Source organism: Thioalkalivibrio sp. ALE16 (assembly GCF_000381305.1).
Lineage (GTDB): Bacteria > Pseudomonadota > Gammaproteobacteria > Ectothiorhodospirales > Ectothiorhodospiraceae > Thioalkalivibrio.
The window spans coordinates 1-55382 of record NZ_KB906359.1; the positions used below are offsets into that span (position 1 = coordinate 1).

At 66.0% G+C, this 55382-nt stretch carries 59 protein-coding genes and 2 tRNA genes (1 of these 61 running past the window's edge); 41 read left to right on the plus strand and 20 right to left on the minus strand.

The annotated features are described in order from the left end of the window. Window positions 1-341: 341 nt before the first annotated feature. The 3 genes from phoR to F627_RS0106295 form a co-directional block, all read right to left on the minus strand. Window positions 342-1685: a phosphate regulon sensor histidine kinase PhoR gene (phoR, locus tag F627_RS0106285; protein WP_019583585.1), complete on the minus strand. Its 1344-nt coding sequence runs from the start codon at window positions 1683-1685 to the stop codon at window positions 342-344. A gap of 15 nt (window positions 1686-1700) precedes the next feature. Next, window positions 1701-2390, minus strand: coding sequence for a phosphate regulon transcriptional regulator PhoB (phoB, locus tag F627_RS0106290; RefSeq protein WP_018867288.1), 690 nt, complete (start codon window positions 2388-2390; stop codon window positions 1701-1703). 132 nt (window positions 2391-2522) lie between these two features. Beyond that, window positions 2523-3302: a 3',5'-cyclic-nucleotide phosphodiesterase gene (locus tag F627_RS0106295; RefSeq protein WP_019583586.1), complete on the minus strand. Its 780-nt coding sequence runs from the start codon at window positions 3300-3302 to the stop codon at window positions 2523-2525. 237 nt (window positions 3303-3539) lie between these two features. Between F627_RS0106295 and F627_RS0106300 the strand changes: the two genes are divergently transcribed. Continuing rightward, window positions 3540-3615, plus strand: a tRNA-Ala gene (locus F627_RS0106300). 65 nt (window positions 3616-3680) lie between these two features. Here F627_RS0106300 and cynS read toward each other — a convergent pair. The 8 genes from cynS to F627_RS0106340 form a co-directional block, all read right to left on the minus strand. Next, the gene (gene cynS, locus F627_RS0106305; protein ID WP_019583587.1) at window positions 3681-4127 is read right to left on the minus strand and encodes a cyanase; all 447 of its coding nucleotides are present in this window, start codon (window positions 4125-4127) and stop codon (window positions 3681-3683) included. Between the two features lie 38 nt (window positions 4128-4165). Further along, the gene (locus tag F627_RS0106310; protein WP_019583588.1) at window positions 4166-5077 is read right to left on the minus strand and encodes an ABC transporter ATP-binding protein; all 912 of its coding nucleotides are present in this window, start codon (window positions 5075-5077) and stop codon (window positions 4166-4168) included. 30 nt (window positions 5078-5107) lie between these two features. After that, entirely contained in the window at window positions 5108-5953 is an 846-nt protein-coding gene (gene ntrB, locus F627_RS0106315) for a nitrate ABC transporter permease (RefSeq protein WP_019583589.1), read from the minus strand. Between the two features lie 3 nt (window positions 5954-5956). Next, entirely contained in the window at window positions 5957-7411 is a 1455-nt protein-coding gene (locus F627_RS0106320) for an ABC transporter substrate-binding protein (protein ID WP_019583590.1), read from the minus strand. 186 nt (window positions 7412-7597) lie between these two features. Then, window positions 7598-9247, minus strand: a complete 1650-nt coding sequence (locus F627_RS0106325; protein ID WP_019583591.1) for a sigma-54-dependent Fis family transcriptional regulator — start codon at window positions 9245-9247, stop codon at window positions 7598-7600. Between the two features lie 199 nt (window positions 9248-9446). Further along, window positions 9447-10286 carry an ABC transporter permease gene (locus F627_RS0106330; protein ID WP_018867296.1) on the minus strand — a complete coding sequence of 280 codons (840 nt, stop codon included), beginning with the start codon at window positions 10284-10286 and terminating at the stop codon, window positions 9447-9449. Then, window positions 10283-11566, minus strand: coding sequence for an ABC transporter substrate-binding protein (locus F627_RS0106335; protein ID WP_019583592.1), 1284 nt, complete (start codon window positions 11564-11566; stop codon window positions 10283-10285). The genes F627_RS0106330 and F627_RS0106335 overlap by 4 nt, the downstream gene beginning before the upstream one ends. Before the next feature lie 43 nt (window positions 11567-11609). Beyond that, window positions 11610-12470 carry an ABC transporter ATP-binding protein gene (locus F627_RS0106340; RefSeq protein WP_019583593.1) on the minus strand — a complete coding sequence of 287 codons (861 nt, stop codon included), beginning with the start codon at window positions 12468-12470 and terminating at the stop codon, window positions 11610-11612. A gap of 415 nt (window positions 12471-12885) precedes the next feature. Here F627_RS0106340 and F627_RS0106345 point away from each other — a divergent pair, with 415 nt between their 5' ends. Genes F627_RS0106345 through F627_RS0106360 form a run of 4 tightly spaced genes read left to right on the plus strand, consistent with a single transcriptional unit; the run spans window position 12886 to window position 16476 of the window. Beyond that, window positions 12886-13434 (plus strand): OsmC family protein, encoded by a 549-nt coding sequence (locus F627_RS0106345; protein ID WP_018867299.1) that lies wholly within the window; start codon window positions 12886-12888, stop codon window positions 13432-13434. A 34-nt stretch (window positions 13435-13468) separates the two neighbouring features. Further along, window positions 13469-14608 (plus strand): acyl-CoA dehydrogenase family protein, encoded by a 1140-nt coding sequence (locus tag F627_RS0106350; protein WP_018867300.1) that lies wholly within the window; start codon window positions 13469-13471, stop codon window positions 14606-14608. A gap of 54 nt (window positions 14609-14662) precedes the next feature. Next, window positions 14663-15043 carry a DUF302 domain-containing protein gene (locus F627_RS0106355; protein WP_019583594.1) on the plus strand — a complete coding sequence of 127 codons (381 nt, stop codon included), beginning with the start codon at window positions 14663-14665 and terminating at the stop codon, window positions 15041-15043. After that, window positions 15043-16476, plus strand: a complete 1434-nt coding sequence (locus tag F627_RS0106360) for an FAD-dependent oxidoreductase (protein WP_019583595.1) — start codon at window positions 15043-15045, stop codon at window positions 16474-16476. The genes F627_RS0106355 and F627_RS0106360 overlap by 1 nt, the downstream gene beginning before the upstream one ends. Before the next feature lie 36 nt (window positions 16477-16512). Here the strand turns inward: F627_RS0106360 and F627_RS17125 are convergent, their stop codons facing one another. Then, window positions 16513-16677 carry a hypothetical protein gene (locus F627_RS17125; RefSeq protein ID WP_012983248.1) on the minus strand — a complete coding sequence of 55 codons (165 nt, stop codon included), beginning with the start codon at window positions 16675-16677 and terminating at the stop codon, window positions 16513-16515. 3 nt (window positions 16678-16680) lie between these two features. Beyond that, a complete protein-coding gene (locus F627_RS0106370) occupies window positions 16681-17727 on the minus strand; it encodes a folate-binding protein YgfZ (RefSeq protein WP_019583596.1) in 1047 nt (348 codons plus the stop codon). Window positions 17728-17917: 190 nt separating this feature from the next. Here F627_RS0106370 and sdhC point away from each other — a divergent pair, with 190 nt between their 5' ends. From sdhC to F627_RS0106400, 6 genes are all read left to right on the plus strand, one after another. Then, window positions 17918-18298, plus strand: a complete 381-nt coding sequence (gene sdhC, locus F627_RS0106375; protein ID WP_018867304.1) for a succinate dehydrogenase, cytochrome b556 subunit — start codon at window positions 17918-17920, stop codon at window positions 18296-18298. After that, window positions 18295-18633, plus strand: a complete 339-nt coding sequence (sdhD, locus tag F627_RS0106380) for a succinate dehydrogenase, hydrophobic membrane anchor protein (RefSeq protein ID WP_019583597.1) — start codon at window positions 18295-18297, stop codon at window positions 18631-18633. The genes sdhC and sdhD overlap by 4 nt, the downstream gene beginning before the upstream one ends. A 10-nt stretch (window positions 18634-18643) precedes the next feature. Continuing rightward, the gene (gene sdhA / locus F627_RS0106385) at window positions 18644-20419 is read left to right on the plus strand and encodes a succinate dehydrogenase flavoprotein subunit (RefSeq protein WP_019583598.1); all 1776 of its coding nucleotides are present in this window, start codon (window positions 18644-18646) and stop codon (window positions 20417-20419) included. Window positions 20420-20499: 80 nt separating this feature from the next. Then, a complete protein-coding gene (locus F627_RS0106390) occupies window positions 20500-21201 on the plus strand; it encodes a succinate dehydrogenase iron-sulfur subunit (protein ID WP_019583599.1) in 702 nt (233 codons plus the stop codon). A gap of 136 nt (window positions 21202-21337) precedes the next feature. Continuing rightward, window positions 21338-21592, plus strand: coding sequence for a succinate dehydrogenase assembly factor 2 (locus F627_RS0106395; RefSeq protein WP_019583600.1), 255 nt, complete (start codon window positions 21338-21340; stop codon window positions 21590-21592). After that, window positions 21546-22502: a NifU family protein gene (locus tag F627_RS0106400; RefSeq protein WP_081630727.1), complete on the plus strand. Its 957-nt coding sequence runs from the start codon at window positions 21546-21548 to the stop codon at window positions 22500-22502. Before F627_RS0106395 ends, F627_RS0106400 begins: the two co-directional genes overlap by 47 nt. A gap of 9 nt (window positions 22503-22511) precedes the next feature. On the opposite strand, the gene F627_RS0106405 is transcribed toward F627_RS0106400, so the two are convergent. Further along, entirely contained in the window at window positions 22512-23444 is a 933-nt protein-coding gene (locus tag F627_RS0106405; protein WP_019583601.1) for an AraC family transcriptional regulator, read from the minus strand. Between the two features lie 171 nt (window positions 23445-23615). Here F627_RS0106405 and F627_RS0106410 point away from each other — a divergent pair, with 171 nt between their 5' ends. From F627_RS0106410 to F627_RS0106430, 5 genes are all read left to right on the plus strand, one after another. Beyond that, complete coding sequence (locus F627_RS0106410) at window positions 23616-24251, plus strand: DoxX family protein (RefSeq protein WP_019583602.1); 636 nt, start codon at window positions 23616-23618, stop codon at window positions 24249-24251. A 117-nt stretch (window positions 24252-24368) separates the two neighbouring features. Continuing rightward, complete coding sequence (locus tag F627_RS0106415; RefSeq protein ID WP_018867312.1) at window positions 24369-24662, plus strand: hypothetical protein; 294 nt, start codon at window positions 24369-24371, stop codon at window positions 24660-24662. After that, a complete protein-coding gene (locus F627_RS0106420; RefSeq protein WP_026279281.1) occupies window positions 24652-25536 on the plus strand; it encodes a DUF692 domain-containing protein in 885 nt (294 codons plus the stop codon). The genes F627_RS0106415 and F627_RS0106420 overlap by 11 nt, the downstream gene beginning before the upstream one ends. After that, entirely contained in the window at window positions 25529-26299 is a 771-nt protein-coding gene (locus tag F627_RS0106425; protein ID WP_019583603.1) for a DUF2063 domain-containing protein, read from the plus strand. Before F627_RS0106420 ends, F627_RS0106425 begins: the two co-directional genes overlap by 8 nt. 272 nt (window positions 26300-26571) lie before the next feature. Beyond that, window positions 26572-26994 (plus strand): hypothetical protein, encoded by a 423-nt coding sequence (locus F627_RS0106430; protein ID WP_019583604.1) that lies wholly within the window; start codon window positions 26572-26574, stop codon window positions 26992-26994. 16 nt (window positions 26995-27010) lie between these two features. On the opposite strand, the gene F627_RS0106435 is transcribed toward F627_RS0106430, so the two are convergent. Beyond that, window positions 27011-28006 carry a serine/threonine protein kinase gene (locus tag F627_RS0106435; RefSeq protein ID WP_018876830.1) on the minus strand — a complete coding sequence of 332 codons (996 nt, stop codon included), beginning with the start codon at window positions 28004-28006 and terminating at the stop codon, window positions 27011-27013. A 60-nt stretch (window positions 28007-28066) separates the two neighbouring features. On the opposite strand from F627_RS0106435, the gene F627_RS0106440 reads away from it, so the two are divergent. The 11 genes from F627_RS0106440 to F627_RS0106490 all read left to right on the plus strand — a co-directional run bounded on the left by F627_RS0106440 (window position 28067) and on the right by F627_RS0106490 (window position 38058). Continuing rightward, window positions 28067-28762 (plus strand): TVP38/TMEM64 family protein, encoded by a 696-nt coding sequence (locus F627_RS0106440; RefSeq protein WP_018876829.1) that lies wholly within the window; start codon window positions 28067-28069, stop codon window positions 28760-28762. 152 nt (window positions 28763-28914) lie between these two features. Beyond that, window positions 28915-29898 (plus strand): MBL fold metallo-hydrolase, encoded by a 984-nt coding sequence (locus F627_RS0106445; RefSeq protein WP_019583605.1) that lies wholly within the window; start codon window positions 28915-28917, stop codon window positions 29896-29898. A 434-nt stretch (window positions 29899-30332) separates the two neighbouring features. Beyond that, window positions 30333-32249 (plus strand): threonine--tRNA ligase, encoded by a 1917-nt coding sequence (gene thrS / locus F627_RS0106450; RefSeq protein ID WP_019583606.1) that lies wholly within the window; start codon window positions 30333-30335, stop codon window positions 32247-32249. A gap of 22 nt (window positions 32250-32271) precedes the next feature. After that, complete coding sequence (infC, locus tag F627_RS0106455) at window positions 32272-32790, plus strand: translation initiation factor IF-3 (RefSeq protein ID WP_081618407.1); 519 nt, start codon at window positions 32272-32274, stop codon at window positions 32788-32790. A gap of 102 nt (window positions 32791-32892) precedes the next feature. Beyond that, window positions 32893-33090: a 50S ribosomal protein L35 gene (gene rpmI, locus F627_RS0106460; RefSeq protein ID WP_017942014.1), complete on the plus strand. Its 198-nt coding sequence runs from the start codon at window positions 32893-32895 to the stop codon at window positions 33088-33090. Between the two features lie 20 nt (window positions 33091-33110). Beyond that, entirely contained in the window at window positions 33111-33470 is a 360-nt protein-coding gene (rplT, locus tag F627_RS0106465) for a 50S ribosomal protein L20 (protein WP_017925358.1), read from the plus strand. A 143-nt stretch (window positions 33471-33613) separates the two neighbouring features. After that, window positions 33614-34642 (plus strand): phenylalanine--tRNA ligase subunit alpha, encoded by a 1029-nt coding sequence (pheS, locus tag F627_RS0106470; protein ID WP_018867321.1) that lies wholly within the window; start codon window positions 33614-33616, stop codon window positions 34640-34642. After that, the gene (pheT, locus tag F627_RS0106475; protein ID WP_019583607.1) at window positions 34642-37002 is read left to right on the plus strand and encodes a phenylalanine--tRNA ligase subunit beta; all 2361 of its coding nucleotides are present in this window, start codon (window positions 34642-34644) and stop codon (window positions 37000-37002) included. Before pheS ends, pheT begins: the two co-directional genes overlap by 1 nt. Before the next feature lie 4 nt (window positions 37003-37006). Then, window positions 37007-37306, plus strand: a complete 300-nt coding sequence (locus F627_RS0106480) for an integration host factor subunit alpha (RefSeq protein ID WP_018867323.1) — start codon at window positions 37007-37009, stop codon at window positions 37304-37306. Continuing rightward, window positions 37290-37646: a MerR family transcriptional regulator gene (locus tag F627_RS0106485; protein WP_018867324.1), complete on the plus strand. Its 357-nt coding sequence runs from the start codon at window positions 37290-37292 to the stop codon at window positions 37644-37646. The genes F627_RS0106480 and F627_RS0106485 overlap by 17 nt, the downstream gene beginning before the upstream one ends. Before the next feature lie 335 nt (window positions 37647-37981). After that, window positions 37982-38058, plus strand: a tRNA-Pro gene (locus tag F627_RS0106490). Window positions 38059-38130: 72 nt separating this feature from the next. On the opposite strand, the gene F627_RS0106495 is transcribed toward F627_RS0106490, so the two are convergent. The 4 genes from F627_RS0106495 to flgA all read right to left on the minus strand — a co-directional run bounded on the left by F627_RS0106495 (window position 38131) and on the right by flgA (window position 40542). Next, complete coding sequence (locus F627_RS0106495; protein WP_019583608.1) at window positions 38131-38847, minus strand: flagellar brake protein; 717 nt, start codon at window positions 38845-38847, stop codon at window positions 38131-38133. Window positions 38848-38930: 83 nt separating this feature from the next. Then, on the minus strand, window positions 38931-39416 hold the full coding sequence (locus F627_RS0106500; RefSeq protein WP_018882378.1) for a flagella synthesis protein FlgN: 486 nt from the start codon (window positions 39414-39416) through the stop codon (window positions 38931-38933). Between the two features lie 15 nt (window positions 39417-39431). Then, entirely contained in the window at window positions 39432-39746 is a 315-nt protein-coding gene (gene flgM / locus F627_RS0106505) for a flagellar biosynthesis anti-sigma factor FlgM (protein WP_018877831.1), read from the minus strand. Window positions 39747-39852: 106 nt separating this feature from the next. Then, window positions 39853-40542 carry a flagellar basal body P-ring formation chaperone FlgA gene (gene flgA / locus F627_RS0106510; protein WP_018877830.1) on the minus strand — a complete coding sequence of 230 codons (690 nt, stop codon included), beginning with the start codon at window positions 40540-40542 and terminating at the stop codon, window positions 39853-39855. Between the two features lie 295 nt (window positions 40543-40837). On the opposite strand from flgA, the gene F627_RS0106515 reads away from it, so the two are divergent. The 14 genes from F627_RS0106515 (at window position 40838) to F627_RS0106580 (ending at window position 54390) form a co-directional block, all read left to right on the plus strand. Then, on the plus strand, window positions 40838-41776 hold the full coding sequence (locus F627_RS0106515) for a chemotaxis protein CheV (protein ID WP_018867329.1): 939 nt from the start codon (window positions 40838-40840) through the stop codon (window positions 41774-41776). A 205-nt stretch (window positions 41777-41981) separates the two neighbouring features. Beyond that, the gene (locus F627_RS0106520; protein WP_026279283.1) at window positions 41982-42797 is read left to right on the plus strand and encodes a protein-glutamate O-methyltransferase CheR; all 816 of its coding nucleotides are present in this window, start codon (window positions 41982-41984) and stop codon (window positions 42795-42797) included. Window positions 42798-43015: 218 nt separating this feature from the next. Then, window positions 43016-43423, plus strand: coding sequence for a flagellar basal body rod protein FlgB (gene flgB, locus F627_RS0106525; protein ID WP_038028802.1), 408 nt, complete (start codon window positions 43016-43018; stop codon window positions 43421-43423). 27 nt (window positions 43424-43450) lie between these two features. After that, a complete protein-coding gene (gene flgC / locus F627_RS0106530) occupies window positions 43451-43870 on the plus strand; it encodes a flagellar basal body rod protein FlgC (protein WP_018876821.1) in 420 nt (139 codons plus the stop codon). 11 nt (window positions 43871-43881) lie between these two features. After that, window positions 43882-44556 (plus strand): flagellar hook assembly protein FlgD, encoded by a 675-nt coding sequence (locus F627_RS0106535; RefSeq protein ID WP_018867333.1) that lies wholly within the window; start codon window positions 43882-43884, stop codon window positions 44554-44556. Between the two features lie 37 nt (window positions 44557-44593). Beyond that, window positions 44594-45853: a flagellar hook protein FlgE gene (flgE, locus tag F627_RS0106540; RefSeq protein ID WP_018867334.1), complete on the plus strand. Its 1260-nt coding sequence runs from the start codon at window positions 44594-44596 to the stop codon at window positions 45851-45853. A 32-nt stretch (window positions 45854-45885) separates the two neighbouring features. Beyond that, entirely contained in the window at window positions 45886-46626 is a 741-nt protein-coding gene (gene flgF, locus F627_RS0106545) for a flagellar basal-body rod protein FlgF (protein ID WP_019583609.1), read from the plus strand. Window positions 46627-46671: 45 nt separating this feature from the next. Continuing rightward, the gene (gene flgG / locus F627_RS0106550; RefSeq protein WP_018873722.1) at window positions 46672-47460 is read left to right on the plus strand and encodes a flagellar basal-body rod protein FlgG; all 789 of its coding nucleotides are present in this window, start codon (window positions 46672-46674) and stop codon (window positions 47458-47460) included. 4 nt (window positions 47461-47464) lie between these two features. Next, a complete protein-coding gene (flgH, locus tag F627_RS0106555) occupies window positions 47465-48163 on the plus strand; it encodes a flagellar basal body L-ring protein FlgH (RefSeq protein WP_018867337.1) in 699 nt (232 codons plus the stop codon). A gap of 27 nt (window positions 48164-48190) precedes the next feature. Then, window positions 48191-49408 (plus strand): flagellar basal body P-ring protein FlgI, encoded by a 1218-nt coding sequence (locus F627_RS0106560; protein ID WP_018867338.1) that lies wholly within the window; start codon window positions 48191-48193, stop codon window positions 49406-49408. Continuing rightward, a complete protein-coding gene (flgJ, locus tag F627_RS0106565; protein WP_018878983.1) occupies window positions 49408-50442 on the plus strand; it encodes a flagellar assembly peptidoglycan hydrolase FlgJ in 1035 nt (344 codons plus the stop codon). Before F627_RS0106560 ends, flgJ begins: the two co-directional genes overlap by 1 nt. A gap of 62 nt (window positions 50443-50504) precedes the next feature. Further along, a complete protein-coding gene (gene flgK / locus F627_RS0106570) occupies window positions 50505-52382 on the plus strand; it encodes a flagellar hook-associated protein FlgK (protein WP_019583610.1) in 1878 nt (625 codons plus the stop codon). Window positions 52383-52403: 21 nt separating this feature from the next. Further along, window positions 52404-53624, plus strand: coding sequence for a flagellar hook-associated protein FlgL (gene flgL, locus F627_RS0106575; protein WP_019583611.1), 1221 nt, complete (start codon window positions 52404-52406; stop codon window positions 53622-53624). Between the two features lie 76 nt (window positions 53625-53700). Beyond that, window positions 53701-54390, plus strand: coding sequence for a hypothetical protein (locus tag F627_RS0106580; protein WP_018877823.1), 690 nt, complete (start codon window positions 53701-53703; stop codon window positions 54388-54390). Window positions 54391-54674: 284 nt separating this feature from the next. Here the strand turns inward: F627_RS0106580 and F627_RS0106585 are convergent, their stop codons facing one another. Continuing rightward, window positions 54675-55382, minus strand: the 3' portion of a protein-coding gene (locus tag F627_RS0106585) for an SIMPL domain-containing protein (protein WP_019583612.1). The gene runs 45 nt beyond the window's last position; only the last 708 of its 753 coding nucleotides appear in the window; the start codon falls outside the window, past its right edge; its stop codon occupies window positions 54675-54677.

The window sequence follows — 55382 nt, forward strand, 5'->3', positions numbered from 1 at the left end:
TATTACGTACCCAACCCTCGATTGCGCAAGCGATTGAGCATGATGGCAACGGGAGCGATCCCGGTGGGGGCCAGTCCGATCATTGCGAAGCACCTCGAGTGCGTGACCTCGCTGGGACCCTCCACCCGCGGAATCCATCCGGGACCGTGGCGAATGAAAGCCGCACACGCAGTCCGAATGTACGGGAGCAATCGTCGCCCCGAAACCATCACTCAAACGCTTGGCAAACCGGGGGCGTCCATGTACGCAATGACGGGTTGCTGTAGCAGTCATTGCGAGGAGCGCAGCGACGCGGCAATCGGTCCGGAGAGCCCGCCGACCGGGAGCCTTGCGGATGCCCGTCAGGCGCCCGCCGGGTCTTCCTGACTGGACAGGTCGGCGGCTTCGGCGTGGCGAATGCGGCTCAGAGGGAACAGGCAGGTGAAGCGGCTGCCCTGGCCGACCTGGCTCTCGATGGCGAGGTGGCCGTCGTGGCGGGCAAGGACGTGCTTGACGATGGCAAGCCCCAGTCCGGTGCCGCCGCGGGACTGGGTGCGTCCGGCGTCCACCCGGTAGAAGCGTTCGGTCAGCCGCCCGAGGTGGTGGCTGGCGATGCCGGGGCCGGTGTCCTCGACGATGAGGCGCGCGCCGTCGGGATCGGCGCGCCACTTCAGGGTGATCGTGGTGCCGCCGGGGGTGTACTTGACCGCGTTGAAGATCAGGTTCGCGCAGGCGGAACGCAGCTCGTCCGGATTCCCCCGGAATTCCAGCGTGGGGTCGGCGTCAAGGACGATCCGATGGGCCTCCGTGCCCGACAGCAGCCGCGCCTCCTCGGTCAGTTTCTGCAGCATCGGTAGCGGGTTGAACCAGTCCTGCGGGCCGGTAGTTTCACCGGTTTCCAGGCGCGAGAGCAGTAGCAGGTCGTCCACCAGCAGCTTCATGCGTTCCGACTGTTCGCGCAGCATCTGCACCGAGCGGGTCAGTTCGGGCTGGTCCTCCAGCGCGTCTTCCAGTGTCTCGGTGACGCCGTAGAGCACGGTCAGCGGCGTGCGCAGCTCGTGCGAGACATTCGCGATGAAGTCGCGGCGCATTACCTCCAGCCGGTGCAGATGGGTGGTGTCGCGCGCCAGAAGCAGGTACTGCGCATCGCCGTAGGGGAGCATGCGCATCTCCAGTTGGCGCTCGTCATCCAGCGGCGACGGGACGGTGACCCGCGCCAGCGACTCGCGGGCGCGTTCCATGAAGGTGAGGAATTCCGGGTGGCGCAGCAGGTGGGTGATGCGCTGGCCCTCGTCACGCGGCCACTCGAGCCCGAGCAGCTGGCAGGCCATATCGTTGATCCATTCGATGCGCAGGTCGTCGTTGAGCACCACGACCGCGTCGGGCATCGCGCGTGCCGAGTCGCGGTAGCGTTCCAGGAGCTGGCGCAGCCGATGCACCCGATTCTCGTGGCGTTTGCGGCGGCGGTAGAGCTGATCGAAGATCACGCCCCAGAGCCCACGCACATCGGGGGGCTCGGCGCGCCCGCCACGGCGCAGCCAGGTCTCCAGCCACAGCAGGTTGGCGATATTCCAGGCCAGGGCCGCGCCCAGCAGGAAGGCCACCGTGGGCCAGAACTGGCCGGTTGCCCAGCCAAGCGCCAGGATCGGCAGCGCGATCAGCAGGCTGGTAATGAGGATGTCGGGCCAGGTCTTGCGGGGCTGCACGGGGACCGCCGAAGGTCAGGGGTGTTGCGAGAAACGGTACCCCGAACCGCGCACGGTCTGCACCAGGTGATCATGGCCGGTGTCGGCCAGCGCCTTGCGCAGGCGGCGGATGTGTACGTCTACCGTGCGTTCCTCGACGTACACGTTGGTGCCCCAGACCTTGTCCAGAAGCTGTTCGCGGCTGAACACGCGGTCCTGGTGGGTCATGAAGAAGTGCAGAAGGTTGTATTCCGTGGGGCCCATGCTGATGGGTTCGCCATTGCCGGTGATGCGGTGCGAGACCGGATCCAGGCGCAGGCCCTCGATCTCGACCGGTTCCTCGCTGGTAGTGGGCGAGGTGCGTCGCAGCACCGCCTTCATGCGCGCGACCAGCTCGCGCGGCGAGAACGGCTTGGTCACGTAGTCGTCGGCGCCGACATCCAGGCCGCGCACGCGGTCTTCCTCTTCGCCGCGCGCGGTCAGCATGATCAGCGGGATGTCCTTGGTGACCGGGCTTGCCTTCAGGGTGCGTGCCCAGTCGATGCCGCTGATGTCGGGCAGCATCCAGTCCAGCAGGATCAGGTCCGGCGGGTCCTCCAGCAGCAGGGACTTGGCGCTGCGCACGTCGCCGGCCTCGCGCACCTCGTAGCCCGCCTTCTGGAACGGCAGCTGCAGCATTTCGCGAATGGCGGTGTCATCCTCCACCAGCAGAATTCGAGTGGCCATGGCCCCGTCTCGTGATTGCCTGGTCGGCATTAGATAACAGCCATGTTACAGACATGTGAACCTGCGGATCGTGAATGGTCCCGAAGGTGCAGGTTTGGAGGCCCGTTGGCCTGCGCGCTGGCGGCCACGCCTTCAGGTGCCGAGTACGAAGCGCTCGTCGCCGTGCAGGAAGATCATGCCGTCGTGGTGAGGGGAGCGGGCCAGTTGCTGGCGGATCGCCTGCTCATGGCCGGGCTTGAGGTGGGTGATGGCGATACGCGGGCGGTGTTCCAGCATGGCCAGATCCTCGCCCAGATGCTGCGGGGTGTAGTGCTTGGCCAGGTCGGCCATGCCCTCCATCTCGTCCGGGAGACCGGTCTCGATCATCAGCAGGTCGAGATTGGGCAGGGCGTTGAGCGCCGGCCAGAGCTGATGCGAGGAGGTGGTGTCGCCGCTGAAGGCGAATGCGGCACCTTCGTGGTTGGTCACGCTGTACCCCACGGCGGGTACGGTATGCCGGGCGGGCAACACGCGGATCTCGCGGTCCCCGGCGGCGACCGTCTGTCCGGGCTGCAGGGATTCCAGCCGGATCAGGGGCTGATCGGGACGGGGCAGGCGTGTGAAGTCCGGCCAGATCACCCAGTTGAACACGTGATCGCAAAGGGCCTTCAGCGTGGCGGGTAGCCCGTGCACGTGGATGGGTTCGGCATTCGGGCTGTAGACCATGTCCGCGAGCATGGGCAGGAAGGCGATATGGTCGAGGTGCGAATGGGTCAGGAACACGTGACGGATGCGGCGCAGTTCGTCCAGGCTCAGGTCGCCCACGCCGCTGCCGGCATCGATCAGGATGTCGTCATCGATGAGGATGGACGTAGTGCGCCGGCCGGGGCCAATCCCGCCACTGGCGCCCAGGATGCGAACGGACAAACTCATGCCGGATAGTATATCGAGCCGTCAGCAAGCCGTCCCGTCACCTGTCGGGAGGTCGGCCTGGCGGGGCCGGTTGCCCCGCGGTGCTGGAGATGGTTCACGGACATGTCCTAATGCTAGACCCTGTGCAGGTCCTGCTTCCGTGACGTGTGGCGCGAAAAGGCGACTCCGTGCTCCGTGACGTGAGCGGGCAGGGCTTCCCGAGAAGGGACGGACTTGCTAGAATGCGCCGCATCTGAAGGGGCGGTAGCTCAGCTGGGAGAGCGTCGCGTTCGCAATGCGAAGGTCGGGAGTTCGATCCTCCTCCGCTCCACCAGGATTCAAGAAAAAGGGCCTGCTTTTGCAGGCCTTTTTTCGTTTCGGGCGTGGGTACGTCGCGCGCTACCAGCTCTTGTAGGGCAGGAATTTTCCGTTCCAGGTGATCTTCACGCGGTCACCCTTCGGGTCCTCCACCTTGTCGATGTCCATGGTGAAGTCGATGGCACTCATGATGCCGTCGCCGAATTTCTCGTGGATCAGGGCCTTCATCGTGTCGCCGTAGACGTTGATCGCCTCGTAGAAGCGGTAGATTACCGGGTCCGTCGGGATGGTGTTGTCCCAGGCCTTGTGCGGGAAGGCCTGCAGGGCCTGCGAGACTTCCGGGCCGAGACCGAGGAAGCCGGCGAGCTTGTCGGCCTGGTCGCTCTCCAGGTGGTTCATGCCGTAGCAGGCAGAGGTCACGTAGACCTCGTGCAGCCCGGTGGCCTCGGCGATGGCGGCCCAGGTGGTGCCGCGGTTCTCCTTGGCCTCGAGGATGGTGGTGGTCATGGCGCTCTTGCTGAGACTCATCAATTGGCTCCTTAGAATGCGATGGGTAAAGGTAGGGGTCAGACCGCGCGGACCATGCGCGGGCCGGGTTCGGGGTTGGCCTCGGGTTTCGCCGGATTAACGATGCGCGGACTGTGACGCGGGTTGTCGCCGCGGGCGGCGGCCTCCTGGGCCTTGGCGGACATCACCTTTGCGCCCTCGACCAGGAAATCGACCAGGTGGTTGCGGATCGGGTAGTAGGCCTCTTCCTGGTGGAGTGTGGCCCGGGTGCGCGGCCGCGGAATGTCGATCTTGACCGACTCGGCCACCTGGGCATGCGGGCCGTTGGTCATCAGCAGCACGCGGTCGGCCAGCAGGATGGCCTCGTCCACGTCGTGAGTGATCATGAACACGGTCTGGTGGGTCTCCGACCAGATCTTCAGCAGCTCCTCCTGGATTACGCCGCGGGTCAGGGCGTCCAGCGCCCCGAACGGCTCGTCCATCAGCAGCAGCTTGGGCTCGATGGCGAAGGCCCGGGCGATCCCGACGCGCTGGCGCATCCCGCCGGAGAGCTGCGACGGCTTACGGTCCATGGCATCGTCCAGTCCGACCATGTGCAGATACCGCTCCGCGTGTTCGCGGCGTTTTGCCTTGCTCCAGTTGGGCCAGCGGGCGCGCACCGCGAACATCACGTTGTCGCGTGCCGAGAGCCAGGGCAGCAGGCTGTGGTTCTGGAAGATCACGCCCTGGTCCAGGCTCGGGCCCTTGATCTCCTTGTTATCCATGATCACGTTGCCGTCGGTGGGTGTGGCCAGGCCGGCGAGCACGTTCAGGATGGTGGATTTGCCACAGCCGGAGTGACCGATCAGGCAGACGAACTCGCCCTTGTCGATGGTCACGTCCACGCCCTCGAACACGGTCAGCAGTTCGTTCGAATCGGGCTGGGGGAAGCGCTGGCTCAGGTTCTCGATTTCGAGGAATCCCTTGCTCATGTTTGGTCTCCTTTTGGGGCCGCGCCGACTTCAGTCGGCGTAGCGCACGAACTTGGTGGCCTGGGCGAGGGAGGCATCGAGCAGGAAGCCGACGATGCCGATCATGATGATCGCGAAGATCACGCTGGCGAGATCGAGGTTGTTCCACTCGTTCCAGATGTAGTAACCGATGCCGGTGCCACCCACGAGCATCTCGGCGGCGACGATGACCAGCCAGGCAATGCCGATGGAGATGCGCATGCCGGTCAGGATGGTCGGGGCCGCGGCGGGCAGGATCACCGTGAAGGCCGTACGCAGGCTGGATAGCTCGTGGGTCTTCGCCACGTTCAGCCAGTCATTGCGCACCGAGGCGACGCCATAGGCCGTGTTCACGAGCATCGGCCAGATCGAGCAGATGAAGATCACGAAGATCGCCGACATGTTGGAATCGCGGATCACGAACAGGGCGAGCGGCATCCAGGCCAGCGGCGAGATCGGCTTGAGGATCTGGATGTAGGGATCGAACGCCTTGTTCAGCAGCGGCGACATGCCGATCACGAAACCGAGCGGAATGGCGATCAGTGCGGCCAGGGCAAAGCCCAGCAGGACGCGGTAGATCGAGTAGGCCAGCTGGATACCGATGCCCTTGTCGTTCGGGCCCGCGTCGTAGAACGGGTTGCTGAGTTCGCTGAAGGCGTGGCTGAACACCTGCGTTGGGGCCGGGATGCCACTGCCGGAACTCGGCTGGGCGCCGCCGGTCAGGCGTTCGTATTCGCTCAGCTCGCCCTGTTGCGGCGCGATGGCCTCCGGGGCGGTGGCCAGTTGCCACACACCCAGGAAGACCACGAGCATCACCAGCGAGAGAACGGTCGCCCGGAAGTTGAGATTGCTCAACATGGCTTAGCTCCTGCGGATTGCGAAGCTGTCGAGATAGCCTTCCGGGTCGGTGTAGTCGAACACCTTCCCCATGATCTCGAAGTTCTTGTAGGTATCGCTGGGTGCCTCGTAGCCCAGTTCGGTCATGACGTCGGCGCATTCGCTGGCCAGGAAGACGTCTTCCGCCAGGCGGTTGTAGTCGAAGTCGCGATCCACATAGCCCCAGCGCTTCATCTGGGTGAGGATCCAGGTGGCCATTGAGTGCCAGGGGAAGGGGTCGAAATCGATCCGGTGCGGATCGTTCTGGACGTTGCCCAGGCCGTCGGCGTAGCGGCCGGTAAGGACCTGCTCCACTACGGATTGCGGCTGGTTGAGATAGGCGCGCGGGGAAATAGCCTCGGCGATCTCGGCGCGGTTGTTGATGTCCGAGCTGTACTGGGTGGCCTCGATCAGGGCGCGGAACAGGGCGCCGAAGGTATTCGGGTGTTCGTCGGCGAAGGCGGCCGAGCACGCGAAGGCGCAGCACGGGTGCCCGTCCCAGATCTCCTTGGTCAGCATGTGGATGAAGCCGATGCCGTCCCAGACTGCACGCTGGTTGAACGGGTCGGGGGCCAGATAGCCATCGACGTTCTCGGCGCGCAGGTTGGCCACCATCTCCGGCGGCGGTACGACGCGGATGCTGATGTCGCGATCCGGGTCCAGCCCGTGTTCCGCGACGTAGTAGCGCAGCAGGAAGTTGTGCATGGAGTATTCGAAGGGCACGGCGAAGGTGAAGCCCTTCCAGTCCTTCGGATCGCGCTTGTCCTTGTGCTTGTTGTGCAGGGTGATGGCCTGACCGTTGATGTTCTCCACCGCCGGCATGATGTAGTGCTCGCGCGAGGAACCGGAGCCCAGGGTCATCGACAACGGCATCGGCGAGAGCATGTGCGAGGCGTCGTATTCGCCAGACAGCGACATGTCACGGGCCACCGCCCAGCCCGCGGTTTTGATGACCTCCACGTCCAGGCCCTGGCGCTCGTAGAAGCCCATGGGGTGGGCCATGATGATCGGCGTGGCGCAGGTGATCGGCACGAAGCCGACCCGCAGCTTGGTCTTTTCCAGCGGCCCGCCGTCCTTGATTGCAGCCTTCACCTTGTCCAGCGGCAGGATGGAACCCAGCGCTGCGGCCACGGTACCGCCCCCCAGCATCTGCAGGAAACGCCGGCGGTTGATCTCGTTGTGACCGAACATGCCGCGGACGATGGCGCTTTCCACCGCGCGATCGACCATGGCCTCGTCGCTCAGGTCTTCGCCCGTGGTGTGGGCGTCGGCCTGCACGGGGTCATGGGTGGTGCGTCGTTCCAGTTTTTCTTCCAGGTCCGGGGACGCGGTGTCGAAGCAGCTGCAGCTGCCCGGGCCGGTGTGCCCGTGGCGGCAACTGGAGCCATGGCGCAGGTCGGCTTTGGCGTCAAAGGGATCGTGAAGACTCTTGGTCGGCATGGTCGGCTCTCCTCGTGGATCGAATCGATGCGGGCGTCGTTGCCGCGCATGCCGAGGGTCTTTGCAGGTGCCATGCCAACCGCGGGGAACGAGATGTGGTGGCGCTCCTGACCGAGCCGCAGAATGACGTTTTGTCGCCATTGCGGACAAAGCGGACAAAAGCTCCGCAATGCCGCGTGACTCGCTCTAAGTGGTTTCTATGCCGAGTTTTTTCAGGCGATAGCGAAGCTGGCGCGGGGTCAGGCCGAGCTCCATCGCGGCGCGGGTCTTGTTGCCCCCGTTTTGTTCGATGGCGCGCGTCAGGCGCTCCGTCTCGGAGGCGTGCACGCGCTGATACGGGCGCACCGCGCTGGTGCAGGCTGCGCCGTGGGGGGGCAGCATTCCGGTGTCATTGTGCAGCGTTGGTGCCGCGACCGGGTCCGCCCCGGCGCTCCGGGGCGCATCCTCGAAGGGGCTGATGCGCGACTCCTCGTGGAGGATCTCGTCGATGAGCGGGGTGCCAATGCGGCCGTCCGTGGATAGCAGCACCGCGCGTTCCAGCACGTTCTCCAGCTGGCGGATATTACCGGGCCAGTCGAAGGCCTCCAGGCGTTCCAGCACGCCGTCATCGACGACCACGTTCCAGCCGTGCAGGTGGGTGTAGCGGTCGAGGAAGTGGCGGGTGAGCAGGCGGATGTCGCTGGCGCGGTCGCGCAGCGCCGGCATGTGCAGCGGGATCACGTTCAGGCGGTAGAACAGGTCGAGCCGGAACTCCCCGGCATTCACCGCGGCCTGCAGGTTCTGGTGGGTCGCGGCGATGATGCGCACGTCCACCGGGATATCGCGCGAACCGCCGATCGGCTGGACCACGCGCTCCTGCAGCACGCGCAGGATCTTCGATTGCAATGCCTCCGGCATGTCGCCGATCTCGTCCAGGAACAGCGTGCCGCCGTCGGCCAGGGCGATCTTGCCGGTCTTGGCGCTGGAGGCACCGGTGAAGGCGCCCTTTTCGTGGCCGAACAGTTCGGATTCCAGCAGATCGGCCGGGATCGCGGCGCAGTTGATGGAGATGAACGGCTTGGCGTTGCGCTGGCTGATCCGGTGGATCATGCGCGCGATCTTCTCCTTCCCGGTGCCGGAGGCCCCGGTCACGAGCACGGTGGCCTGGGTGTCCGCGATGCGGTGGACCTGTTTCAGGACATGGCGCAGGGCCGGGCTCTCGCCGAGGATGCCGTACTGGCCGCCCTGGGTGTCCAGGGCGCTCTTCAGGTAGCGATTCTCGGACACCAGTTCGGCGGTGCGTTCGGCGATGAGCTGGTGAATGCGCAGGACCTGGCCGATCATGCTGGCGACCACCCGCAGCAGGTTCAGGTCGTCCTGGAATTGGCGCGAGCGGCGGCGCAGGCGATGCACCCCGAGGACCCCGATGGCATGTTCGTCCTGCACGATGGGGACGGCGATATAGGCGACGGTCTCCTGCGGCAGGGTGGAGCGGTCGATGGCGCGCGCGAGATATTCGGGCTCGTTGTCGATGTCCTGGATCAGGGCGATCTGGCCGGTCTTCATCACGCGCCCGGTGACGCCTTCGCCGAGGCTGTAGCTGCCGCGGTCGCGCTCGGCGTCGGTCAGGCCGTAGGCGTGGCGGATGCGTAGCTGTCCGCTGTTCGGGTCCGGCAGCAGCACACGGCCGCGGTTGAGGCCCAGCAGCTGCGACATCATCCCGAGGATGCGATAGATGGCGGCGTCCGGGTCGCCGGAGCGTCCCATGAGTTTGGCGACCTCCAGCAGCAGGGTGATCTCCTGCTCCCGCGTGGCGAGGTCGGGCGGGGTCGAATCGGATGCGTGTTGCGAGGCCATGGGTGGGGATATGCAGAAACCCTGCCAGTGCGCCCAAGGCGGCTTGTACAGGTCTGGCGCAGTAGCGGGGTGGTCCGTTTTGGTGCCGGTGCCTCGTGACGGGGCGGGGCGGCGCACCGTTGGCTTGCACGCGCCTTGCCGGGTGACGGAAAGAGGCCCGGCCGGGGTGGCCGGGCCTATGGGGTCCCGCTTGTAGGGATTATCCCTCGGCGTGGTAGCTGCTGCGCTTGATCAGGCGCACGCAGATGGCGTCCAGCATGTAGCCGATGATGCCGATCACCAGCACAAAGGCGGCCAGTTTGTCGTACTCCAGGGTGTCTCGGGCATCGTTGATCGCGTAGCCCAGCCCCGAGGTGACGCCGAGGTATTCCGCCGGGACCAGCACGATCCAGGCGACCCCCACGGCCAGGCGGATCCCGGCAAACACATCCTGCGCGATCGCGGGCATCACGATGTAGCGCAGGGTGTGGTACGGGTTGGCCCCCAGGTTGTTGCCCACCTTCAGCCACATCGGGTCAATGCGCTGCACCCCGTGGGCCGTGGCATAGGTGATGGGCCAGACGGCGGCGATGGCGATCAGGAAGATGATGGCCGCGTCCCAGGTGGCGAAGGCCAGCACCGCGATCGGCATCCAGGCCAGCGGCGAGATCATGCGCAGGAACTGGAACGGCACATGGGTGACCTGCTTCAGGGTCAGGAAGTAGCCGATCATCACCCCCAGCGGGACGCCGATGGCGATCGCATAGGCCAGACCCCAGCCCACGCGGTACAGGCTGGACTCGATCGGCTTCCAGACGTTGCCGGAGACGACAAGGTCCCAGAACGCCGCCAGCGTCGGCCCGGGGGCGAAGCTGGCAAAGGCCATCGTGTCCTCGTTGTTGGCGATGGCCCAGCCGCCCCAGTACCACAGGGCGAACAGGCCGGCGATCCCCAGTGCCGGGTATTGCAGTGCCCGGCGGGCGCGGTCGGCGAACCGCAGAAGCGGCATCAGCCGCTCCACGGTTGTGGGGTCGACGGAGAGCGTGGCTTCGCGGTTCATAGGACCACCACCTCCTCGCGGGCGAACGGCGAATCCATGTCCACACCCGGGGCACCCTGCCACGCGGTGTGGGTCTCCATCGCCTTGCGCACGAAGTCGTAGTTCACCAGGTCATCCTTCACGAAGTCCGGGTCCAGGCCTTCAAGGAAGGTGGTGTCGCCACCGACCAGGGTCTCGTTCATCGCGCCCACCAGCATTTTCGTCGCGGACGGGTAGGGCCAGGGCGAGAAGTCGATGCGGCCGTTCTCCCATTCGGGGTGACGGATCGCGCCGCTGTCGGCGTAGGTGCTGTCGTCGTGGTAGTTCGTCATCGCGCGTTCCACCACGTTGGCGGGCATAGGCAGGTAGCCCTTGCCGTCACGCGAGAGCATTGTGGCGATGCTCTTCTTGTCCTCCTGGATGGTGCCCTGGGCGCGGACCACGGCATTCATGACCTTCTGCGTCCACTCCGGCTCGCGGTCGGTCAGGCGCTCATTCATGCAGACCACGCAGCAGGGATGGTTCTTCCAGATGTCGCCGGTAAAGCGCAGCACGTTGCCGCGGGCCAGCAATTCGCCGGCGGCGTTGAACGGCTCGGCGACGATGTAGGCGTCGATGGAACGCGCGGCCAGCGCCGGTGGCATGTCCGGCGGCGGCATGATCATCAGGTTGACCTCGTGCGCCTCCAGGGCCGAACCCTGGTCGCGGATTACCGGAGTCAGGCCGGCGTCGCGCAGGGCCATCTGCATGACCACGTTGTGCATCGAATACCAGTAGGGGACGGCCACGCTCTTGCCGCCCAGGTCGGAGAACGACTGCACGTCCACGTGGCGCCCGGTGACCACGGCGGAGCCGTTGGTGTGGGCCCAGGACATGATCTTGACCGGAAAGTCGTTCTGGTAGCGCATCCACAGCGGGATCGGCTTGAGCAGATGCACCAGGTTGAAACGGTTGGCGGCGAAGGACTCGATCAGCGGCGACCAGCCGCGGATCAGGGTCGGGTCGGCGACCTCCAGGCCTTCGTCCTCGAAATAGCCCTCGGAGTGGGCGACCAGCAGTGCGGCGGCGTCGGTGATCGGGATGTAGCCGATGCGTACGACTCCGTCGAAGTCGCGGGTGGCAGCCTCGGGCTCGCCGAGGCTGCCGGGCTCGGCGCCGAACAGCGATCCGGGCAGGGCCAGCCCGGTTCCGGCCAGGCCGCCGACGGCGGCGGTGCGCAGGAAGTTGCGGCGGGAGAAGCTGCGGTCCAGCAGGCTGTCCAGCTCGCGGTCGATGTCGTGGTGATTGTCGCAGTTGCACATGGTGGTGGTTCCTCGGTCAGGGTCGGGCAGTGGCGGCGGTGGATCAGGCAGCGCGTACGCGTGCCCGGGATTCGGATGTGGTCGGTTCGGTCGCCTGGCCTTCGTCTTCCGTTTCAGGCGAAGCGGTCTCGGACCCGGCGGCTTCCGGAGCGGTGCCCGGGCTACGGGTGGCCCCGAAGTAGCCCATCAGTTCGGCCTTGCGGTCGACGAAGGCCTGGCTGTTGCGGTCGCGGGGGTGGTCGAGTTCGATGCTCAGCTCGGCGGTGATCGTGCCGGGGTTGGAGCCCATGACCAGCACGCGGTCGGCCATGGCCACGGCCTCCTCGATGTCGTGGGTGACGAACACCACGGAGATGCCGCGTTCGCGGGCCAGGCGGGTGACCTCGTCCTGCAGGGCGACCCGGGTGAAGGCATCCAGGGCCGAGAACGGTTCATCGAGCAGCAGGAGCTCGGGGTCGGTGGCCAGGCTGCGCGCCAGGGCGACACGCTGTTGCTGGCCGCCGGAGAGCGACTGCACGTTGACCTCGGCCTTGTCGGTCAGGCCGACGGTCTCCAGCAGCTGGTCGATGCGCTCGCGCATGTCGCGCTTGCGGCCCTGGAAGATCAGGCCCAGCGAGGCGTTCTTGCGCACGGTCATCCAGGGGTAGAGCGAGGGCTTCTGGAACATCATGTTCCAGCGCGGACTCGGCTTGATCACCTGGTGGCCGTTGATGCGCACGCAGCCATCGCTGGGCATCAGCAACCCCGCGAGCATGTGCAGCAGGGTGGACTTGCCGCAGCCACTCTGGCCGATCAGGGCCACGGTCTCGCCCGGCGCGATGTTGACCTGGATGTCCTTCAGCGTGGGGGCTTCCTGCCCGGGATAGTGATGGGTGATGTAGTCGATGGAGATGGCGGCGCCCATGGCGTGTCCCTCTTGATCCTTCGTTCATGAGCCGCCGGGCGGATCGCTTCGGCGGCGCGTTCACGAAGGTTCCTTACAAGGGACGTGCCAAACCCGTCCTGATCCCCGGGATTTTCATCGTTGGCGGGTTCGAAACGGCGTGCTGACGCGAAATACCGGGAGGCAGGGTGGGTGCGCCGGCAAGCCGGGGCGATCCGGCGCGGGGCATGCGCAATGGACAATCCGGACAAAGCGGCCGATTCCGGGTGGACAAAGTGGACGAAATGGTCGTCGGGTGACGGGGCGATTCCGGAGCGACGTCCCGAAAACGGCCTTGTGGTGCGGTGTGCGCGATGTTGGCACGGCTTCTGCACCGGGATGGGCGACCCGGTCGAACGCCGGGGAACCACGAATCCCAACTGCGAGGAGTATCACCATGTCCGTAGCCGAAGCCACCACCTCCCTGACCGTCAACGGCCTGGAGCCGATCGACCAGGACGGCCTGAACGGCCTGGCCGCCAAGGGCAAGGCCAACCCCGAAAGCATCGTGACCCTGAAGGCCACCACGGTCTGCGAGGGCAAGTTCCGCAACCTGACCTACGTGCGCGATCTGGATGCCCACGTAATCGACGAGCCGCCGCACCTGCTCGGTGACGACACCGCGCCGAATCCCTCCGAGGCCGTTCTCGCCAGCCTGGGCGCCTGCCTGTCGGTGGGCATGCACGCCAACGCGATCGACCGCGGCATCACGCTGACCAAGCTCGAACTCACCCTGGAAGGGGATATCAACGTGACCGCCGTATGGGGCGTGGGCGACACCGACGTCAACAAGCACCTCGGTTTCTCCGACATCCGCGTGAAGGCGCACCTGGAAGGCGATGCCAGCGAGGAGCAGCTCAAGGACCTGGTGGCGCATGCCGACTTCTGGTCGCCGGTCGCCAACACCATGCGCAACCCGGTCAACGTCAGCGTCGAGCTGGCCTGAACCGGTTACTGGATCTTTACGGGAGTAAAACCCAATGCTCGAAACCCGCACTCAAGACGTGACGGGGGTGTCGCCGGCCGCAGGGCCGGCGGATGCCGACGCCGCGCTGCAGGCGCTGGTGGAACGCGACCTCGCGCCACTGACCGCCCGTATCGACCGCGAAGGCCTGTACCCCGAGGATTTTCTGCGCGAGGCTGGCCGCCTCGGCGCCTTCAATCGCCATCTGGCCAGCCAGAACGCCAGTGGCACCACCGACATTGCCAGCGCGATCCGCGCCACCGAGGTGATCTCGGCCGAGTGCATGACCACCGGGTTCGTGGCCTGGTGCCAGAACGCCTGCGCCTGGTACGTGGAGAACAGCAGCTCGGACACACTCAAGCGCGAGGCGCTGCCGAAGCTGGCCAATGCCGAGGCGCTGGGCGCCACCGCGCTGTCCAACCCGATGAAATGGTTCGCCAACATCGAGGACCTGAAACTCTCCGCCGAACGCGTGGACGGGGGCTATGTGGTCTCCGGGTCGCTGCCCTGGGTGTCCAACCTGGGCGAGGATCACTACTTCGGCGCGATCTTCCGGACCACCGACGCGAACCCGCGCCCGGTGATGGCACTGATCAACTGCGCCGACCCCGGTTTCAGCCTGACGGCCTGCCCCGAGTTCACGGCCCTGGAGGGGTCGCGCACCTTCGGTTGCCACTTCGACCGCGTATTCGTGCCCGATGCGCACGTGCTGGCCGAGTCGCTCCCCGAGTACATCCGCCGGATCCGTCCGGGCTTCGTGCTGCTGCAGATGGGCATGGGGCTGGGGCTCATCGACGGCTGCCTTCGCACGATGCGCGAGGCCAACGAGACCCTGGCGCACGTAAACGGCTATCTCGACGACCAGGTCGGCGAACTGGAAGAGGCCCTGGAGGACGGGCGCGCGGCCTGTTATGCGCTGGCCGAGACGCCGTTCGACGAATCCGAGCGGTTCTTCGCGGACGTGCTGCAGATGCGCCTGACCGGGTCCGAGCTGTCGCTGCGCGCGTCGCAGTCGGCCCTGCTGCACTGCGGGGCGCGCGGCTACAAGGCGGATGCGGCGGCCCAGCGAAAGCTGCGCGAGTCGTACTTCGTGGCCATCGTGACACCGGCCATCAAACACCTGCGCAAGGAGCTTGCGCGCATCCACGCGCACTGAAACCACCACCCACGGTCGGGGCCCCCGGGCCCCGGGCCGAATCAAGGAATCGCCATGCTGGAAATCACTACCCGAATGGATCCCGAGGCGGCCGTCGCCACCCTGAAGGCGGCGATCGATGCCCAGGGCCTGAAGCTGGTCTCGCATATCAACGGTCAGGCCAACGCCGCGAAGATCGGGGTCGAGGTGCCGACCGATCAGATCCTCGAGGTCTTTCACCCGAGCTACGCGGTGCGTGTCTGGGAGGCCTGCAAGCCTGCGGGCATCGATATCCCGTTGCGTATCCATGTGTCCGGTGATGGCGACATCCTGCGTATCAGCACGCGTTCCGCGCGGGAGGTGTTCGCGCCGTGGGCCAACCCCGACCTGGAGGCCATCGGATCCGAACTGGACCCGAAACTGCAGGCCATTCTCGACGCCGTGGAGGCCGCGTGATGAGTACCGAAACCGACGCATTCAAGCGCTATATCTGCAAGGTCTGCGGCTATATCTACGACGAGGCCAAGGGCGATCCGGATTCCGGCCTGGCGCCGGGGACCCGCTTCGAGGATATCCCAGACGACTGGTACTGCCCCGACTGCAACGTGACCAAGGCCGACTTCACCGCGCTGGAACCGCGCGCCGAAACGGCGGACGCGGGCGCCGCCGCGATGGCCTGGAGTGCCGGGAGCGGTATGGCCGACCCGGATGCGGTGGTGATCGTCGGTGGCGGCATGGCCGGCTGGGCCCTGGCCGAGGCCCTGCGCGAGCGGGATCCGCGGCGGACCATCCGCCTGCTGACGGCCGACTCGGGCGATTACTACACCAAGCCGCGGATCTCCAACGCCTTCGCGCGCGGTACCACGGTCGAGGACCTGGTCGAAGAGACCGGATCGGCGCGGGCGGCGCGGCTGGGGGTCGACCTGATGCCCTTCGTGCGGGTGCTGGATATTCACCGTGCGCAGCAGCGCCTTATCACAGCGCGCGGGGGTGTGCCGTACGGCCAGCTGGTGCTGGCCACTGGCGCCCGGCCGCGCCGGATGGCGTTCCCGGACGGTGCCGCGCCCCCCCTTGCCGTGAACACGCTGGAGGATTATCGGGTCCTGCGCGCGGCCCTGGAGGCCGGCGGCGGCGCGCCCGCCCATACCCGGGTGGCGATCATCGGGGCCGGGCTGGTGGGCTGCGAACTGGCCGACGATTTGGCGGCCGGTGGCCACCCCGTGCAATTGATCGAGTGCGCGCCGGGGCCCCTGGCCGGGCTGTTGCCGTCGGAGCTGGGTGCCGATCTGCGGCAGGCGCTGGGCAACCACGGCGTGCAGTGGCACACCGAGGCCACCGTCCAACGCATTGAGCCGGTAACGGAGGCGACGCAGCGCCTGGTCCTGGCGGACGGCGAGACCCTGGAGGCCGAGGTGGTGATCAGCGCCCTGGGCCTGGAGCCCCAGCGCGAGCTGGCGGAGCGCGTGGGCCTGGCCTGCGATCGCGGGATCGAGGTGGATGCGCTGCTGCGCACCACCGATCCGGCGATCTTCGCCCTGGGTGATGGCTGCGAGTTCGAGGGCCGGCTGCGTCCGTACGTGGAGACCCTGCGCGGCCAGGCCGCGGCGCTGGCCCGGACCCTGTCGGGCGAAGCGACGGTCTACCGACCGGATGCCGGGGTCGTGCAGGTGAAGACCGGGAGCCTGCCGCTGAACGTCTGTCCGCCGCAGGTCGAGGGCGGCGAGTGGGTGGAGATCACCGCCGATGGAGACGGGCGCCACCTGGAGTTTCACGCCGACGGACGGCTCGCGGGCTTTGCCCTGTCGGGGCGCCACGCAAGGCGGGCCCGCGAACTGGAGACGCACCTGGGCAAGCCGGTGGTCGATCCCCGGGCCCGCCTGGCGTCTTGAGCGCTACCGGGCCGGCGGGGCCGGCCCGGAGCGGGCTCATATGACCCCGTCGAGGCGCAGGTAGCCGATCAGGAACAGCACGGCCAGTACGCCGGCCAGCACGTAGAGCCAGTTGGACAGCGTGGGGTTGTTGGGGCGGCTGAAGAAGGCCGCCCACAGCGCCAGCAGGATAAGGACGAAAAAGAAGAACAGGAAGCGCATGCGTCAGGCTCCTTCCGGGACGGCGTAGGGCAGATCGACCACCTCGGCCGTTGCACCATCCGGGGCACCCCAGCGCAGCTCGCCTTCCGCGGCGGCCACCTGCACGACCGCAAGGGCGGAGTAGAGCCCGTCCGGGTGGAGTTCGGCCGCGACGATCTCGCCATCCGACTGCTCCGGCTTGCCGTCCGCGCGAAAGACCGGCGAGCCGGGTTGCGGCGGGGTCTGGGTATGGATGGCCAGGCGGAACATGCGCCGCTTGAGCTTGCCCAGGTAGTGCATGCGCGCCACCACCTCCTGCCCCGGGTAGCAGCCCTTCTCGAAACTGATCGCGCCGAGGGCGTGCAGGTTCAGCATCTGCGGGACGAACATCTCGGTGGTTTCCTCCACCACCGTCGGGACGCCGGCAAGGATGTCCAGCAGTGCCCAGTCACGCGGGCCCACCGGGGCCGCGTGGACGTTCAGGCTGTCCCAGGCGCGGCGCATGGCGTCGATCTCGCCGAACAGTTCGAAGCGCGGGTGCAGTCCGGGTACCCGGACGACGGTCACGCCATTCTTCTCGACCACCTCTTCCGGTGCGCCGGGACACACGCCCAGAGCGTTGGTCAGCTCCTTCTCGGCATCCGGTCCGGAAAAGCCGAAGTGGATGCGGGAGTCCCCGGCGTGCTCGATGATCACGTTCGCGCGCAGCACGAACATCTGCAGGCGCTTGGCGACCGGCTCGATCCGGTCCGCCGGCATCTCGAGCAGGTAGCCGTCCGCCGTGCGCAGCACGCGGAACACGGCATAGGCCCGCCCCTTGGGGCTGGAGTAGCTGGAGAGCTGGCTGTGCTGCGCGTCCACCGCATGGATGTCATTGCCGAACTGCCCCTGCAGGAAGTCGGTGGCGTCGTCGCCGCGCACCTCCAGCAGACCGCGGTGGGAGAGGTCGCAGATCACTTCGCCGTTGACGGCCATGCGGCGCTCGCGCTCCGGGTTGCCGTAGTGCAGGAGGTCGTCCTCCTCGAACTCGGCGCCGGCGTCGATCAAGTGGTGTTTCCAGTCTTCGCGCATCGGGATTCTCCTGTGGCAGTGCTCGTCGCCGCGCGCCGCCGGACCGATTCGCCATCGGTGGCCGGGACGCCCGGAAAGGCAGCGCTGCACTGGATTGAGGTGGTAAGCTGAACCAAGCGGCTCGATAGTAGACGAACCATTTGCAGGGTGTCAGCCCTGGTTTCCTTATCTTCCCGTTCAAGGGGGTGGCATGACTCGGCAGGGACGTCCCGTCTTTCTGGATTTGCGCAAGATCCGACTGCCGCTGAATGCCGTGGTCTCCATTCTGCACCGGATTACCGGTGTCTTCCTGATTCTGTCGATTCCCGTGCTGCTTTGGTTGCTGGATCGCTCGCTGGCCAGCCCCGCGGGCTTCGCACAGGTGATCGCGATCATCCACCATCCGCTTGGCCTGGCGGCGCTGGCGCTGGGTCTGTGGTGGCTGCTGCATCACCTGTTCGCCGGCATTCGCTACCTGCTGATGGAATTCGGCATCGGCGAGGATCGCGAGGGCTCGCTGCGCACGGCGCGTGATGCCCTGTACGCCGGTCTTCTGGCCACCGCGCTGGTGTGGCTGGGGCTGGTGCTGTGAAGCTGTTGAGCGGACAGCGCGCCTGGCTGCTGCAACGCATCACGGCGGTCTATGTGGGCGTGTACGTGATCCTCGCCCTGGGTTTCTTCGTGCTCGCTGCGCCGGCGGACCATGCGGCGTGGCTGGCGGTGATGGGGCACCCGGTGGTGGGGCTGCTGACAGCGGTGTTCGTGTTGCTGCTCTGGCTGCATGCGTGGATCGGCCTGCGCGACGTGGTGATGGACTACGTGCAAGCCCCCGGCTCGCGGCTCGTGGTGTTCGTGCTCGGTGGTGGCGGGTTGCTCCTGACGGGCCTGTGGGCGTTTTTCATTCTGATTCGAGCGGGGCTTGCATGAAGGGACTGGCATGAACGTGGCACGGCGCAAATTCGACGCCCTGATCATCGGCGCTGGCGGTGCGGGCCTGCGTGCCGCACTGCAGCTGTCCAACGGCGATGCCAAGGTCGCGGTGGTCTCCAAGGTGTTTCCCACGCGCTCGCACACGGTCGCCGCGCAGGGCGGGGTGAATGCCGCGCTGGCCAACGTGCTGCCGGACTCCTGGCACTGGCACATGTTCGACACCGTGAAGGGGTCGGATTACCTGGGCGATCAGGACGCAATCGAATACATGTGCCGCGCCGCGCCCAAGGTGGTCTACGAGCTGGACCACTTCGGCGTGCCGTTCTCGCGCCTGGACAACGGCAATATCTACCAGCGCGCATTCGGCGGGCAGAGCCAGAACTTCGGCCAGGACCAGGCGGCGCGCACCTGTGCGGCAGCTGACCGCACCGGGCACGCCATTCTGCACTCGCTGTACCAGCAGAACCTGCGCGCGCGTACGCACTTTTTCGACGAGTACTTCGCGGTGGACCTGCTGCGCGACGAGCAGGGCTTCGTGCTCGGGGTGCTGGCCTTCGAGATCCTGACCGGCGAGCCGATCGTGATCGAGGCGAAGACCACGCTGATCGCCACCGGCGGGGCGGGGCAGTTGTTCCGCACCACCACCAACGCCCTGATCAATACCGGCGACGGCATGGCGATGGCCCTGCGCGCCGGGGTGCCGCTGGAGGACATGGAGTTCGTGCAGTTCCACCCGACCGGGATCGCCGGGCGCGGCATGCTGATTACCGAGGGCGCGCGCGGCGAGGGCGGGTTCCTGATCAACTCCGAGGGCGAGCGCTTCATGGAGCGCTACGCCCCGCGGGCCAAGGACCTGGCCTCGCGCGACGTGGTCAGCCGCTCCATCGCCACCGAGGTGCGCGAGGGCCGCGGCTGCGGGCGCAACGCGGACCATGTGCTGCTGGATCTGCGCCATCTGGGCGCGGACACGATCATGCAGCGCCTGCCGGGCATCCGCGAGACGAGCATCACCTTCCTCGGGGTGGATCCGATCGAGGCGCCGATCCCGATCTTTCCGACCTGTCACTACAGCATGGGCGGGATCCCGACCAACCGCTTCGGCCAGGTGGTGGCGCCGGTCAAGGACACCCCGGAGGACCCGGTGCCGGGGCTGTACGCGGCCGGGGAGGCCGCCTGTGTCTCGGTGCATGGCGCCAACCGCCTGGGCGGTAACTCGCTGCTGGATATCCTGGTGTTCGGGCGCGCAGCGGCGAACCACATCCTCGAGTACCTGGCCGAGAACCGCTACCACCGCCCGCTGGACGAGACGGCCGTGGAACAGGCGATGGCGCGACTGACGCGCTGGGATCGCAAGGACCCGGGCGACGGCTCCGCCGAGCAGGTCGAACCGCTCAAGCGCGAACTGCGCAAGGTGATGGAGGACCACTGCTCGGTATTCCGCAGCGACCAGGTGATGCGCGAGGGGGTGGAGAAGGTCCGCGCGCTGCGCGAGCGCCTGAACCATGCAGTGATCGCGGACCACTCCGCCACCTTCAACACCGCACGGGTGGAGGCGATGGAGCTGGAGAACCTGATGGACTGCGCGATCGCGACCATCCGCTCCGCGCTGGGGCGCGAGGAGAGCCGCGGTGCGCATTCGCGCATCGACTTCCCCGAGCGCGACGACCAGCACTGGCTCAAGCACAGCCTGTACTCGCTGGCGGACGACAGCCTCGACTACAAGCCGGTGCGCACCCAGCCGAACACCGTGGCCTCGTTCCCGCCGAAGGAGCGCGTGTACTGATGGCCTGTCGGGAATGCAACGCTCTGCGGGATGCGGTTCGCGCCGCGAACCGCATCAGCAGGCGCTGAAGGAAGGTACGGATGGAATTCTCGATCTACCGCTTCAATCTTGAGACGGATACGCTGCCGAAGATGCAGCGCTTCACCCTGCCCGACGACCAGGTCGAGCCGGGGATGATGCTGCTGGATGCGCTGCTGTTGCTGAAGGAGCAGGACGATTCCCTGGGCTTTCGCCGCTCCTGTCAGCACGGGGTCTGCGGCTCGGACGGCATGAACATCAACGGCATGAACGGTCTAGCCTGCATCACGCCGCTGGCGGATCTGGAAGCGCCGGTCACGCTGCGCCCGTTCCCGGGGATGCCGGTGATCCGCGACCTGATCGTGGACATGGGCAACTTCTGGGACCAGTACCGCAAGGCCGAGCCCTGGCTGGTCAACGACAGCCCGGAGCCCGAGGTCGAGCGCAAGCAGAGCCCGGAGGATCGTGACCAGCTGGATGGTCTGTACGAATGCATCCTGTGCGGCTGCTGTTCCGCCGCCTGTCCGTCGTACTGGTGGAATCCGGACAAGTTCCTCGGCCCGGCCGCATTGCTGCAGGCCGCGCGTTTTATCCAGGACAGCCGCGACGAGGCCACCGATCACCGCCTGGCCGAGCTGGACGATGCCTGGAAACTCTACCGCTGCCACACGATCATGAACTGCACCCAGGTCTGCCCGAAGGGCCTGAACCCGAGCCGGGCCATCAGCGACATCCGCCGCACCATGCTGAAAAAGTCGCTGTGAGTGGATGGATGCCCAAAGGTGGTTTAGCCCCCGTGGGAGCCTGCTTGCAGGCGAATGCCCCTGCCAAAGCCAGACGCGGGCAGGGGCTTCGCCTGCAAGCAGGCTCCTACGGGGGGGCTGGACGGGCGTTTTGGTGATGGAACCCGACAGCCGTACTCGCTGGCGCTGCCGCCGCGGGATGCTGGAGAACGACTGGCTGCTCGGGCAGTTTCTCGCGCAGGGATATGCGCAACTGGACCAGGAGGGTCGCGATGCCTTCGAGCGCCTGCTCGACTACCCCGACAATGTGCTGCTGGACGTGGTCATGGGTCGCCAGACCACGGTGGACGACGGGATAGCCCGGCTTGTCCCGGCGATCCGCGCCGCCGCTGCGGCTGCACCTTCGGCCTGACCTGGTTCTTCCCCGGCTCGCGCTCGCGGGCCAGATCCTTCTGCTGCTGGCGGTCGTGGGGTACGTGCTCGCATACAGTCCGTTGTGGACATTGATGCCCGCGTTCGGGCTGGCGGTGGCCGGGTGGGTATGGCAAGGACGGACACGGCCGCCGCCCTGGGACTGGCTGGGCCAGACGCCCGATGGCGCGACGTGGCTGGCCACGGCCGAAGGACTGCGCCAGGAGCGGGTGGACTGGGTGGAGATCCTGCCCGATACCCGGGTGCTGCGCGGGATGGTGATCCTGGTGGTCCGGCTCCCGGAGACCGGTCGGGTCCGGCGTCTCTGGCTGCACGCGGGCCGGTTGCACCCGGAGGACCTGCGCCGCTTGCGCATGCGCCTGCGCTGGCCTCCGGGGCGCGAGGAAGCGGATCCCGGCTGGCGGGTGCGGCTTCGCGCTGGGCTGGAGCGGGGCGTTGCTATACTGGCCAAAAGCCGAGTACCCGGAGGCCCGAGCATGGCTGGACCCGACAATGCGCAGGTGATGGTGGACGTCTCGCATCTGCTGAGCGACGAGCCCGATCACGTCTACAGTGAAGAAGAACTCGACGCGATCGAGGAGCTGGACCCGGAACTCGCGCTGCGTCTGGACCGTGCCCAGACCCATGCGCAGCGCGAGGCGGCGGACGTGCCCGCCGACGGTCCGATCGACGAGGACGCCGTGCGCGCCGCGATCGAGGAGGCGCGGCGAATCCTGATGCAGGACGGGGGCGATATCGAGTTCGTCGAACTCGATGGGCGCACCGTGCGGGTTCGGTTGAAGGGAGCCTGTGTCGGCTGCCCGCGTTCCACGCTGGATCTCAAGAATGTCGTCGAACGCCTGGTCCGCTCGCGGGCACCGGGCGTGGCCAGCGTCGCGAATACCTTCTGACGGCTGCCTTCAGGCCGGGCCGGAGCCCAGACGGCGCAGCAGTTGCCGGAGGCGTCCCGGCCCGAACCCGTGTATCCGCTTGAAGGCCTTGCGAAAGGCCGCCTCCGAGGTATAGCCCACCGCGTCCATCACGCTGGCGACCGACTCGCGGCCATCGCGCAGCAGCCGCTCGGCCAGGACCATGCGCCACTGCGTCAGGTAGTCGATGGGGGTCTGCCCGACCAGGGTGTGGAAGCGCTCGGCGAAGCTGCTGCGCGACATGGCCGCCTCGCTGGCGAGGCCTTCCAGGGTCCAGCTCGCCTCGGGCCGGGCGTGCAGGGCATCCAGCGCGCGACGGATGCGGTCATCCGCCAGGGCCGCGATCAGGGATCCCTCCGAGTGCTCGCGCTGGGTGCAGATGTGATGGCGCACGGCCATCACGAACAGCGTATCCGCCAGACGATCCAGCACCGGCCGGTAGCCCGAGGAACGCTCCGCGAGTTCGATGTTCATGAGATCCGCCAGATGCGCCAGGCGTTCGCCCGATTCGCGACGGCGGATGATGATGTGGTCGGGGAGAGCGGCCAGGATCGGGTTGCGCCGGCCGGAATCGAACTCGAAGTGCCCGCACAGGAGCTGCGTGACCGGGGTGTCCGGCGGATCCGCACCCTCGACCAGCGTCAGGTGGTTGTCCCGATCGGGCACGGTGTCGCGGCTGGCCATCAGGTGCCAGTCGTCGTGGGGCAGCAACAGCAGATCGCCGGCCTCCATCCAGACCGGGGCCATATCCTCCATGTGCAGATAGCAGCCGCCTTCGCCGACCAGGTGAAAGCTGGCATTACCCGAACCCGCGGTGCTGAGCTGCCATTCCCCGCACAGCCGCGGGTTGGTGTCGATGCGCGCGCGCAGGTTGTAGGCCGCCAGTACCGTCGACAGCACGTCTTCGTGGGGGCTGATATCCATTGAACGTCCTTTTCCCTTGTGGTTGGGATTCACCTTAGACCGTTGCGCCCCGGGTTTCCGCCGTTTTGTGGTCATAAGGGGGGGATCTGGACGCTCGAACATAAACGCCGGCGTCTGACCCCGCGTACTGGCGACGCGGTCGGTCTAGGCTTTCATCCAGTAGCAGACGAAATGGAGAACGGCATCATGGGCGCGACGGGAAACTTGATGGTACGGATACAGGGCTGGCTTGACTGGACGCGCGGCGCGGATTTCCTGGCGCCCTTGCTGTTGCGGCTTTACCTCGCCCCCATCTTCTGGATGGCGGGGACCAACAAGCTGGACGGGCTGCTGCCGAAGGAAAGCGTGGTGATGTGGTTCGGCAACGCGGACTGGGGCCTGGGCATGCCGTTCCCGTATCTGATGGTGTTGTTGTCGGCCTATGCCGAGGTGCTGGGCGCGATCGCGCTGCTGCTTGGGCTGGCCACGCGCTGGTTCTCCATCCCGCTGATGATCACGATGGTCGTGGCGGCGGTCACGGTACATCTTGAACACGGCTGGCAGCGCATCTCCGATCCGATGATGTGCCTGTTCAACTGTTCCGGGATCGAGCAGGCGCAGATGCGCCTGGACCGGGCCAAGTCCATCCTGCAGGAACATGGCAACTATAACTGGCTGACCGAGACCGGGAACTTTGCCATCGTCAACAACGGGATCGAGATGGCCGCGACCTTTTTCGTGATGCTGCTGGTCCTGTTCTTCTGGGGGGCGGGGCGCTATGTCAGCATCGACTACTACATCCGTCGGAGGATGATGAGCAGGGGATAACACCAAGAGCTGTGCGAGCAGCCATTACTGAACGGGGCCGGGTTCTATAGCTCAAGGGTCTATAACCCAAGGATCTATAAGCCAAGGGTCCATAATCGCAAGACGAGGAGTGAAATCATGAAGAACGATCTGTTTTCCACCAAGACCCTCGCCGGGGCCGTCGGCAGCGCGGCGATCGGTATGGCCATGGCCACCAGCCCGGTGTTCGCATCGGCCGACCTGAACCACGGCTATCAGCAGGGTGGCCAGTCGCCGCTGATGCTGGCCGAAGGGGCCTGCGGAGAAGGTACCTGCGGCGGTGCCGGAGAACCCAAGGACAGCGAAGGTAGCTGTGGCGAAGGCACCTGCGGCGGATCCGGCGACGACAAGGATTCCGAAGGGGCCTGTGGAGAGGGGACCTGTGGCGGCTAGGAGCGTCAGGCCCGTCAACCCGGCTCGCGTCAGCGGTGCCGGGCTCGGTTTGCGGCGGGCCCTTCTGGGCCCGCTGGCCGAGGCCCCGGAGGCGACGGAACGCCTGGGCTTCTTCGAGGCGGCGCCGGAGAACTGGATGCACCTGGGCGGACGCCTGGGGCGCATCTTTCGCGAATATACCGAGGCCCAGCCCTTTGTCTGCCACGGGCTGTCCCTCGACATCGGCGGGCCGCGCCCGCTGGACCGAACCTTCCTGCAGGACCTGCGGACCTTCCTGGATACTCACGGGATCGAGGATTACAGCGAGCATCTCTCGGCCTGTGGCGATGGCCAGGGGCATCTGTATGACCTGATGCCGATCCCGTTTACCGAGGCGGCGGTGCACTACGTGGCCGACCGCGTACGTCAGGTACAGGACATCCTCGGGCGCCGGATGGCCCTGGAGAACGTCTCGTATTACACCCCGGTGGGGGCCGAACTCGACGAGATCACGTTTGTTCGCGCGGTGCTGGAGGAGGCCGACTGCGACCTGCTGCTGGACGTGAACAACGTGGTCGTCAACAGCATCAACCACGGCTACGCGCCGACCGAGTTTCTCGACGCGATGCCCCTGGAGCGGGTGCGCTATCTGCATATCGCGGGGCACGAGGCCGAGGCGCCGGATCTGCGCGTCGATACCCATGGCCAGCCGATCTGCAGCGATGTCTGGGATCTGCTGGGCGAGACCTACGCGCGCATCGGCCCGGTGCCGACGCTGCTCGAGCGTGATTTCAATTTCCCGCCGCTGGAGGAGCTCCTGGCGGAGACCAACCGCATCCGCGATATGCAGCTCCAGGCGCGGGCAGGGCAGGAAGAGCGTATCCTGCATGCCTGAGACCGACTTCCAGCAGATCCAGGCGGCATTCGCGCGGCATCTGCGCGACCCCGAACGCTACCCGGCGCCGGAAGGCATCGAGAGCCGGCGCCTGGCGATCTACCGGCGGCTGTTCTTCAACAACGTGGCGAACCTGCTGGCCAGGGGGTTTCCGGTCTTGCGCGGGTTGCTGGAAGCCGCCGCATGGGAACAGCTGGTACGCGATTTCTACCGTGATCATGGCAGCGAGACGCCGTACTTCCCGCAACTGGCGGCGGAGTTTGTGCGCTACCTGGCGGACGAGCGTTCGGGGCAGCCCGGTGATCCGCCGTTTCTGGCGGAGCTGGCCCATTACGAGCGGGTCGAGACGGAACTGGTCTACGCCGAGGATACGCGCCCTGCGGACCTCGACCGCACGGGCGACCTGATGACCGGGGTCCCGGTGTTCTCCGCCACCGCGCGTCTGCTCGCCTACGAGTATCCGGTGCATCGCATCGGGGCGGAGTTCCAGCCGGAACAGCCGGGTGAGGTCCCGACCTATCTGCTGGCCTATCGCTCGGGCGAGGAGCGGGTGCGCTTCGCCGAGCTGAATCCGCTCGGTGCCCGCCTGCTGTGGCGTGTGCTCGAGGCGCCGGCGACGGGCGCCGAACAGATCCGTCGGGTGGCTGGCGATTTCGAACTGGAGGTCACCGATGACCTGGTCGCCAGTGGCCGCCAGCTCCTGGAGCACTACCGTGGCCTGGGCGCCATTGTGGGGACGCGGCCGGAAGGCGTTTCCGGCTGAGGGAGAGGGACTGGACGCCGGCACCGCAGACCCGGACGCCCGGGCATGGGAAAGGCCGGTGAAAGACGCTAGTTACTGAAACAGAAAGCCTTTGGGAAACATTGATCAGTGTTTCCCCGGTTTCAGTGAGGCGAGCGTCAATGGGCGGCAAGCTGAGGGGCTGGTTCAGGTATCTGGTAGACGGAGTCGGGCGTCGAGTGCCGAGGGCTGATGTCCTCCGGGTTCCTCGGCGGCACCGGATACGGGCCCAACTGCGCCGGCACAGCGTCGCCATGATCTCGCTGATGGTCGCGATCTCCTCCCTCGGCTACAACACCTGGCGCAACGAGACATCGGAACTGCACCGCAACTGGCGCCAGGCGTCCTTCGAACTGACGCGCGAGATCAACGAACTCCAGCAGGTAGTTCTTTACCGGCGTTATTTCCATCCGGTCGAGAGCGATGTGCCAGCCGGGATTGGCGATGCGGAAACCTGGATACGGGGCTGGGGCCGCGCGGCCAGCGTACGGGATCTGACCTCCGTCCTACCGGATCCACTGCCGGCGCATGGGCTCCATCTGCACACTACCTGGGCGCAGCATGCGCGGCACCTGCACGGGGACGACGAATTGGCCCGCGAGGCGGAGGAGGCGCTGCTGACGGCTCTGGACGACACCCGCGACTCGGTTCTGGAGCTCATCCGGAATCTGCGGTGAGGCCGGGGCCGGTGGTTCAGTAACCCAGCTCGAGCGCGGGCTCGTCGAGGGCGGCGGCCTGCTCGCGCAGGGTGAGGATGTGGTCTTCCCAGTAGCGCGGGGTGTAGAAGACCGGGAAGCCGTCGATGAAGGCCGGGTCGTCGGCGCGGCGGGCCAGCCAGGCGGCATGCCGCAGGATGCGCAGCGTGCGCAGCGGGGCGATCAGCCCAAGCTCGCGCCGATCCAGCGGCACGAAGGTCTCGTAGCCCTCCAGCAGGGCCTGCATCTGCCACGCCATCTCCGGGGGCTCGCCGGACAGGAACATCCACAGATCCTGCATCGCCGGACCGGTGCAGGCATCGTCCAGATCCACGAAGTGCGGCCCGTCGTCGGTCCACAGGATGTTGCCGGGATGGGTGTCGCCATGCAGGCGCAGCTGCTGGACCGGGCCAATGCTGTCGAGTGTGCGCTGGATGCGCTGGAGCAGGTCGGCGCTGAGGTCGCGGTAGACCGATTCCAGTTCCAGTGGCAGATAGCCGGAGGCGAGCACGGCCTGGCGCGCTTCCTCGCCACGTGGCACGGGATCCAGTACCGGACGCTCGCGAAAACGGTCGGCGCGCCCGACCTCGTGGATACGCGTGATGAAGCGGCCAATGCGCACCAGCGTCTCGCGCTGCTCCAGATCCGGCGCGCGGCCACCGCAGCGCGGGTAGACGGCGAACAGGAAGCCCGCGTGTTCCTGCAGCGTTTCGCCCCGGTCGTCCGCCAGCGGGGCAACCACCGGGACCTCGCGCGCGGCGAGTTCCTGGCTGAAGGCATGTTCCTCGCGGATGGCATCCGGCGACCAGCGTCCGGGCCGGTAGAACTTGGCGATTACCGGCGTGGCGTCCTCGATGCCGACCTGGTAGACCCGGTTCTCGTAGCTGTTCAGGGCCAGCAGGCGCCCGTCGCAGCGCAGACCGGTGGTCTCGACCGCGTCGAGGATGACCCCGGGCTTCAGTGCGTCGTACGGATGCGGTTGCGATGTGCTCATCCTTGCAGTGTACGGGTTTGCCGCGCATGGTTTCGCCGAGATGCACGCGAGGAACCGCGCTTGAACCGTTACTACTGGGGGCTGCTGGCCGCACTGACAGCTCTGGTCGGCGTCTGGCTGCTGGCTGGAGTAGGGACGGGGCTGGACGTCGAGAGCCTGAAGGCCGCACGCGGGGAGATCGAGGTGTGGCGGGATGCACGGCCCCTGTCCACGGCCGTGTTGTTCTTTGTGGTGTATGCGGTGGTCGCCGCGTTTTCCGTGCCGGGCATCGTGGTGATGACCCTGGCGGGCGGTGCCCTGTTCGGGGTGGTCTGGGGGACGTTGCTGTCGTCACTGGCCTCCACGCTGGGCGCAACGCTGACCTTCCTGGCAGCCCGCGCGCTGGCGCGCGATGCGGTGCAGCGGCGTTACGGCCGGCAGCTGGGGCGGATCAATGAAGGCTTCGTCCGCGAGGGCGCGTTCTATCTTTTCGCGTTACGGATGATTCCGGTGTTTCCGTTCCTGCTGGTGAATGCCGGGATGGGGCTCCTGCCGATCCGGACCTGGACCTATTTCTGGGTGTCGCTGGTGGGGATGCTGCCGGCCACGGTCGTTTTCGCCAATGCCGGTACGCAGCTGGGGCAGCTGCAGGGGCTGGACGGGCTACTGTCGCCGGTGCTGCTGCTGTCCCTGGCCGCGACGGGTGTGTTTCCGCTCCTGGCGCGCTGGGGCGTGACCGCGGTTCGCTCCCGGCGCCGGCACGCCGGCAGGGGCTGATTCGGGTACCGTATCTGCATGTGCGCATGTAGTGCGGATGCGCGGTAAGCTGTGACTTTGGAACGAGAGGCGCGGGATTGCAGTCTCAAGGCTTTCGGGATCGATTTGCCTGTCCGCCGAGTGCACTGCCAGGCCCAAGGAGAGTTAATTACATGACATTGAATATTCTTCTGCGCCAGGGTCAGGCGGCACTTCTCGCGCTGGGTCTGCTGGGGCTCGCCATGGCGGTGCAGGCGGAAGACGAGCCGCTGGATCGACCGATCGAAAAGGTGCTGGAGCCGATCCAGCTGACCGACCGGGTCTACTACTTCTATGGCTCGCTCGAGAACCGCACGCCGGTCAATCTGGGGTTCACCAACAACACCGGTTTTGTGGTCACGGACGAGGGCGTGGTGCTGATCGATTCGGGCCCGAACTACAAGGTAGCCCAGCGCATGGAAAAGGCGATTGCCGGCGTGACCGACAAGCCGATCACGCACGTGATCTCCGTAGGCTCGCAGGACCATCGCTGGCTGGGGAACGGGTACTTCCACGAGCAGGGCGCGGAACTGGTGGCACTCCAGCGGACCGCGAGTACCCAGGCCGAACGGGGCGAGGGGCAAATCGCCTCGCTGGCCAACTCCGTGGGTGAGGAGGCGATGGAGGGCACCGAGCCGGTTCCGGCACCGAACCCCGTGGATGCCGATGAGTACACCCTGAGCGTGGGCGGCGTGGACTTCGAGCTGATCTATGCCGGGGATGCCCATTTCCCGGGTGACATCATGGTCCATCTGCCGGGCGAGGACGTCGTCTTTACCGGCGATATCGTCTATACCGAGCGCATGCTGGGGATTCATCCGTTCAGCAACCCGGTGGAAAAGCTGGAGGCCTTCCGGCACCTGGAGTCCATTGACCCGGAGATTGTGGTGCCGGGTCATGGCCGCGCGACGGATATGGCCGAGGCGCGCCAGGATACCGGTGATTACCTTGAGTTGCTGGTGCGCGAAGTGCGCGCGGGGATCGAAGACTGGGAATCCCTGAGCGAGGTGGTGGACCGACTCGCGGATCTGGAAGAGTTCAAGCATCTGCGTCATTACGATGACTGGCACCGCCCGAACGTGAACCGGACCTACCTGTTTATCGAAGGCAACATGTAAGCCACCCCTAGGGAGACGCTGATTGAATCGCGCGTCCGCGCTCGATTCGCTTTTGCGTGCGAACAAGGCGCGGTGACCGCCGTGCAGTCATTCTGCACAAGGGAGCCGTAACGCCGTGCGCGCGCAAAAGCGGCCGAGCCCCGGCTTTCAATGGCTTGTGGGGTTGGTGCCCCCTGTTCCCCGATCCTGCGTTGCGCCGCTTGCGGGTAGAACCACTACCCGCTGCACGACGCGCCTTGTCTCGGAAAACAGGGGGCGCCAACGCGGACGTGCGATTCAATCAGCGTCTCCCTTGGGAATCCCGGCAGCTGGCCGGGAAACCTGCCGACGGCGCGGGGCGTGTGATACGCTTCGCGCCGTTGTCGTTTCCGGCAATTCCAATCTTTTACACGCGACGTTCGACCCCGCGTATGGGTCGGCGAAGGAGCCTCGCAATGCCCGCAGTAACCCTCCCCGACGGCAGCCGCCGCGAGTTCGATCATCCGGTCACCGTGCTGGATGTGGCCAAGGACATCGGGCCGGGCCTCGCCAAGGCGACCCTGGCCGGCAAGGTGAATGGCCAGCTGGTCGATGCCCGCCACGAGATCGACGATGACGCCGAACTCGCGATCGTGACCGACCGCGACCCCGAGGGGGTGGAGATCATCCGGCATTCGACCGCGCACCTGATGGCGCAGGCGGTCAAGCAGCTCTTTCCCGAGGCCCAGGTCACCATCGGCCCGACCATCGAGAACGGCTTCTACTACGACTTTGCCTATGACCGCGGCTTCACGCCGGAGGATCTGGAGAAGATCGAGAAGCGCATGAAGGAGCTGGCCAAGCAGGACCTGCCGGTGGAGCGCTCGCTGATGGACCGCGACGAGGCGGTGAAGTACTTCCGCGACATGGGCGAGGAGTACAAGGCCGAGATCATTGCCAGCATCCCGCAGGGCGAGAACATCTCGCTGTACAAGCAGGGCGACTTCGTCGATCTCTGTCGCGGCCCGCATATCCCGTCTACCGGCAAGCTGAAGGCCTTCAAGCTGACCAAGGTGGCCGGTGCCTACTGGCGCGGCGACTCCGACAACGAGATGCTGCAGCGGATCTATGGCACCGCCTGGGCGAACAAGGACCAGCTGAAGGACTACCTGGAACGCCTGAAGGAGGCCGAACGCCGCGATCATCGCAAGATCGGCCAGGAGCTGGACCTGTTCTCGATCCAGGACGAGGCCGGTGGCGGCCTGGTGTTCTGGCACCCGAAGGGCGCGCGAATCCGCCGCGAGATCGAGAAATACTGGTACGACATGCACGAGAAGGCGGGTTACGACTTCGTCGTCTCGCCGCACATCGCGAACCTGGAGCTGTGGAAGACCTCCGGCCACGCGGACTTCTACGCCGAGTCCATGTACGAGCCGATGGAGGATGAGCATCAGGCCTTCCAGCTCAAGCCGATGAACTGCCCGTTCCATGTGCTGATGTACAAGGACCGGTTGCACTCCTACCGCGACCTGCCGCTGCGCTGGGCGGAGATGGGCACGGTGTACCGCCGCGAGATGTCCGGTGCGCTGCACGGGCTGATGCGTGTGCGCGGCTTCACCCAAGATGATGCGCATATCTTTTGCCGCGAGGACCAGATCGAGTCCGAGGTGATGGCGGTGATCGACCTGACGCTGGAGGTCCTGCAGACCTTCGGCTTCGAGAAGTTCGACGTGAACCTCTCGACCAAGCCCGAGGACGCGGTCGGCTCCGACGCGATCTGGGAGCACGCGACCGCTTCGCTGCGCTCGGCGATCGAGAAGAAGGGGCTGAAGTATTCGGTGGACGAGGGCGGCGGTGCGTTCTACGGACCGAAGATCGACATCAAGATCCACGACGCGATCGGCCGCGAATGGCAGTGCTCCACGGTACAGCTGGACTTCAACCTGCCCGAGCGCTTCGACATGGAGTACGTGGCCGAGGACAACGAGCGCCGTCGCCCGATCATGATCCACCGCGCGCTGCTGGGGTCGGTGGAGCGCTTCTTCGGCGTGCTGATTGAGCACTACGCCGGGCACTTCCCGACCTGGCTGGCGCCGGTGCAGGCCGAGGTGCTGACCATTACCGAGCGCCAGGACGACTACGCCCGCGAGGTCACCAAGACGCTGCGGGACAAGGGTTTCCGGGTCGAGTCCGACTTGAGAAACGAGAAGATCGGCTTTAAGATTCGCGAGCACACGCTCAAGCGCGTGCCGTATCTGCTGGTCCTTGGAGACAAGGAAATGGAAAACGGGCAGGTCGCGGTACGCACGCGAAGCGGAGAAGACCTCGGCGTGATGAGTCTCGAGGCCTTCGGCGAGCGCCTCCGGGAGGAGGTCGCGAGTCGCCAACACTGAACCTTGAACTGGAGAGAAGGCTATTAGCGCAGCGAAAACGGTCCGCCTGAACGATCAGATCACCAGCCCGCAAATCCGACTGATCGACGCCGAGGGCGAGAATCGCGGCGTCTGCAGTACTGCAGAGGCCCTGGAAATGGCCGCGGAAAGCGGTCTGGACCTGGTCGAAATCTCGCCGAATGCCGAGCCGCCCGTGGCCCGGATCATGGACTACGGCAAGTACAAGTTCGAGCAGGCGAAGAAGGCGCAGGAAGCCAAGAAGAAGCAGAAGCAGATCCAGATCAAGGAAGTGAAGTTTCGTCCGGGTACGGACGAGGGCGACTACAACGTCAAGCTTCGCAACCTGCGCCGCTTCATCGAGGCCGGCGACAAGGGTAAGGTCACCATCCGCTTTCGCGGGCGCGAGATGCGCCACCAGGAACTCGGTGGCGAGCTGCTCGACAAGATCGAGCAGGACATGGCCGATATTGCGGTCGTGGAACAGCGCCCGAAGATGGAAGGGCGCCAGATGATCATGGTGCTGACCGGCAAGAAGAAGTAGGCCGGTCAGACAACAAGGGCGGTCGGGTCTCCGCATACCCGTATCGCCTTTTCACAAACGGCCGGCCCGAATCGGGTACGGCCCCAAATGCCGGAGAGAGTAATGCCGAAGATCAAGACCAATCGGGGTGCGGCCAAGCGCTTCACCCGTACCGGGTCGGGGAAGTTCAAGCGGTTCCAGTCGCACCGCAGCCACATCCTGACCAAGAAGCCTACCAAGCGTAAGCGTCACCTGCGCAGTCCGGCGATGGTGCACGAGTCGGATGCCCCGGCCGTGCGCAAGCTGCTGCCGTACCGTTGAACTGACCGAGGAATCGAGACATGCCACGAGTCAAGCGCGGTGTAACCGCTCACGCCCGTCACAAGAAGGTCCTGAAGCAGGCCAAGGGCTACTACGGCGCCCGGAAGAACGTCTTCCGCGTTGCCAACCAGGCCGTCATCAAGGCCGGCCAGTACGCCTACCGTGACCGTCGCCAGAAGAAGCGCCAGTTCCGGTCGCTGTGGATCGTCCGCATCAATGCGGCGGCCCGTCAGTTCGATCTCTCCTACAGCCGCCTGATGGCGGGTCTGAAGAAGGCCGAGATCGAGATCGACCGCAAGAGCCTGGCCGATCTGGCCGTGCACGACCTGACCGCCTTCGGCAAGATCGCCGAAAAGGCCAAGGCCGCACTGCCGGCCTGAGCAGGATCCTGCAGGATTACCCGCCGGGCACTGCCTGGCGGGTCCCGGAAAGGGGAGGGTCGACGCCCTCCCTTTTTTGTTTCGGGAACAGGGAACACCGGGACGGCGGGTAAGCCGTCGCCCATCATTTTCGGGGAACGCACGTGGAGCAACTGCAACAGCTCGTCGCCGAGGCGCGCGACCGCATCGAGGCGGCCACCGACCTGAAGGCGCTGGATGAGGTCCGGGTGCAGTACCTGGGCAAGAAGGGGTCGATTACCGCCCAGTTGAAGGAACTCGGCAAGCTGACGGCGGAGGAACGCCCCGCCGCGGGCCAGAAGGTGAACGAAGCCAAGGCCGAGGTCGCCGGTCTGATCGAGGCGCGCAAGGAAGCGCTGGCGCAGGCGGCCCTGGCGGATCAGCTGGCCAGCGAGCGGGTGGACGTGACGCTGCCGGGGCGCCGGCCGGGGCCGGGTGCCCTGCACCCGATCACGCAGACGCTTGAACGAATCGAGACCTTCTTTGCCGGTCTCGGGTTCCGCGTGGCCGAGGGACCGGAGGTGGAGGACGACTTCCACAACTTCGAGGCCCTGAATATCCCCGAGCATCACCCCGCGCGGGCGATGCACGACACGTTCTACTTCGACGCCCACCGGGTGCTGCGTACGCATACCTCGCCGGTGCAGATCCGGACCATGGAGCAGCAGAAGCCGCCGCTGCGGGTCATCGCGCCCGGGAGGGTGTATCGCTGTGATTCCGATCTGACCCACAGCCCGATGTTCCATCAGGTGGAAGGGCTGTGCGTGGATACGGATATCACCTTCGCGGATCTGCGCGGTGTGCTGAGCGCCTTCCTGCAGGCCTTTTTCGACCGTGATGATCTGGCCACCCGGTTTCGGCCCTCCTACTTCCCGTTCACCGAACCCTCGGCGGAGGTCGACATCCAGTGCGTGCACTGCGGCGGTGAGGGGTGTCGGGTGTGCAGCCATACCGGCTGGCTGGAGGTGATGGGCTGCGGGATGGTGCATCCGAACGTGCTGGCGCACGTCGGGATCGACGCCGAGCAGTACACGGGCTTTGCCTTCGGGCTGGGGGTGGAGCGCATGGCGATGTTGCGCCACGGCGTGAATGACCTCCGGCTGTTCTTCGACAACGATATCCGCTTTATCGGGCAATTCGGGCAGACAGGCTAATGCGTATCAGTGTGCAGTGGCTGCAGGAATGGCTGCAGATCGACGAAACCCCGGAGGCGCTGGGGCATCGCCTGACCATGGCAGGGCTGGAGCTGGACGCCCTGGAGCCCGCGGCCCCGGATTTCAGCGGCGTGCGGGTGGGGCATGTCCTTTCGGTGGAGCCGCATCCGGATGCCGATCGCCTGCGCGTGTGCCGGGTCGCGGCCGGCGCGGCGGAGCCGCTGACCATCGTGTGCGGGGCGCCCAATGTGCACGAGGGCATGCGTGCGCCTGTGGCCGTGGTGGGGGCGGTTTTGCCCGGCGATTTCCGGATCAAGCGCTCGAAGCTGCGCGGGGTGGCCTCCGAGGGGATGCTCTGCTCGGCGCGCGAGCTGGGCCTGTCCGAGGATGCGGCGGGACTGATGGCGCTGCCATCGGACCTGGAGGCCGGCCTGGACCTGCGCGAGGCCCTGGGGCTGGACGACATCATCCTCGAGGTGGACCTGACCCCGAATCGGGCGGATTGCCTGGGGATGCGGGGTATTGCCCGCGAATGTTCGGCCTTGCTGGATCGCCCGCTGCACGCCCCGGACATGCCGGGCGTGCAGGTGGCCAGCGAAGCCCGTGTGGCCATCGAGGTCCGCGATGCGGAGGCCTGCCCGCTGTATGCGGCGCGGGTGCTGGAGGGGCTGGACGCGAAGGCTGCCACACCGGTCTGGATGACGGAACGCCTGCGGCGTGCCGGGGTGCGTCCGCTAAGCGCCATCGTGGATGTGACCAACTACGTCATGCTGGAGCTGGGCCAGCCCCTGCATGCCTTCGATGCCGGGCGCGCCGGTGAACGGATCATCGTGCGACGCGGGGAAGAGGGTGAATCCCTGACCCTGCTGGGTGGGGAGCAGACGGTGAAACTGTCGCCCAGGGACGTGGTGATTGCTGGAGAGGATGGGCCGCTGGCGCTCGCCGGCGTGATGGGCGGGGCCGCCAGTGCGGTCGACGAGGCCACCACGCGGGTAATCCTCGAGTGCGCGCATTTCACCCCGCGTGCCCTGGCCGGCCGCGCCCGGGCCCACGGGTTGCACACCGATGCCTCGCACCGCTTCGAGCGCGGGGTCGATCCCACCCTGGTCCCCCGGGCCATGGAGCGCGCCACTGAGCTTCTTCTTGCGATCTGCGGAGGGCAGTGCGGCCCGGTCGAGCAGACCGGCGAGACGCCGGCTCCGCACCGGGAGAACGCGATCACCCTGCGCCCGGAGCGAGTCCAGCGCCTGCTGGGGGTCACACTCGATGCCGCCGAGATCGAACGCATCCTGCGGGCGCTGGACTGCGAGGTGGAGACGGTCGGTAACGGCTGGTCGGTGCGGGCGCCGCGCGCGCGGTTCGATCTGGAACGCGAAGAGGACCTGATCGAGGAGCTGGCGCGGGTGCACGGCTACGATGCCCTGCCGCAGACCCTGCCGACGCCCGTAGCGCCGGTGACCCCGGACAATGCCCTGCGGTCACTGCGCGACGGGCTCGCGCGCCGCGGGTTTCACGAGATCATCAGCTTCAGCTTTGTTGCGGCGGACACGGCCCGGGCGTTCTATCCGGACGTCGAACCCCTGGCCCTGGCCAATCCCATCTCGTCCGACCTGGCGGTGATGCGTCCCGGGCTGTGGCCGGGACTGGTGACTGCCGCAGCGTACAACCAGGCGCGCCAGCAACCGGATCTGCGGCTGTTCGAGCACGGTCTGCGGTTTGTTCCGGACGCCTCGGGTTTGCGCCAGGAGGCACGCCTGGCCGGTCTGCTCGGCGGCCGGGCGGCACCGGAGCACTGGGAAGGGGCCCCGAGGAAGATCGATTTCTTTGACGCGAAGGGGGTGGTGGAGACCCTCTGCGAGCGGGTCTCCGGGGAGCTGGGCTTCCGTATGGAACGGCACCCGGCGTTGCATGATGGTCAGTCAGCGCGCGTCCTGGTGGATGGCCAGGCGATTGGCTGGGTCGGGCGGTTGCACCCCTCCCTGTGCGAGCGATTCGACGTGGAGCCCGTCTACCTGTTCGACCTGGACGCGGTCGCCGTGGCCCGCGCGCCGGTGGCCCAGTTCAGCCCGCTGTCGCCCTATCCGTCGATCCGGCGCGATCTGGCGGTGGTGGTCGGCGAATCGGTTGCCGCCGGCGACGTGCTGGCGGCCATCCGGGAGCTGGACCTGGAGCTGGTGCAGGATGTCCGCCTGTTTGATCTGTACCAGGGCAAGGGCTTGAATCCGGACGAGAAGAGCCTGGCTTTGGGCTTGATTTTACGGGCTTTTGATCGCACCCTAGGCGAACAGGATGTGGCTGGCGTCACCGACGCGGTGATGCAGCATCTCCAGGCCCGGTTCAACGCAACCCTGAGACAATAAGGCGATGGCAGCTGTTACCAAGGCGGATCTTGCCGCCGTGCTAAACGAGGAACTGGGTCTCAACAAGCGCGAGGCCAAGGAATTCGTCGAGATGTTCTTCGAGGAAATGCGCCAGTCGCTGGAAGCAGGCGAGGGCGTAAAACTCTCGGGCTTCGGCAACTTCATCCTGCGCGACAAGAACCAGCGTCCGGGACGCAATCCGAAGACGGGCGAGGAGATCCCGGTATCCGCGCGACGTGTGGTTACCTTCCGCCCGGGGCAAAAACTGCGCGAGCGGGTAGAGAGCTATGCTGGAGGCGAGTAACCACCAGGAACTGCCCGCGATTCCGGGCAAGCGCTACTTCACGATCGGCGAGGTGGCGGAGCTGTGCCAGGTCAAGCCGCACGTGCTGCGCTACTGGGAGCAGGAATTCCCGATGCTGGCGCCGGTGAAGCGCCGCGGGAACCGCCGCTACTATCAGCGCCAGGACGTGATCCTGATCCGCCAGATCCGGGCTCTGCTGTACGAGGAGGGCTACACGATCAATGGGGCCCGCCAGAAGCTCTCCGGTGATGAGGCGAAGGGCGATCGCCAGCAGGCCCAGCAGATCATCCAGGACACCATCTCCGAGCTCGAGTCCGTACTGCGCACGCTCCGCGCCTGACCTTCCCGGCACCCGTGTTCAGAAAGGCCTTTTGAACCACAGTGGGCACAGAGTTCACGGAGAAGATCGTTAGGGCCTGACCGCGGATAACTACCCTGGGTGTCGGTATGTGGTCTGGCCGAACGCCTTAACGGGTGGCGGGTTGCGCCCTATCGGGCCCACTCCGTCCTCCGAATCCGGCATCCATCGATGCCTTCCGTTCCCTCGCGTTTCTCTGTGTCCTCCGTGCACTCTGTGGTGAACTAAACACTCGTGTGCCGTGATGGGCGCTCGGTTCGCTTTGACGGTGTTGGGTGCTTTCGTGACGGCGGGGAATCGGATATAGTTCGCGGCTTCGGGGCGTGGCGCAGTCTGGTAGCGCATCTGCATGGGGTGCAGAGGGTCGCAGGTTCAAATCCTGCCGTCCCGACCAAACGGGAAGCATCAAAAAGGCCGCTTGTAGCGGCCTTTTTTGTGTCTGACGTCCGAGTTTGTCCGGGCGGGTCTATTCCATCGAGCGGCGACGCGCCTCGCGCTGGTAATGCAGCAAGGCGAGGTTGGTCTGGCGCTCCAGCCACTGGGTCATCCCGACAATCTCGAAGCCGGCGTACTCGTAGCCGTCCCGCGTACTGCGCCGCCGGTTGGCCAGGCGCAGGTCGCCCGAGAGCCGCTCACTGACGTCGGGGAGCAGCAGATTGGTGAACGCGAGGGTGGTGCCGGTCTCCAGCGTGTCGAGCGTGGCCGTGGCCAGCTCGATGCACATGCCCTGGCCCGAGAGATCGACGAGCTCGCCGATGACCGGGCCCTTCCAGCCGGGCGCGCGCAGTTCGATCTGCGGGCGCTGGGCCATGGGGATGTGAACGCGGAAGGTTTCGCGGCGCTGGAGATGCTCCAGTGTTTCGGGGTAGGGGCAGGCGTACAGGGCGCCGCCTTCTTCATGTTCGATCCGGGCCACGGTGGTGGAGAAGCGTACGGCCACGCCGCGCAGCGCGGCGAATACCCGCAGGGGCATACCGGAGGTGACATGCTGGTGCGCGCGCGGCGGATTCAGTTCGTCGAGAAAGAGTTCCTTAGCGGCGGGGTCCAGCCGGACCAGGGCCGAGGTGTACAGCGGGCCGTCGGCGTCGAGCCGGACGCTGACCAGGGTGAGCTTGTGGTCCAGGTCCTTGAGAATGCCGGCGATCCGGTCCGGCTTGTCGACCGTGTAGTCGGTTTCGTCCATGCGTCCGTGACGTTAGCTGGGTGTGAGGACGCAAGGTACTGGTCGAGCATCCGAAATGCCAGCATCGGTGCGAATAAGCTGCATCAGGCTTGTGTGATACGGCGTCCGCCACGGGTGTTGGGGCGGGTGCGCCCGTAGGGGTCGTAGGTCGCCGCCGGGCCGGCCTCTTCGCCGCGCAGGATCTGCATGGAGAGCTCCACGCGCTGGCGATCGCGATCGATCAGGCGTGCGTTGCCCTGGTTGAGGGTGTTGCAGCGCTCGATGGACTGGCGCAGGGCCTGCCAGTGATCGTTGAGGACGGCACCGTCGTCCATGCGCGAGAGCAGGCGGGCCATGCCCTCGGGTGTGAATGACTCGCTCGCGGCCTCGGCGATAGCGCGCTGCTGGCGGGTCTCGGTCTCGAGGTCCTGCAGCAGCCCCTGCTTGGTCGCCACCACCTCCTGCAGGGTCTCCGGGGTGCGCGCCTCGACCGCGCGGGTCTCCTGGATCAGGGCCTCTTCCAGTTGGTGGGCCAGCCGGATCGAGGTTTCCAGGGAGCGCAGCAGGCGATGGCGCGTGTCGGTGTTCATCGGTGAGGTCCGTGATTAGCGCAGCAGGCGCTCGAGGTCGATCATGCGGTCGGCCAGCTGTTCGTTGTCCACCGGGTAGTTGCCGCTGGCGATCGCCTCGCGCAGCTCGGCCACACGCGCCGCGTCGAACGGGGCATTCTCGCCGGCGCTGGCGGCCGAACTCATCGCCTGGGCGGCGCCGGTCAGGGTAAGCGAATCGTTACCGGTGGTCGCGGCGCTATCCGACCCTTGCGCCCGGTTGGGCGCGCCGCTGGAGTCCTCGCGGCCCTTGACCGTGGAGCTCTGGCCGTCGGGGCGCAGACTGTTCGTATTGAGGCCCTTGATATCCATTGTGCCGTCCTGTCGTTGTAACTGTGCTGCAAGTGTTTACGGCCGCGTGTGCTGAAACTGTAGCCCTGTGGCGGTGGTTTTTTTAACACCGATCACAGAGTCGGCATCAAAGTGTCACCCGGACGTGCCCGGAGGGCTGGATTTCGCCCTCGACCACGCGCCCGGACGAGGTGTTCTTGACCCGGATGCGGTCCCCGAGGCTGCCGTTTTCCAGGGCCTCGCCCTGCATGCGGATGGCGATCGAGCCGTTTTCGGCAAGGATCGTGACCCGCTGGCCGCGGCTGACGATCTCGCGCTGGGTGACGTGCTGTGTGCCGATGATCTGGCCCGGACGAATGCTGCGCCGGGTCTGCTGACCGATGAGGGCCGACTTGTCTTCATGATAACTGCCCGCGTGGCGTGACGTCTCGATGCGCTGGAAGCGCAGATCGCCGCTGGTCAGCGTGTGCTGGCGAGGGAGGTTGCGACTGGCCACCAGCACCTGAGCGTAACGTTCCACCGTGGCCGGGACATACAGCTGCCAGGTGACCGGGCCCGCACACTGAAGGTGGATCGCGGTATTGCCGTCGCGGCGGCCGCCGGGCGGGAAACGGGCGTTGAGTCCGTCATGGCAGTAGGCCAGCCGGAGCCGGTTGTCGAGCTGGCCGATCTCGATATTGATGTCGTCGCTATGTTCGGCGTCCAGCTCCTGCAACAGAAACTGTTCCGCGGCCGCGCGGATCTCCGCAACGGGGTGGATCTCGGCGTGGGCCGGCACGGAGAGCGCGAACCACGCCACGAGAGCCATGAGCCCCATGGGGATGCAGCGTGATGTACAGGTTGTATGTGGATGCATATGCCGGTCCTCGCCGCCCGAGGGAATACCCCGGGTCTGCCGCGTCCGTTCGCGGACCCGAAGCTATGCAGGTTTGATGCCAGTTGTCCGGGCGGTGCCCGACTCAAGGCCCGGCGTTCAATGCCGTTATCCCTGGGAAGCGGCGCCAGAAGGCGCATACAGGCGATTGCAAATGACAGCCCGGGGGTGCGCGGTGCACACTGAGCTCCCGGGAGCGGCTCGCGGCAGATGGGCGCGGGACAAGGAGAGCAGCACCATGAGTCAATTCATTGACGATGTGAACCAGCGAACGCAGCTGGTGGGTCAGAACCGGATGGAACTGCTGCTGTTCCACCTGGGTGGATCACAGACCTTCGGAATCAACGTGTTCAAGGTGCGCGAGGTGATCCCGTCGCCGCCGCTGCGCCAGATCCCGGGGTCGATGAGTGTGGTGCGCGGTGTGGCTACGCTGCGGGGCGGCACGGTGCCGATTATCGATCTGGCGCGCGCCATGGGCCTGCGCAGCGCGGCCGGTGCCAGCGACAGCGGCGACCAGAAGGTGGTGGTCACCGAGTTCAACCGTTCGGTTCAGGGGTTCTGGGTGTCGGCCGTGGACCGGATCGTGAATGTGAACTGGCAGGACGTGAAGTCCCCTCCGCGTGGTACGGGGCGCGAGTCCTTCCTGGTCGCGGTCACCGAGATCGACAACAAGCTGGTCGAGATCATCGACGTGGAACGGGTGCTTTCGATCGTCAATCCTCTGCCGACCGAGGTCTCCGAGTCCATCCGAGCGGACGCCACGCCAGCGGGGGGGCGCAAGGTCGTGATCGTTGACGACTCGGTCGTGGCGCGCAAGCAGATCGAGGGGGCGATTCGCGGTCTCGGGTTCGAATACGAGGTTTTCAAGGATGGTCAGGAGGCGCTCGACTTCCTGGAGCAGAAGGCCGGGGAGGGCCCGGTTCGCGACCAGATCGAGCTGGTGATCTCGGACATCGAGATGCCACGCATGGACGGCTATACGCTGACGGCGCGGATCCGGGACAATCCCGCCCTGAAAGATCTGAAGGTGCTGCTGCATTCCTCGTTGAGCGGCGAGTTCAATACCGACATGGTCAAGCGCGCCGGGGCCGATGCGTTTCTCTCGAAATTCAACCCCGACGAACTGGCCAACGCGGTGCTCGACCAGACCGGGCGCGAGGATCAACAGGTCGAATGACCGCCGGGGGGAACGGGGTTGCCGCCCGGCAAGGCCGGGGCGGCGTCACATGGCCGACAAGGGCCCAGTGTCGTGTCCCGCCTGCGACACCGTATACTGAAACCCGCTACCGGGGATTCCCCCTGCGTTTCGTGGCGCGGGCGCCGCTGTCAAGGACTCGTCATCAGGATGCTAATCACCATGGACTGTGCTCGGGGATGAACCGGTGATCGATTCCCGCGATTACGAGGAGTTTTCCCGCTTCCTGCAGGACTGCTGCGGCCTGGTGCTGGGTGACAGCCGTCAGTATCTGGTGTCGAGCCGACTGTCCCGGCTGCTCGACGAGTTCGACTTCAAGAGCGTGCCGGAGCTCCTGCACGCGATGCGGCAAGCCCCGAATCCGCGGCTGCGCACCCGTGTGATCGACGCGATGACGACCAACGAAACCTCGTGGTTTCGCGATGGCTTTCCGTTCGAGATCCTCCGGCATGTGTTGTTGCCGGAGCTGGCTGCGAAGGGAAGCAGCATCAAGGTCTGGTCTTCCGGCTGTTCCAGTGGCCAGGAGGCCTACAGCATCTCCATGGTCGTCTCCGAGTGGGAGGAATCCCGCCCCCCGCGCAAGGTGCCGGTATCCATCCTGGGGACGGACCTGTCGGAGAAGATCCTGGATGACGCCCGGCGGGCGGTCTACGACGGCCTGAGTATTGTGCGCGGGTTGAGCGAGAGCCGCCGCGCGCGCTTCTTCGAGACCGTGACGGACGGCCACAAGGTCGTTCCCGAGGTCCAGCGGCGCTGTCGTTTTCAGAAGCTCAACCTGATCGACAGCTACGCGGCACTGGGCAAGTTCGACCTGGTGTTCTGCCGCAACGTGCTGATCTATTTCTCCGGCGAGACCAAGCGACAGGTTCTTGACGGTATTGCCCGGCAGATGAATCCGGGCGGCTATCTGTTTCTTGGCGCTTCGGAGACGGCCGGCCCGTACACCAAGGCCTTCGAGACGGTTCGCACCGACTACGGCTCGGTCCTCCGGCTCAAATCCTGACGCCCCTCCGTCGCAGGGCCGCCAGGTCCGAAACGCCCGCGCAATGCGGCCGCGACTCGAATTGCCCCCTTCCCACGTTTCCCGCTAAGGGCGTCCCCAGCCGAGACGGATTCCCGTCGCTGGCATAGCGATTGCATCGGTCTCCTCGCAAAGGGCCGCAATGGCTGCGTCCCGGTTCTGGTAGCGAGGGTCCGCCACGGGCGGACAGGACGGAAACGATGAGTCTCTCTCTCGACAAGGCGATGGGCATCCTGCCGCAGGCGGTCAACGTGCGCGCCCAGCGCATGGAGCTGCTGGCCTCCAACATCGCCAATGCGGACACCCCGAACTACAAGGCGCGCGATATCGACTTTCGCGCGGTGCTCGAGTCCGCGGCGGGGAGCGGCAATCACTTGCCCATGGCGCGTAGCCAGGCGGCGCATATCGACCCCAATGCCGGGGCGATGAACGGGCAGGCCGAGGCGCTTTATCGCGTCCCGTCGCAGGCGTCCCTGGATGGCAACACGGTGGATCCGCAGATGGAACGTGCCGCCTTTGCCGAGAACGCGATCCAGTACCAGAGCAGTCTGGAATTCCTTAACCGCCGGGTCTCCGGCATCCGCGAAGCCCTGAGGGGCGACCGTTAACGCGGGCCTGATCGGGAGATCGATGTCGTGAGCAACATGTTCAGTCTGTTCAATACCTCGGCTTCGGCGCTGTCGGCGCAGTCGGTGCGCCTGAATACCGTCGCCTCGAATCTGGCCAACGCGAACACCGCCGCCACCAACCCGGACGAAGCGTATCGCGCCAAGCAGGTGCTGTTCCAGAGCGTGATGGATCAGGCCAACCCGAATGGTGCGGCGACGTCCGTGCGGGTGGCCGGCGTGACCGAGTCGCAGGCCCCGCCACAGGCCCACTACGAGCCGCACCATCCGCAGGCGAACGAGGAGGGCTACATCTTCCGCCCGGCGATCAGCGTGGTCGAGGAGATGGCCAACATGATGTCCGCCTCGCGCAACTACGAAGCGAACGTCGAGGTGATGGAGACCTCGCGTCAGCTGCTCCAGCGCACATTGCAGATCGGCCAAGGCTAGAGGAGCCCGCCATGACACAGATTTCCCCCGAATTGCTGGATCGCCTCGGCCTGTCGCGCCCGGAGAAGAAGCCGGAAGGCGAGATGGACCGCCTCGGGCAGTCCGACTTCCTCAAGCTGATGACCACCCAGCTGGAGAACCAGGACCCGATGGAGCCGATGGATAACGGTGATTTCCTCGGCCAGATGGCGCAGTTCTCCACCGTGACCGGCATCGAGCAGCTGTCCAAGTCCTTCGAGAAGCTGGCGCAGTCCCTGGGGCAGAACCAGACGCTGCAGGCGGCTTCGCTGGTTGGCAAGGATGTACTGGTGCCCGTCGAGTTTGGCGAGCTGGGGCCCGACGGGCGGGTGAACGGCGCGGTCGATCTGGAGCGCGCCACCGAAGAGCTGCAGATCGACGTGTACAGCCCTAATGGCGAGCGCATTCGCCGCATGAATATGGGCGCTGCCGGCAGCGGCCTGCAGGAGTTCACCTGGGACGGCATGCGCGACGACGGCACCTTCGCGCCACCGGGGGTCTACGAATTCAAGGCCACGGCCCGCTCCGGGACCCAGTCGGAGGCCGTGGATACCTTTCTGGATGCCCGCGTGGAAAGCGTCGCGGTGGGCAGTGACTCCGGGCTGGCACTGACCGTGCAGGGCCTGGGCGAGATCAGCTTTTCGGATGTACGGCGGATTGGCGGCTGACGCCCCGCAACAAGAACCCTGACGGAGGAAACACCCCATGCCCTTCAATATCGGATTGAGCGGACTCAACGCGGCCCAGGCCGATCTGCAGACCACCGGTAACAATGTGTCCAACTCGGGGACCACGGGGTTTAAACGTTCCCGTGCCGAGTTCGGCGATGTGTTCGCCCAGAGCTTCGGCGGGATCAGCCAGACAGCCATCGGCTCCGGCACACGACTGCAGGCGGTCACCCAGCAGTTCTCGCAGGGACGGACCGAGTTCACCGAGAACGGCCTGGACCTGGCGATCAACGGAGAGGGTTTCTTCGTCCTTAATGACCAGGGCAGCACGGTGTACAGCCGGGCGGGGGCCTTCCAGGTCGACCGCGACGGCTACCTGGTGAACAACCAGGGCCTGCGCCTGCAGGGCTATGACGAGGCGGGTGGTACGAATCTCGGGGATTTGCGTCTGCAAACCGATACGGCCGCCCCTCAGGCCACCGAGAATCTCGAGGCACTGATTAATTTGCGTTCGGATGCGCCGGCTTTGAGTGCCGATCCGGACGATTTTGATCTCGAGGATCCGGAGACCTACAACTTCTCGACCTCGCTCACGATGTATGACTCTCTGGGCATTGCGCGGGACGCCAACCTCTACTTCGTGAAGACGGGGCAGAACGAGTGGAACGCCCATGTCGCGGTGCGTCAAGACGATGGTGAGCTGGTAGAGGTTCAGTATCCAGATGACCCGGCTACTCCTGGTACACCGGCATCTGCGCTAACACTGGACTTTGGCCCAAGCGGTCAGTTGAACGGTGTTAGTCCCGCTGCAGAGGGATTATTCGTCCCGGGCACTAGCTTGGACGGGGCAGATGATCTGGAATTCGATATCAGCTTCGACGGTACGACCCAGTTCGGCGGAGATTTTTCCGTCAATGACCTGAATCAGGACGGCTTTGCCTCTGGACAGCTCACCGGTATCGACATCGATCAAACCGGCGTGGTGTTCGCTCGTTTCACCAATGGGCAGTCCACGGAGCTGGGTCAGCTGGCGCTGGCGAATTTCCCCAATCCGCAGGGCCTGGAACAGCTGGGTGACAACAACTGGGCCGAAACCTTTGCAGCAGGTGATGTGCGCCTGGATCGGCCCGGATCCAGCAACTTGGGGTCGGTGCAGGCCGGGGCGCTGGAGGCCTCGAACGTGGATATCGCCCAGGAGCTGGTGAACCTGATCACCGCGCAGCGCAACTTCCAGGCGAATGCGCAGACGATCTCCACGGCCGACCAGGTCACCCAGACGATCATCAATATCCGCTAAGTATCGGATAAGTTGGTAAAGAGGGCTTGAGCATGGATCGATTTCTGTACATCGCGATGTCCGGTGCGAAGGAGACGATGCACGCACAGGCCATCAACAATCACAACCTCGCCAACGCCAATACCGACGGCTTCCGCCAGGCCCTGGCCACCGCGGATACGGTGCCGGTACGCGGCCCGGGCTATGCCTCGCGGGACTACACCCAGGTGGGTAACGAGGCGGTGGATTTCAGCAAGGGCAAGATGCAGAGCACCGGCCGTGATCTGGACATCGCCATCGAGGGCGAGGGGTTCATCGCGGTGCAGGGACCGGAAGGGGTGGAGGGCTATACCCGGGCCGGTTCGCTGCATGTGGATGCCTTCGGCCTGCTGCGCACCGCGCAGGGCCACCAGGTCCTGGGGGATGGCGGGCCGATTGCCATCCCGCCGGCGGAGCAGATCGAGATCGGCACCGACGGGACGATCAGCGTGCGCCCGCTGGGCGTGGGTCCGGAGGCCCTGGCGGCGGTGGAACGCATCCGCCTGGTCAACCCGGATACGGACGAGCTCCAGCGGGGTGATGACGGTCTGTTCCGCCTGGCGGATGGCGGCGAGGCGCCGGCGGATGCCGAGGTGCGCGTCGTCTCCGGGATGCTGGAGGGCAGCAACGTGAACACGGTGGAGGCCCTGACCCGAATGATCGAGCTGTCCCGTCACTTCGAGATGCAGGTGAAGATGATGGACAGCGCCAACACGCTGGAACAGAGCAGTAACCGCTTGCTGGGCCTAGGGTAATTTCCCGGGACTCGCGCGGCGCTTGAGAGAAAACAGGAGAACACCATGAACCAGGCACTGTGGATCGCCAAGACCGGCCTCGACGCGCAGCACACGCGCATGTCGACGGTCTCGAACAACCTGGCCAACGTGAATACCACGGGCTTCAAGAAGGACCGGGCGGTATTCGAGGACCTGATCTACCAGACGGTGCGCCAGCCGGGCGCCCAGGCCACCCAGGATCAGCAGCTGCCTTCGGGCCTGCAGATCGGCACCGGCGTGCGCGCCGTCTCCACCGAGAAGATGTTCCAGCAGGGCAACCTGCAGCAGACGGACAACTCGCTGGACATCGCCATCGAGGGGCGCGGCTTCTTCCAGATCCTGCTGCCCGACGGCAACGTCGGCTATACCCGCGACGGCAGCTTCCAGCTGAATTCGGACGGCCAGGTCGTGATGTCCAACGGCTACCCGCTGCAGCCGGGTTTGTTCGTACCGGAGGACACGCAGTCCCTGGCCATCGGCAAGGATGGCACGGTGACCGCGCAGATCCCGGGTCAGGCGGCGCCGGTGGAGCTGGGCAACATCCAGCTGGCGGACTTCGTGAACCCGGCGGGCCTGCAGGCGGTGGGCGAGAACCTGTTCCGCGAGACCGCCGCGTCCGGCGTGGCACAGCAGTCCCTGCCGGGCCTGAACGGGACCGGCACCGTGGTGCAGGGCTCGCTGGAGACCTCGAACGTGAACATCGCCGAGGAGCTGGTGAACATGATCGAGACCCAGCGCGCCTACGAGGTGAACTCCAAGGCGATCTCCGCGGCTGACCAATCGCTGCAGTTCGTCAACCAGACCATCGGGTGATGTGATGACGCGCCTCGGAACCGTTCTCCGCCCGGCCCTGGCCGTGACCGCCGCACTGCTGCTGTCCGCCTGCGCCGCCACGCAAACAACCAAGCCGGACGACAACCCGGAATATCGCCCGGTGATGCCTGCCCAGCCGGTCCCGCAGTCGCAGAACAATGGCGGGATCTACCAGGCGGCGCATTCCCAGGGCCTCTTCGAGGACTACAAGGCGCGCAACGTGGGCGACATCCTCACCGTGATCCTGGCGGAGAGCACCAACGCGCAGAAGTCGGCGTCGACCTCCACGGGCAAGGATTCCAATCTCGACCTGGGGAACCTGTCGGCCTTCGGCCGCGATGCCACCTTCAACGGGCGCCCCCTTTTTGGCGCGAGCAATTCGAGCTCGCGTGACTTCGACGGCTCCGGGGATTCCTCGCAGAGCAACCAGCTCGACGGCGAGATTACCGTGACCGTGGCCGAGGTCCTGCCCAACGGCAACCTGGTCGTGCAGGGCGAGAAGTGGCTGGGGATCAACCAGGGCGAAGAATACGTGCGCTTTCGCGGCATCGTGCGCCCGGTGGACGTGACCACCAACAACACCGTGCTCTCCACGCAGGTCGCCAACGCTCGTGTCTATTACGGCGGTTCCGGCGTGCTGGCGGACAGCAACACCCCCGGCTGGATCACGCGCTTCTTTAACAGCCCGATCTGGCCCTTCTGACGCAGCGTGCGCGCGGCGAGGTACGACATGGACTCGATATCCCTCAAACAACCCGCGAACGACCGCCGGATCGTGGCGCTCGGCGACTGGCGGCGCTTGGCCCTGCTGGTTCTGGTAGCGCTGCTGGTGGCCGGTCCGGGGAGCGCTTCGGTGGCGGCGCAGACCGCCATCCAGCAGCAGGCGGCGATGCAGGAGCGCAGCTACATGGAGCGAGTCAAGGACGTGGCCAGTGTCTCCGGCGTGCGCGAGAACCAGCTGGTCGGGTACGGCCTGGTGGTGGGCCTGGACGGCACGGGGGACCAGACCACCCAGACGCCGTTCACCGTGCAGAGCCTGAACAATATGCTCGGCCAGCTCGGGCTGACGCCGGATGCCGGCAACCCGCAGCTGCGCAACGTCGCCGCCGTGATGGTGACGGCCGAACTGCCGCCATTCGCCAAGTCCGGCCAGCGCATCGACGTGACCGTCTCGTCGATGGGCAACGCGACCAGCCTGCGCGGTGGCACGCTGCTGATGACGCCGCTCAAGGGGGCGGACGGGCAGACCTACAGCATCGCCCAGGGCAATCTGGTGGTCGGGGGCTTCGGGGCCGAGGGGACCGATGGTTCGCGCATCACCGTGAACGTGCCGAGTGTCGGCCGGATCCCCAATGGTGCCACAGTGGAACGCGAGGTCCCGACCGCGTTTGCCCAGGGGGATCATGTCACCCTGAATCTGCACCGCCCGGACTTCACTACGGCCAACCGCCTGGTACAGACGGTGAACGATACCTTCGGCCAGGGGGTCGCCCATGCCCTGGATGGATCGTCGGTGCGCGTGCGCGCGCCGTCCAACCCGGATCACCGGGTCGGCTTTGTCGCGGAGCTGGAGCGCCTGCCGATTGAACGTGGTGCGCCACCGGCGCGGGTGATCGTCAACTCGCGCACCGGGACGGTGGTGATCGGCTCCAGCGTGCAGGTGACCCCGGCCGCCGTCTCGCACGGCAGCCTGACGGTGACGATCAGTGAGGCCCCTCAGGTCGTCCAGCCGGCGCCCTTCGGCGCGGGCGAAACGGCGATCCAGCCGGATACCGACATCGCGATCGAGGAGGGCGACAACACCATGTTCCTGTTCGATCCGGGCACCTCGCTGGACGAGATCGTGCGCGCGGTGAATAACGTGGGGGCCGCCCCCGGTGATCTGGTCGCGATCCTGGAGGCCCTTCGCGAGGCCGGCGCGTTACGCGCGGAGCTGGTGGTCATCTGATGATTACCCCGGGCGTCGATACCCAGATGCAGGCCCGCGCGGCCCTGGCCTCGGACCCCAGCGGCCTGCAGGATCTGGCCCGGGGAGCGCGTTCGGGCGATCAGAAGGGCCTGGAGGCCGTCGCCCGCGAGTTCGAGGCGATGCTGATCGGCCAGATGCTCAAGCAGATGCGCGAGGCCTCGTTGGGCGATGGCCTGTTCGACAACGACCAGAGCAAGATGTACCTGGAGATGCAGGACCAGGAATTCGCCAAGGCCATGAGCCAGGGTGATGGCATCGGTCTGCGCGATGCCCTGATGCGCCAGCTCTCCGCGCAGCAGCCCGCGGATCCCGAGGTCCTGAACGACCCCGATCGCCAGGCCGCGCTCGAGCTGCCGCGACGTCGGTCGGAGCTCGACACCCTGCGGGCCCTACAGGGGGATGCGCGCCCCGAACTGCAGCCCGTGGGGCCGCAGCGGCCCGAGGCCGTGACCCCGCATGCGGGCGAGGCGCCGACGCCGCCCCCCATCGCCTGGCCACCACGGGATGCCGCCGACTTTGTGCAGAGCCTGGAGCCCCTGGCGCGGGATGCGGCCGCGGAGCTCGGGGTCGAACCCGGCATCCTGCTGGCGCAGAGTGCCCTGGAGACCGGCTGGGGGCAGCACGTGCCGTCGCGTGCCGACGGCCAGCCGAGCTTCAACCTGTTCGGGATCAAGGCGGACAGCCGATGGAACGGGGATCAGGTCTCCGTGGGCACCCTCGAATTCCGCGAGGGGGTTGCGCAACGGGAGCAGGCGCGCTTCCGTGCCTACGCCGATCCGTCGGAGTCGTTCTCCGATTACGTCGACTTCATTCGCAACAATCCGCGTTACCACCGGGCTCTGCAGGCTGGAGATGACGCGCAGTACATCCGCGAACTGCAGGATGCCGGTTACGCGACCGATCCGGCCTATGCGGACAAGGTCTTGCGCCTGCGCGATCAGTTAGCCGCGCACCAGGGCAGTGGATCGACTCAAGTCGCGGCCGATGCGGCCGTTACCCGTACCGAGGGGTAGAGCATGAAGCAGAAATGGCCCAATCCGGTGGTTGAACGAGCGGTTTCGCGGGAGGCGCGGGCATGAGCGCGTCCGGGATCGGCACCTCGGCCCTGCTGGCCTTCCAGCGCGCGATCGGGACGACCAGCAACAACATCGCGAACTCCGCGACCGAGGGCTACAGCCGGCAACGCACCGAGTTGTCCAACCTGACGCCGCAGTTCCTGGGGGGCAGCTTCCAGGGACAGGGCGTGCAGGTGGACACGATCCGGCGGATCTCCGACGACTTCGTGAACACCCAGTTGCGCAACTCGATCTCCGATCAGTCGAATGCCGAGCTCAAGGCCTCGCTGGCCGGACGCATCGACGACCTGCTGGGCAGCTCCAGTTCCGGTCTGACGCCGGTACTGCAGGACTTTTTCGATGCCGGCCAGGATCTGGCCAACGACCCGACGTCCAGTGCCGCGCGCACGGTCTTCCTGACCGAGGCGGAATCCCTGGCTGAGCGTTTTGCCTCCATCGACCGGCGCATCGAGGAACAGCGGGACATCATCAACGGCCAGATCCGCACCAACGTCGAGGAGATCAACTCCCTGACCGATGCGATCGCCGGGCTTAACCGCGAGATCGTGTCGAAGTCCACCCAGGGCACTCCGAACGACCTGCTGGACCAGCGCGACCGCGTGTTGAACCAGCTGGCGGAGAAGGTCAACGTCCGCATCACCGAGCAGGATGACGGCGCGGTCAACGTATTTGTGGGCAACGGCCAGGCGCTGGTGCTCGGGGGCAATAACCGCGAACTGGTGGCGGAGTCACTGACTGGTGATCCGCGTTCTCCTGACATCGGGCTGGCCACCAGCGGCGATCCGGTGAACATCTCCCGCTTCATCCAGGGCGGCGAGCTGGGTGCACTGCTGGAGACCCGGACCGGGATCATCGACGAGGCCCAGAACACCCTGGGCCGGCTCGCGATCAGCATCGGGGCGGAATACAACCAGCAGAACCGGCTCGGCCTGGACCTGAACGGCCAGCAGGGCGCGGATATCTTCGGGATCGGCGATCCGGCGGTCCGTGGATTCCCCGGCAATGAGTCTGATGATGTTCCGTCTGTCGAATTCGGCGACGTGCGCGACCTGACCACGTCCGATTACCGCCTGAATTATAACGGTACGGACTATGAACTACGGAAGCTGTCGGATGGTGGGGTCGTAGCGAGTGGCAATGGAGTTCTTGAGGCGGACGGGATCATTGTGGATACCGCAACGATTGGCGGACAGGAGGAAGGGGATGGCTGGTTGATCCAGCCGACTCGCAATGGCGCACGGGATCTCTCGGTGGAGATGACGGACCCTTCGGGTATCGCCGCAGCCAGCGCCGTTAGGGCGGACCTTGGCGAGGACAATGTTGGAGACGCATCGATCGCGTCTGTTCGGGCTGTGGATCGGGATAACCTGGATTTGGCTGAGGTCACCGTTGAATTTGACGGTAATACGGATCAGTTTGAGATCAATGGAAGCGCTTTCCCACTAGATCCCGATGGTGACGGGATAACAACCATCGAGTTTAACGGTTGGGAAATGGAGATCAGGGGCACCCCCGAGGACGGGGACACCTTTGTGGTGAGCAGCAATGTTGATCACCCGGGCGATAACCGCAACATGCTGGCGATGAATGACCTGTCGGACGAACGCCTGGTCGGCGGCGATCGGACATTCGGGGATGGTTATAACAGCCTGCTGGCCAATGTTGGTACACGCACCCGCCAGGCCCAGGTCGCACAGGAATCGGCCGATGCGCAGCTGGCACAGGCGCGCGCCCAGCGTGAGGCTGTCTCCGGCGTCAACCTGGACGAAGAGGCGGCCGATCTGATCCGTTACCAGCAGGCCTATCAGGCGGCGGCCCAGGTCATCTCGGTCAGCAATTCGCTGTTCGATTCACTGCTCGGCGCGGTCCGCCGCTAGCGCCCACCGGGAGACACGGACATGCGCATCTCGACCACCCAGATCTTCCAGACCGGGATCGACCAGATCCAGCGCGGGCAGACCGAACTGAACCGGACCTCGCTGCAGATGGGTCGGGGGGAGCGCATCCTGAGCCCCTCCGATGATCCGAGCGGAGCAACCCAGGTCAATCAGTTCGAACGCATCATCCAGGCCACCAAGCAGTATCAGCGCAATATCGACAACACCCAGCCGCGCCTGCAGCAGGAGGAATCGGCCCTGCAGGGCGGGACCGACCTGCTGCAGCGTGCGCGCGAGCTGGTGGTAGCCGGCAACAACGACAGCCAGACCAACGAGACCCGCAGCTATATCGCCGGTGAGCTGCGTCAGCTGCGTGACGGGATGTTCGATATCGCGAACACCAAGGACCCGAACGGCGAATACCTCTTCGCCGGTACAAAGTCGTTGCAGCAGCCCTTCCAGCAGGATGGGACGGGTGCGGTGCGCTACGAGGGGGCCGAAGGCACGGGCAGCATCCGCGAGGTTGCCATCTCGGCCAACCGGAAGGTACCGGTGGGCGACACCGGTGCGCGGGTGTTCATGGACATTCCGGAGAATGACGGGCGTGTCGGGGCCGAGGTGCTCAATCGAGAACCCGGCAGTACCCTTGTGGTGGAGCAAACCGGCGTCAATGACTCGGCCGCCCTGACGGGTCAGACCTACACCATCACGTTCCAGGATCTCGGTGGCGGCGAGATCGGATACCAGGTCGTGGATGAAGGTGGTGGTACGGTCGACAGTGGGCCCTACGTTTCCGGCGAGGCGATCACCTTTGATGGGCGGGCGATTACCCTGAGCGGTGCCCCCGAAATCGGGGACGAAGTGGAATCCCGCCCGGCGGAGAACAAGAGCGTGTTCGAGACCCTGGACGCGATCATTGCCGCCCTGGAAGAGGGTGGCGCCAGCGGCAATAGCCGGGCCAACCTGGCGACGGCCAGCAACACCGCGCTGGCCGATCTGGATGCCGTGCTGGGCAATTTCAGCGATATCCGCGCCGAGGTGGGCTCGCGCCTGAAGACCTTCGACCAGCAACAGGACCTGAACGAAGACCGCCTGGTGGACCTGAACAGCGCGGTCTCCGAGATCCGCGATCTGGACTACGCCGAGGCGATCAGCCGTTTCAACCAGCAGCAGGTGGCGCTGCAGGCCGCGCAGCAGACCTATACCCAGGTCAATCGCCTGTCCCTGTTCGACTTCCTCTGATCAAACCTCCGGTTGGGCGGATCATGGTCGTAGCTTTGTGCGACCATGACGCCCTTGTGATCTGCGAGAGTCCGGCATGGCGAAGAACAACGAACCCTCCGCACCCATCCAGTACCGTTCCACGGGGCGGCCCCCGCGTTACCTGATCGTCCTGCTGATCCTGGCTGCGTTGTGGGCCGGTTTCTGGGGCGTAATCCACCTGCAGTCGGGCGAACCCGAGCCGGTGACCCTGAATGTCCAGGAGCAGGCGGAGCTGGAAGCCAAGCTGCGGGCGTTGGGTCCGCGCGATGCGGAGCCCCGCCCCGATAGCGCACCAGGCGATCCGATCATCGATCTCGACGCCGAAGCCGAGCCGCTGGTCCCCGAACTCTACGAGGAACGCGCCGAGGCCCGGGTGGTGCAATTCAGCGAACGCGAGCTGAATGCGCTGATCGCGCAGGATCCGGACCTGGCCGGGCGGGTGGCGATCCGCCTGACGCCGGGACAGGTGAGCACGCGGGTGCGCATCGATGTGCCGCCGGATATCCCCCTGCTGGGCGGACGCGTCCTGAATGTGCGCTCGGGCGTTCGCTTTGGTACCGAAGAGGGCCAGGTGCACGCGCGCCTGGTGGGCGTCAGCGTTGCCGGGATCCCACTGCCGGATGCCTGGCTGGGCGGGCTCAAGGACGAGGATCTGCTGGGGCTGGAGCCCTTCCAGCAATTGCGCGCCGGCATCGAGTCCATCGAGGTGCGCGACGGCGAGCTGGCCCTGGAGCTCGCCCGCTGAGGGAGTGCCTTGCGGAGTCATGCATCCGTCCCCGGGCCGACCGCCTGTTCGGGACGGTGCGCGGGACCTCCCAAGGTCACACGCGATGCCGCCGCGCTGTGTCATCCCGGAAACCGCGAAGCGGTTATCCGGGATCTGCATCGCTGGAGGGGAAGGCTTGGGGGCTGGAGACCCCGGCTCTTCGCTGCGCCACGGCCGGGATGCTGTGTGCGGATCGGGACGCCTATTGTGAGCCTGCAGATCGGCTGTGTGGCCGCACGGCGCTCGCTGGCAGGCGCCGTGGGTTACCGGGCGGGGCCGACGCGCAGGGTTTCGGCACCAAGGGCCTGCAGGCGGCCGCGTACGCTGAGGCTCAGGGTGGAGTGCCCGGCCTCCAGCGCCGGCTGGCTGGCGGATTCGTCCATCGCCCGCATGGCCATCATCGGCTGCGGGCCACTGTAGGAGTCATCCGGCAGGTCCACTTCCAGAACACGCAGGTGCGTGGCGCCCAGTGAGCGGGCGATGACGCGCGCCTGATCCTTCAGGTCGTCCATGGCCTCTTCGATCATGGCCTCGCGGTGTTCCTCGCGGGCCTCGGGGCTCAGGGAGAAACGGATCTGACTCACCGTGAGGTCGTGCCGCTGGAGGGTTCCCACCAGTTCGCCCAGGCGGTCGAAGTCGCCGCTGGTCAGTTCCAGGTTCTGCTGGACCTGCCAGGCGTTGATGCGGCTGCGGTCGTCGGCGTCGTAGATGGGGCGGGTCGAATAGCCAATGGTGCGGGCCTCGACGGCATCGTGTTCGCCCGCGCGTTCCAGGGCCGTCTCCATGTTCCGGTTGACGGTAGCCGCGGCTGTGGCAGCCTCCGGGGCGCGCGCCTCGGTCTGTATCTGCACGGTCATGTGATCGTTCGCGACCTGGCGTTCGGTCTTGCCGGTCAGGGAAAGCGTCGTGGCGCCATCGCTGCCAACAGCGGCCCCGGGGATCGCCAGTGCAAGTACGGCGAGGCCGGCGAC

Coding starts and splice junctions, on each gene's coding strand:
- phoB (WP_018867288.1), bottom strand. CDS start 2,390: ATGGCCACTCGAATTCTGCTGGTGGAGGATGACACCGCCATTCGCGAA.
- F627_RS0106295 (WP_019583586.1), bottom strand. CDS start 3,302: ATGAGTTTGTCCGTTCGCATCCTGGGCGCCAGTGGCGGGATTGGCCCC.
- cynS (WP_019583587.1), bottom strand. CDS start 4,127: ATGAGTCTCAGCAAGAGCGCCATGACCACCACCATCCTCGAGGCCAAG.
- F627_RS0106310 (WP_019583588.1), bottom strand. CDS start 5,077: ATGAGCAAGGGATTCCTCGAAATCGAGAACCTGAGCCAGCGCTTCCCC.
- ntrB (WP_019583589.1), bottom strand. CDS start 5,953: ATGTTGAGCAATCTCAACTTCCGGGCGACCGTTCTCTCGCTGGTGATG.
- F627_RS0106320 (WP_019583590.1), bottom strand. CDS start 7,411: ATGCCGACCAAGAGTCTTCACGATCCCTTTGACGCCAAAGCCGACCTG.
- F627_RS0106325 (WP_019583591.1), bottom strand. CDS start 9,247: ATGGCCTCGCAACACGCATCCGATTCGACCCCGCCCGACCTCGCCACG.
- F627_RS0106330 (WP_018867296.1), bottom strand. CDS start 10,286: ATGAACCGCGAAGCCACGCTCTCCGTCGACCCCACAACCGTGGAGCGG.
- F627_RS0106335 (WP_019583592.1), bottom strand. CDS start 11,566: ATGTGCAACTGCGACAATCACCACGACATCGACCGCGAGCTGGACAGC.
- F627_RS0106340 (WP_019583593.1), bottom strand. CDS start 12,470: ATGGGCGCCGCCATCTCCATCGACTACATCACCCATCACTATCCCGGG.
- F627_RS0106345 (WP_018867299.1), top strand. CDS start 12,886: ATGTCCGTAGCCGAAGCCACCACCTCCCTGACCGTCAACGGCCTGGAG.
- F627_RS0106350 (WP_018867300.1), top strand. CDS start 13,469: ATGCTCGAAACCCGCACTCAAGACGTGACGGGGGTGTCGCCGGCCGCA.
- F627_RS0106355 (WP_019583594.1), top strand. CDS start 14,663: ATGCTGGAAATCACTACCCGAATGGATCCCGAGGCGGCCGTCGCCACC.
- F627_RS0106360 (WP_019583595.1), top strand. CDS start 15,043: ATGAGTACCGAAACCGACGCATTCAAGCGCTATATCTGCAAGGTCTGC.
- F627_RS17125 (WP_012983248.1), bottom strand. CDS start 16,677: ATGCGCTTCCTGTTCTTCTTTTTCGTCCTTATCCTGCTGGCGCTGTGG.
- F627_RS0106370 (WP_019583596.1), bottom strand. CDS start 17,727: ATGCGCGAAGACTGGAAACACCACTTGATCGACGCCGGCGCCGAGTTC.
- sdhC (WP_018867304.1), top strand. CDS start 17,918: ATGACTCGGCAGGGACGTCCCGTCTTTCTGGATTTGCGCAAGATCCGA.
- sdhA (WP_019583598.1), top strand. CDS start 18,644: ATGAACGTGGCACGGCGCAAATTCGACGCCCTGATCATCGGCGCTGGC.
- F627_RS0106390 (WP_019583599.1), top strand. CDS start 20,500: ATGGAATTCTCGATCTACCGCTTCAATCTTGAGACGGATACGCTGCCG.
- F627_RS0106395 (WP_019583600.1), top strand. CDS start 21,338: ATGGAACCCGACAGCCGTACTCGCTGGCGCTGCCGCCGCGGGATGCTG.
- F627_RS0106405 (WP_019583601.1), bottom strand. CDS start 23,444: ATGGATATCAGCCCCCACGAAGACGTGCTGTCGACGGTACTGGCGGCC.
- F627_RS0106410 (WP_019583602.1), top strand. CDS start 23,616: ATGGAGAACGGCATCATGGGCGCGACGGGAAACTTGATGGTACGGATA.
- F627_RS0106415 (WP_018867312.1), top strand. CDS start 24,369: ATGAAGAACGATCTGTTTTCCACCAAGACCCTCGCCGGGGCCGTCGGC.
- F627_RS0106425 (WP_019583603.1), top strand. CDS start 25,529: ATGCCTGAGACCGACTTCCAGCAGATCCAGGCGGCATTCGCGCGGCAT.
- F627_RS0106430 (WP_019583604.1), top strand. CDS start 26,572: ATGATCTCGCTGATGGTCGCGATCTCCTCCCTCGGCTACAACACCTGG.
- F627_RS0106435 (WP_018876830.1), bottom strand. CDS start 28,006: ATGAGCACATCGCAACCGCATCCGTACGACGCACTGAAGCCCGGGGTC.
- F627_RS0106445 (WP_019583605.1), top strand. CDS start 28,915: ATGACATTGAATATTCTTCTGCGCCAGGGTCAGGCGGCACTTCTCGCG.
- thrS (WP_019583606.1), top strand. CDS start 30,333: ATGCCCGCAGTAACCCTCCCCGACGGCAGCCGCCGCGAGTTCGATCAT.
- rpmI (WP_017942014.1), top strand. CDS start 32,893: ATGCCGAAGATCAAGACCAATCGGGGTGCGGCCAAGCGCTTCACCCGT.
- rplT (WP_017925358.1), top strand. CDS start 33,111: ATGCCACGAGTCAAGCGCGGTGTAACCGCTCACGCCCGTCACAAGAAG.
- pheT (WP_019583607.1), top strand. CDS start 34,642: ATGCGTATCAGTGTGCAGTGGCTGCAGGAATGGCTGCAGATCGACGAA.
- F627_RS0106480 (WP_018867323.1), top strand. CDS start 37,007: ATGGCAGCTGTTACCAAGGCGGATCTTGCCGCCGTGCTAAACGAGGAA.
- F627_RS0106485 (WP_018867324.1), top strand. CDS start 37,290: ATGCTGGAGGCGAGTAACCACCAGGAACTGCCCGCGATTCCGGGCAAG.
- F627_RS0106495 (WP_019583608.1), bottom strand. CDS start 38,847: ATGGACGAAACCGACTACACGGTCGACAAGCCGGACCGGATCGCCGGC.
- F627_RS0106500 (WP_018882378.1), bottom strand. CDS start 39,416: ATGAACACCGACACGCGCCATCGCCTGCTGCGCTCCCTGGAAACCTCG.
- flgM (WP_018877831.1), bottom strand. CDS start 39,746: ATGGATATCAAGGGCCTCAATACGAACAGTCTGCGCCCCGACGGCCAG.
- flgA (WP_018877830.1), bottom strand. CDS start 40,542: ATGGGGCTCATGGCTCTCGTGGCGTGGTTCGCGCTCTCCGTGCCGGCC.
- F627_RS0106515 (WP_018867329.1), top strand. CDS start 40,838: ATGAGTCAATTCATTGACGATGTGAACCAGCGAACGCAGCTGGTGGGT.
- flgB (WP_038028802.1), top strand. CDS start 43,016: ATGAGTCTCTCTCTCGACAAGGCGATGGGCATCCTGCCGCAGGCGGTC.
- F627_RS0106535 (WP_018867333.1), top strand. CDS start 43,882: ATGACACAGATTTCCCCCGAATTGCTGGATCGCCTCGGCCTGTCGCGC.
- flgE (WP_018867334.1), top strand. CDS start 44,594: ATGCCCTTCAATATCGGATTGAGCGGACTCAACGCGGCCCAGGCCGAT.
- flgF (WP_019583609.1), top strand. CDS start 45,886: ATGGATCGATTTCTGTACATCGCGATGTCCGGTGCGAAGGAGACGATG.
- flgG (WP_018873722.1), top strand. CDS start 46,672: ATGAACCAGGCACTGTGGATCGCCAAGACCGGCCTCGACGCGCAGCAC.
- flgH (WP_018867337.1), top strand. CDS start 47,465: ATGACGCGCCTCGGAACCGTTCTCCGCCCGGCCCTGGCCGTGACCGCC.
- F627_RS0106560 (WP_018867338.1), top strand. CDS start 48,191: ATGGACTCGATATCCCTCAAACAACCCGCGAACGACCGCCGGATCGTG.
- flgJ (WP_018878983.1), top strand. CDS start 49,408: ATGATTACCCCGGGCGTCGATACCCAGATGCAGGCCCGCGCGGCCCTG.
- flgK (WP_019583610.1), top strand. CDS start 50,505: ATGAGCGCGTCCGGGATCGGCACCTCGGCCCTGCTGGCCTTCCAGCGC.
- flgL (WP_019583611.1), top strand. CDS start 52,404: ATGCGCATCTCGACCACCCAGATCTTCCAGACCGGGATCGACCAGATC.
- F627_RS0106580 (WP_018877823.1), top strand. CDS start 53,701: ATGGCGAAGAACAACGAACCCTCCGCACCCATCCAGTACCGTTCCACG.